The organism is Janthinobacterium kochi, from assembly GCF_051380715.1.
Lineage (GTDB): Bacteria > Pseudomonadota > Gammaproteobacteria > Burkholderiales > Burkholderiaceae_D > Janthinobacterium.
The window spans coordinates 1-56695 of sequence record NZ_JBNYXO010000018.1; the positions used below are offsets into that span (position 1 = coordinate 1).

The 56695-nt window shown below is 63.2% G+C and carries 52 protein-coding genes and 1 tRNA gene (1 of these 53 cut by a window edge); 34 read left to right on the plus strand and 19 right to left on the minus strand.

What is annotated here, in order from left to right:
- Together ACQ4WL_RS25325 and ACQ4WL_RS25330 are read left to right on the plus strand one after the other, a co-directional pair.
- On the plus strand, positions 1-194 hold a 194-nt coding region (locus ACQ4WL_RS25325), incomplete at its 5' end, for a hypothetical protein (RefSeq protein WP_436512210.1).
- A gap of 133 nt (positions 195-327) precedes the next feature.
- Positions 328-1707, plus strand: a complete 1380-nt coding sequence (locus tag ACQ4WL_RS25330) for a sodium-dependent transporter (RefSeq protein ID WP_436512212.1) — start codon at positions 328-330, stop codon at positions 1705-1707.
- Here the strand turns inward: ACQ4WL_RS25330 and ACQ4WL_RS25335 are convergent, their stop codons facing one another.
- The 7 genes from ACQ4WL_RS25335 to ACQ4WL_RS25365 all read right to left on the minus strand — a co-directional run bounded on the left by ACQ4WL_RS25335 (position 1708) and on the right by ACQ4WL_RS25365 (position 9147).
- Complete coding sequence (locus ACQ4WL_RS25335) at positions 1708-2322, minus strand: M15 family metallopeptidase (RefSeq protein WP_436512213.1); 615 nt, start codon at positions 2320-2322, stop codon at positions 1708-1710.
- Entirely contained in the window at positions 2322-3224 is a 903-nt protein-coding gene (locus ACQ4WL_RS25340) for a LysR family transcriptional regulator (RefSeq protein WP_436476041.1), read from the minus strand. The genes ACQ4WL_RS25335 and ACQ4WL_RS25340 overlap by 1 nt, the downstream gene beginning before the upstream one ends.
- Before the next feature lie 83 nt (positions 3225-3307).
- Complete coding sequence (locus tag ACQ4WL_RS25345; RefSeq protein ID WP_436512214.1) at positions 3308-4108, minus strand: N-acetylmuramoyl-L-alanine amidase; 801 nt, start codon at positions 4106-4108, stop codon at positions 3308-3310.
- Between the two features lie 30 nt (positions 4109-4138).
- A complete protein-coding gene (locus ACQ4WL_RS25350; protein WP_436512216.1) occupies positions 4139-5074 on the minus strand; it encodes a BadF/BadG/BcrA/BcrD ATPase family protein in 936 nt (311 codons plus the stop codon).
- A 94-nt stretch (positions 5075-5168) separates the two neighbouring features.
- On the minus strand, positions 5169-6830 hold the full coding sequence (locus ACQ4WL_RS25355) for a glycoside hydrolase family 10-like protein (RefSeq protein ID WP_436512218.1): 1662 nt from the start codon (positions 6828-6830) through the stop codon (positions 5169-5171).
- 91 nt (positions 6831-6921) lie between these two features.
- Positions 6922-8220 carry an MFS transporter gene (locus tag ACQ4WL_RS25360; protein ID WP_436512220.1) on the minus strand — a complete coding sequence of 433 codons (1299 nt, stop codon included), beginning with the start codon at positions 8218-8220 and terminating at the stop codon, positions 6922-6924.
- Between the two features lie 45 nt (positions 8221-8265).
- A complete protein-coding gene (locus tag ACQ4WL_RS25365; RefSeq protein ID WP_436512222.1) occupies positions 8266-9147 on the minus strand; it encodes an N-acetylmuramic acid 6-phosphate etherase in 882 nt (293 codons plus the stop codon).
- Positions 9148-9334: 187 nt separating this feature from the next.
- Here ACQ4WL_RS25365 and ACQ4WL_RS25370 point away from each other — a divergent pair, with 187 nt between their 5' ends.
- Together ACQ4WL_RS25370 and ACQ4WL_RS25375 are read left to right on the plus strand one after the other, a co-directional pair.
- Positions 9335-10393: a helix-turn-helix transcriptional regulator gene (locus ACQ4WL_RS25370; protein WP_436512223.1), complete on the plus strand. Its 1059-nt coding sequence runs from the start codon at positions 9335-9337 to the stop codon at positions 10391-10393.
- A gap of 127 nt (positions 10394-10520) precedes the next feature.
- On the plus strand, positions 10521-11669 hold the full coding sequence (locus ACQ4WL_RS25375; RefSeq protein ID WP_436512224.1) for a nuclear transport factor 2 family protein: 1149 nt from the start codon (positions 10521-10523) through the stop codon (positions 11667-11669).
- 1 nt (position 11670) lies between these two features.
- Here ACQ4WL_RS25375 and ACQ4WL_RS25380 read toward each other — a convergent pair whose 3' ends face one another.
- Positions 11671-12411, minus strand: coding sequence for a GntR family transcriptional regulator (locus ACQ4WL_RS25380; protein WP_096232721.1), 741 nt, complete (start codon positions 12409-12411; stop codon positions 11671-11673).
- A gap of 227 nt (positions 12412-12638) precedes the next feature.
- On the opposite strand from ACQ4WL_RS25380, the gene ACQ4WL_RS25385 reads away from it, so the two are divergent.
- The 12 genes from ACQ4WL_RS25385 to ACQ4WL_RS25440 all read left to right on the plus strand — a co-directional run bounded on the left by ACQ4WL_RS25385 (position 12639) and on the right by ACQ4WL_RS25440 (position 26840).
- Positions 12639-13985 (plus strand): serine hydrolase domain-containing protein, encoded by a 1347-nt coding sequence (locus tag ACQ4WL_RS25385; protein ID WP_436512226.1) that lies wholly within the window; start codon positions 12639-12641, stop codon positions 13983-13985.
- 91 nt (positions 13986-14076) lie between these two features.
- Positions 14077-15363, plus strand: coding sequence for a D-amino acid dehydrogenase (locus tag ACQ4WL_RS25390; protein WP_436512228.1), 1287 nt, complete (start codon positions 14077-14079; stop codon positions 15361-15363).
- A 79-nt stretch (positions 15364-15442) separates the two neighbouring features.
- Positions 15443-15886, plus strand: a complete 444-nt coding sequence (locus ACQ4WL_RS25395; RefSeq protein WP_436512229.1) for a YchJ family protein — start codon at positions 15443-15445, stop codon at positions 15884-15886.
- A 40-nt stretch (positions 15887-15926) separates the two neighbouring features.
- A complete protein-coding gene (locus ACQ4WL_RS25400) occupies positions 15927-17549 on the plus strand; it encodes a carboxyl transferase domain-containing protein (protein WP_436512230.1) in 1623 nt (540 codons plus the stop codon).
- Between the two features lie 11 nt (positions 17550-17560).
- Positions 17561-18349 carry an enoyl-CoA hydratase/isomerase family protein gene (locus ACQ4WL_RS25405; RefSeq protein WP_436512232.1) on the plus strand — a complete coding sequence of 263 codons (789 nt, stop codon included), beginning with the start codon at positions 17561-17563 and terminating at the stop codon, positions 18347-18349.
- A 45-nt stretch (positions 18350-18394) separates the two neighbouring features.
- Positions 18395-19735 (plus strand): adenosylmethionine--8-amino-7-oxononanoate transaminase, encoded by a 1341-nt coding sequence (gene bioA, locus ACQ4WL_RS25410; protein WP_436512233.1) that lies wholly within the window; start codon positions 18395-18397, stop codon positions 19733-19735.
- 1 nt (position 19736) lies between these two features.
- On the plus strand, positions 19737-20933 hold the full coding sequence (gene bioF, locus ACQ4WL_RS25415; RefSeq protein WP_436512235.1) for an 8-amino-7-oxononanoate synthase: 1197 nt from the start codon (positions 19737-19739) through the stop codon (positions 20931-20933).
- Positions 20923-21708 carry a dethiobiotin synthase gene (gene bioD / locus ACQ4WL_RS25420; RefSeq protein ID WP_436512237.1) on the plus strand — a complete coding sequence of 262 codons (786 nt, stop codon included), beginning with the start codon at positions 20923-20925 and terminating at the stop codon, positions 21706-21708. The genes bioF and bioD overlap by 11 nt, the downstream gene beginning before the upstream one ends.
- Before the next feature lie 30 nt (positions 21709-21738).
- Complete coding sequence (gene bioB / locus ACQ4WL_RS25425) at positions 21739-22785, plus strand: biotin synthase BioB (RefSeq protein ID WP_436512239.1); 1047 nt, start codon at positions 21739-21741, stop codon at positions 22783-22785.
- Positions 22786-22947: 162 nt separating this feature from the next.
- Positions 22948-24975, plus strand: a complete 2028-nt coding sequence (locus ACQ4WL_RS25430; protein ID WP_436512241.1) for an acetyl/propionyl/methylcrotonyl-CoA carboxylase subunit alpha — start codon at positions 22948-22950, stop codon at positions 24973-24975.
- 10 nt (positions 24976-24985) lie between these two features.
- The gene (locus ACQ4WL_RS25435; RefSeq protein WP_436512243.1) at positions 24986-25918 is read left to right on the plus strand and encodes a 2-hydroxyacid dehydrogenase; all 933 of its coding nucleotides are present in this window, start codon (positions 24986-24988) and stop codon (positions 25916-25918) included.
- Between the two features lies 1 nt (position 25919).
- On the plus strand, positions 25920-26840 hold the full coding sequence (locus ACQ4WL_RS25440; protein WP_436512245.1) for a hydroxymethylglutaryl-CoA lyase: 921 nt from the start codon (positions 25920-25922) through the stop codon (positions 26838-26840).
- Positions 26841-26968: 128 nt separating this feature from the next.
- Here ACQ4WL_RS25440 and ACQ4WL_RS25445 read toward each other — a convergent pair.
- Positions 26969-27045, minus strand: a tRNA-Pro gene (locus ACQ4WL_RS25445).
- A 165-nt stretch (positions 27046-27210) separates the two neighbouring features.
- Here ACQ4WL_RS25445 and ACQ4WL_RS25450 point away from each other — a divergent pair.
- Positions 27211-27852, plus strand: a complete 642-nt coding sequence (locus ACQ4WL_RS25450) for a hypothetical protein (protein ID WP_436512247.1) — start codon at positions 27211-27213, stop codon at positions 27850-27852.
- Positions 27853-27891: 39 nt separating this feature from the next.
- Here ACQ4WL_RS25450 and rsmI read toward each other — a convergent pair whose 3' ends face one another.
- Positions 27892-28800, minus strand: coding sequence for a 16S rRNA (cytidine(1402)-2'-O)-methyltransferase (rsmI, locus tag ACQ4WL_RS25455; protein WP_436512248.1), 909 nt, complete (start codon positions 28798-28800; stop codon positions 27892-27894).
- A 12-nt stretch (positions 28801-28812) separates the two neighbouring features.
- On the opposite strand from rsmI, the gene ACQ4WL_RS25460 reads away from it, so the two are divergent.
- The 7 genes from ACQ4WL_RS25460 (at position 28813) to ACQ4WL_RS25490 (ending at position 33863) form a co-directional block, all read left to right on the plus strand.
- Positions 28813-30177 (plus strand): penicillin-binding protein activator, encoded by a 1365-nt coding sequence (locus ACQ4WL_RS25460; protein ID WP_436512250.1) that lies wholly within the window; start codon positions 28813-28815, stop codon positions 30175-30177.
- Positions 30178-30186: 9 nt separating this feature from the next.
- Positions 30187-30546 (plus strand): YraN family protein, encoded by a 360-nt coding sequence (locus ACQ4WL_RS25465; RefSeq protein WP_436512252.1) that lies wholly within the window; start codon positions 30187-30189, stop codon positions 30544-30546.
- A gap of 57 nt (positions 30547-30603) precedes the next feature.
- Positions 30604-31200, plus strand: a complete 597-nt coding sequence (locus ACQ4WL_RS25470; protein ID WP_034752465.1) for a phosphoheptose isomerase — start codon at positions 30604-30606, stop codon at positions 31198-31200.
- On the plus strand, positions 31193-31879 hold the full coding sequence (locus ACQ4WL_RS25475; RefSeq protein WP_436512254.1) for a BON domain-containing protein: 687 nt from the start codon (positions 31193-31195) through the stop codon (positions 31877-31879). The genes ACQ4WL_RS25470 and ACQ4WL_RS25475 overlap by 8 nt, the downstream gene beginning before the upstream one ends.
- A gap of 87 nt (positions 31880-31966) precedes the next feature.
- A complete protein-coding gene (locus tag ACQ4WL_RS25480; protein WP_436512256.1) occupies positions 31967-32488 on the plus strand; it encodes a peroxiredoxin family protein in 522 nt (173 codons plus the stop codon).
- Positions 32489-32580: 92 nt separating this feature from the next.
- Positions 32581-33171: a sigma-70 family RNA polymerase sigma factor gene (locus ACQ4WL_RS25485; RefSeq protein WP_436512258.1), complete on the plus strand. Its 591-nt coding sequence runs from the start codon at positions 32581-32583 to the stop codon at positions 33169-33171.
- Entirely contained in the window at positions 33168-33863 is a 696-nt protein-coding gene (locus tag ACQ4WL_RS25490) for an anti-sigma factor (protein WP_436512260.1), read from the plus strand. The genes ACQ4WL_RS25485 and ACQ4WL_RS25490 overlap by 4 nt, the downstream gene beginning before the upstream one ends.
- Positions 33864-33964: 101 nt before the next feature.
- On the opposite strand, the gene ACQ4WL_RS25495 is transcribed toward ACQ4WL_RS25490, so the two are convergent.
- The gene (locus ACQ4WL_RS25495; protein ID WP_436512262.1) at positions 33965-34387 is read right to left on the minus strand and encodes a PaaI family thioesterase; all 423 of its coding nucleotides are present in this window, start codon (positions 34385-34387) and stop codon (positions 33965-33967) included.
- Between the two features lie 90 nt (positions 34388-34477).
- Positions 34478-35635: a PepSY-associated TM helix domain-containing protein gene (locus tag ACQ4WL_RS25500; RefSeq protein ID WP_436512264.1), complete on the minus strand. Its 1158-nt coding sequence runs from the start codon at positions 35633-35635 to the stop codon at positions 34478-34480.
- A 108-nt stretch (positions 35636-35743) separates the two neighbouring features.
- Between ACQ4WL_RS25500 and ACQ4WL_RS25505 the strand changes: the two genes are divergently transcribed.
- A complete protein-coding gene (locus ACQ4WL_RS25505) occupies positions 35744-36088 on the plus strand; it encodes a hypothetical protein (RefSeq protein WP_436512265.1) in 345 nt (114 codons plus the stop codon).
- A 91-nt stretch (positions 36089-36179) separates the two neighbouring features.
- Positions 36180-38336, plus strand: a complete 2157-nt coding sequence (locus ACQ4WL_RS25510) for a TonB-dependent receptor (protein ID WP_436512266.1) — start codon at positions 36180-36182, stop codon at positions 38334-38336.
- 61 nt (positions 38337-38397) lie between these two features.
- Here ACQ4WL_RS25510 and ACQ4WL_RS25515 read toward each other — a convergent pair whose 3' ends face one another.
- From ACQ4WL_RS25515 to pdxR, 4 genes are all read right to left on the minus strand, one after another.
- Positions 38398-39066, minus strand: a complete 669-nt coding sequence (locus tag ACQ4WL_RS25515) for a uracil-DNA glycosylase (protein WP_436512268.1) — start codon at positions 39064-39066, stop codon at positions 38398-38400.
- A 157-nt stretch (positions 39067-39223) separates the two neighbouring features.
- On the minus strand, positions 39224-40231 hold the full coding sequence (gene lipA, locus ACQ4WL_RS25520; RefSeq protein WP_436512270.1) for a lipoyl synthase: 1008 nt from the start codon (positions 40229-40231) through the stop codon (positions 39224-39226).
- 39 nt (positions 40232-40270) lie between these two features.
- Complete coding sequence (lipB, locus tag ACQ4WL_RS25525; RefSeq protein ID WP_436512271.1) at positions 40271-40975, minus strand: lipoyl(octanoyl) transferase LipB; 705 nt, start codon at positions 40973-40975, stop codon at positions 40271-40273.
- Positions 40976-41050: 75 nt separating this feature from the next.
- Positions 41051-42523, minus strand: a complete 1473-nt coding sequence (gene pdxR / locus ACQ4WL_RS25530; RefSeq protein ID WP_436512273.1) for a MocR-like pyridoxine biosynthesis transcription factor PdxR — start codon at positions 42521-42523, stop codon at positions 41051-41053.
- Between the two features lie 137 nt (positions 42524-42660).
- Here pdxR and ACQ4WL_RS25535 point away from each other — a divergent pair, with 137 nt between their 5' ends.
- Entirely contained in the window at positions 42661-43860 is a 1200-nt protein-coding gene (locus tag ACQ4WL_RS25535; protein ID WP_436512275.1) for a multidrug effflux MFS transporter, read from the plus strand.
- Here the strand turns inward: ACQ4WL_RS25535 and ACQ4WL_RS25540 are convergent.
- The 3 genes from ACQ4WL_RS25540 to ACQ4WL_RS25550 all read right to left on the minus strand — a co-directional run bounded on the left by ACQ4WL_RS25540 (position 43853) and on the right by ACQ4WL_RS25550 (position 46806).
- Positions 43853-44149, minus strand: a complete 297-nt coding sequence (locus tag ACQ4WL_RS25540) for a DUF493 family protein (RefSeq protein ID WP_436512276.1) — start codon at positions 44147-44149, stop codon at positions 43853-43855. The two genes, ACQ4WL_RS25535 and ACQ4WL_RS25540, sit on opposite strands and share 8 nt — an antisense overlap.
- A 316-nt stretch (positions 44150-44465) precedes the next feature.
- A complete protein-coding gene (locus tag ACQ4WL_RS25545; protein WP_436512278.1) occupies positions 44466-46061 on the minus strand; it encodes a DUF6600 domain-containing protein in 1596 nt (531 codons plus the stop codon).
- Between the two features lie 103 nt (positions 46062-46164).
- Positions 46165-46806: a LysE family transporter gene (locus ACQ4WL_RS25550; protein ID WP_436512280.1), complete on the minus strand. Its 642-nt coding sequence runs from the start codon at positions 46804-46806 to the stop codon at positions 46165-46167.
- 176 nt (positions 46807-46982) lie between these two features.
- Here ACQ4WL_RS25550 and ACQ4WL_RS25555 point away from each other — a divergent pair, with 176 nt between their 5' ends.
- The 7 genes from ACQ4WL_RS25555 to ACQ4WL_RS25585 all read left to right on the plus strand — a co-directional run.
- Positions 46983-47930, plus strand: coding sequence for a DUF808 domain-containing protein (locus ACQ4WL_RS25555; protein ID WP_436512282.1), 948 nt, complete (start codon positions 46983-46985; stop codon positions 47928-47930).
- A gap of 84 nt (positions 47931-48014) precedes the next feature.
- On the plus strand, positions 48015-48446 hold the full coding sequence (yiaA, locus tag ACQ4WL_RS25560) for an inner membrane protein YiaA (protein ID WP_071080099.1): 432 nt from the start codon (positions 48015-48017) through the stop codon (positions 48444-48446).
- Between the two features lie 45 nt (positions 48447-48491).
- The gene (locus ACQ4WL_RS25565) at positions 48492-50600 is read left to right on the plus strand and encodes an EAL domain-containing protein (RefSeq protein ID WP_436512284.1); all 2109 of its coding nucleotides are present in this window, start codon (positions 48492-48494) and stop codon (positions 50598-50600) included.
- Between the two features lie 195 nt (positions 50601-50795).
- Entirely contained in the window at positions 50796-52457 is a 1662-nt protein-coding gene (locus tag ACQ4WL_RS25570) for a methyl-accepting chemotaxis protein (RefSeq protein WP_436512286.1), read from the plus strand.
- A 25-nt stretch (positions 52458-52482) separates the two neighbouring features.
- On the plus strand, positions 52483-53931 hold the full coding sequence (gene hemN / locus ACQ4WL_RS25575; RefSeq protein WP_436512288.1) for an oxygen-independent coproporphyrinogen III oxidase: 1449 nt from the start codon (positions 52483-52485) through the stop codon (positions 53929-53931).
- 9 nt (positions 53932-53940) lie between these two features.
- Positions 53941-54711 (plus strand): sulfite exporter TauE/SafE family protein, encoded by a 771-nt coding sequence (locus tag ACQ4WL_RS25580; protein ID WP_436512290.1) that lies wholly within the window; start codon positions 53941-53943, stop codon positions 54709-54711.
- A gap of 22 nt (positions 54712-54733) precedes the next feature.
- Positions 54734-56695, plus strand: the 5' portion of a protein-coding gene (locus tag ACQ4WL_RS25585; protein ID WP_436512292.1) for a heavy metal translocating P-type ATPase. The gene runs 480 nt beyond the window's last position; 1962 of the gene's 2442 nt are visible here — the first part of the coding sequence; its start codon is at positions 54734-54736; its stop codon lies beyond the right edge, outside the window.

Genomic DNA, 56695 nt, shown 5'->3' on the forward strand with positions numbered 1-56695 from the left:
ATGCCCACACTTATCGACTGTTAATTGTTAAAGAACGGTATTCGGTGCTGCTTATTTACTACTCTCGCGCTATCGACAAAGCGTTGTGTTTGTCAGCTGCGAAGAAGGAAGAGTATGGAGCATTTCACTACATCCGTCAACTCCTTCTTTTCTGCTGCATCGCCGTTTCCGGTGATCCTCAACTGCCGCAGTGACTGCGTCTCATTGGGGAGGCGAACTATAGCAAAGCGCCCGGGTAGTAGCAAGGCTTTTCCGGGGCTTTTACAGCGAACTGCTACAATTTCGCCCCCTCAGCGCAAATCCGCGTCCATCCATAGAAGATTCACCATGAAACAACAAGCTCAAGGATCAGGCCTGACCCTGAAACGAGCTGGCTTTACCACTGGCTTCGGCGTGCTCGCCGCCACCCTCGGTTCCGCAGTCGGTCTCGGCAATATCTGGAAGTTCCCCTACCTGACGGGCGCCAATGGCGGCGCCGGCTTTCTGCTCATCTATCTGCTCGCGACCTTACTAGTAGGCCTGCCCGTGATGATCGCGGAAATCACCCTGGGACGCCGCGCCAAGGTCAATCCCATCTCGACCATGGAACAGCTGGCCCCCAAGGGCAAACCCTGGTGGCTGGTTGGCGTGATCGGCATGGTCGCCGCCTTCCTGATCGTCGCGTTTTATTCGGAAGTGGTAGGCTGGGTGTTTGCCTACATCGTCAAGGCCTTCGATGGCTCCATCCTCAGCAGCGACAAGCTGGTAACGGAAGCGGCCTTCGCCTCGCTTATCAGCAATCCCCTGCAATCGCTGTTGTGGCAATGGGGCGTGCTGCTGTTTATCGGGGGCATATTGATGCTGGGCGTGACCAAGGGCATCGAGGCGATCGCCAAGAAACTCATGCCGCTGCTATTCCTGTTACTACTGCTGCTATGTGCGGTCAGCCTGTCGCTGGATAAAGCGGGTGAAGGCTTGGCTTTCCTGTTCCGTCCTGATTTTTCCAAGCTGACGGCTTCCGTCGTGCTGACGGCCATGGGCCTGGCCTTTTTTAAATTGTCTGTTGGCATGGGTACGATGATGACCTACGGCAGCTATTTCCGCGACGACCAGAATATCCCCGTCACGACTTTACGCGTGATGGCGGCCGACCTGGGCGTCTCCATGCTGGCCGGCATCGCCATCTTCCCCGCCGTGTTCACGTTTGGTTTCGCCCCCAGTGCGGGACCGTCGCTGGTCTTCATCACCATCCCGGCCGTGTTCTCGCAAATTCCCATGGGACAAGTCCTGATGGTAGTGTTCTTCATCCTGGCCGCCGTCGCCGCCACGGGGGCAATGCTGTCACTGATGGAAGTGCCCGTGGTGATTTTTCACGAACGCTTCGGCTGGACGCGCGCCAAGGCCACGCTCGTGACCATGCTGCTGCTGGCCGTGCTCGGCTCCGTGTGCGCCCTGAGTAACAGCACCCTGGCGGACTTCAAACTGTTTAACTTGACTATGTTTGATCTGTTCGACTTCGTCTCGTCGAATATCTTCCTGCCCGTGGGCGGCATCGCGATTGCCTTGTTTACAGGCTGGGCCTGGGGCAAGCAGCATTTCATTGAGGCGATCAGCAATCACGGCCAGTTGCAGAATAGAACTCTGGCGCATGTGCTGCTGTTCCTGCTGCGCTTTGTCTCGCCCGTGCTGATCCTGATCGTGATGCTGAAAGGTTTGAAAGTCTTTTAACTAGAGTACCCGGGTGTAGGTCTGGCGCACCAGCACCCGGTCGCCGCAATCGAAATGCCACCATTCGCTGTTAATGCCAAAGAAGCCTGCTTGGAACATGGCGTCGCGCAACAAGCGACGGTGCGCCACGTGCTCTTCGGTAATTTCTCCCGTTTCCAGCAAGGACAGTTCCAGCGCCGGGTGTGAGCGTTCACTTAAATCATCAAAGCCCGTGCCCATGTCCAGTTCCTGCCCGTCCGGTCCCACGATGGTGATGTCGAGCGCCATGCCGAACGAGTGGATCGAGCCGCGCGACGGTTCGGCGATATAGCCGAGCAACTCCGTTCCCTGCAGCGCGTCCCACAGTTGCTGCTGTACCCGTTGCGGGCGCAGGGCGTCGAGCACCAATAGATGATGATCGGGGCGATGCGCGGCCAGCCAGGCCACGGCCTGTTCCAGTGCAGCGGCCGCATCGCGGTGCAGCCAGGCGCAATCGATGGGGCTATATAAGTCGCGGCCGACGAAATTGTCGGGCGTGGCATAGCGCAAGTCGACGGCGATGCCGGCGATGCTGCTCAGGTGGCGAAATTGCGGATCGCTGCCGACCGCTTCCAATTGCAAACTTGCAACAGACATCAGACTCCTCTTTCCAGGCAGTTGCGTGCCGCCACGCCGATGCTGTCGGCCAGGCGCCGCGCGCCATGCGACAGCGGCGAGTGGCTCGCCGTCAATAAATACAGTTGGATCGGTATCGTCGGCGCCCAGGGACGGCGCTGCAGCCGCTCGGGTGAGCCGGACGCGGCCGTAAACGGGTCGACCACGGCCATCCCGGCGCCCGCTTCCACCAGGGAACGGGCAATTTGATAGGTCTGCACCACGGTGGCAAAAACGGGGTGAATATCCTGCGCCTCGCAGGCGGCCACCACCAGTTCACCCAGCGGATCGTTGTCCGCATGACCGATCAGCTCGCCATTCAACCCATGCGCCGTCAATGGCGTGCCACAATCGGCCGCATGCCAGGTGCCGGCCGGGGCAATCACCGTCATGACTCCCTGCGCAATGGGTTCGGCCACGATGCCCGGATGGCGCGGGTCTTGCAGCGACACAGCAAGGTCCGCTTCACCCAGGCGCAGGGTATTGACGATCTCGCCCGTGTGGTGGGTAGCCAGCTGGCAACGCGTGTGGGGGAAGTCGCGCCTCCACTCCGTCATGGCAAATGGCAAGACGCTGATGGCGAGCGTCGGCGTGGAGACCAGGCGGATGGTTTCCACCGCGTGGCCCTTCAGGCTGGCCGCCAGGCGGCGGATGCCCAATAAATCGCGGTTGAGTTTTTCCGTCTCGACAAACAGGCGGTGCGCCTCCGGCTTCGGGTACAGCTTGCCCCGCACGCGCTCGAACAGCGGCATGCCCAGTTGCAATTCGCAATGCTGCAGGACCTTGGTCACGGCCGGCTGCGAAATATGCAGCACCTGGGCCGCGCCGCTGATGGTGCCAACTTGCATGATGGCATGAAACACTTCGATATGACGCAGCCGCATGAGCTATTCCTTTACCTTGCTTTGGCCACCTGGACCGTCAATGTTCAGCATATAAGAAAAAGTCATGGGCTGGAACAGCCATGCTACTTTGCTACAACAGCTGGCGCCGGTGTCGTCAGCACTTCCAGCAGGGCCGCCGTTTCGCTATCAGGCGTGCCGTCAAACAATGTATTGCGGTATTTCATCTGGAAGGCGATCAACACATTGCGCGTCGCTTCGTCGAACTCGCCCGTCTGTGGTGTCGCATAGCCGTGCTGGGCCAGCTTTTTCTGGAACCAGACGGCGTCCGGCACTTGGCTCTCAAACATGAGGCGCTGCGCGGCGACACGGTTGGCATCGGGCCAGACGATCAAGCCCGCATCGGCCAGCTGGCGCCATGGGAACAACGGGCCCGGGTCCTGCTTGCGCTGCGGGGCGATTTCGTTATGGCCGAGGATATTTTCCGGCGCGATGTTGTAACGTGCCTGGATATCTTTCAGCAGGGGTATGAGTTCATCGATCTGCGCCTGCGGGAAGGGATACCAGAGGCGGCCTTCCGGCGTGTCCTTGTAGCCGGGGTTGACGATCTCGATGCCGATCGAGCTGACATTCAACTGTGTGTACGTCTTCCAGTTACTCACACCCGCGTGATTCGCCTGGCGCGATTCGTCGACCAGCACGTAAAACTTCGGCTTATCCGTGTCGGTCAGCAAATAATGGCTGCTGACCACTTGTTCCGTCAGGATCTTGATCGAGCGGGGCAGGTCGCTGACCGTGTAATGGATGACGATGAATTTCACGCGCGGGCTCTGGCTGCGCGCCGTCAAACTGTGGTCGAGATGCGGCGCGGGCGTGGTACAGGCGGAGAGCAGGGCCACCAGCAGGGCGAGGGCGATTTTTTTCATGAAAGATCCGTGTTCGGGTTAATAAATTGTTCAGTTCTTGCTAGCTGCCCTGGCCGCCACCTTGGCCGCTGCCTCATGCGAACGGGCAACTTTTTGCTCCAACATCAACGATACTGGCAAAGCGGCGCGCATGGCAACCACGATGGCCGGGTGCAACTGCGCCGCGCGGCCCGCCAGCACCACGGGACGGGGACCGTAGCGCGCCGTCAGCGCCAGCGCCAGGCGCGCCAGTTCCTGTCCCGCGCGCTGCAAGATGTCCAGCGCCAGCGGGTCGGCGTCCGCACTGGCGGCCACGGCCAGCGCCAGCCGGCCGATGGCGCCCCGGTCCTGGCCATACATGAAGGCGCGCGACAGCGACCAGTCGCTACCACCCAGTTGCGCAAACACGGCTTCGGCCATGGGCGACACTTGCCAGCTGCCGGGCGCCTCATCTTCGCGGCGCCAGATGTGGCGCAAGGCTTCGCGCGCGATCCAGTAGCCGCCGCCGCCATCGTCGAGCAGCACGCCGCGCCCGCCCGCCCGATGAAACACGCCATCCGTATCGATCCAGGCGGCGATCGAGCCCGTGCCAGCGTAGACCAGATAACCCTGGCCTGGTTCAAAACTGTCGCGATAGGCGATCTCGATATCGTTGCCCACGCGGACGTCACCGGCGTCCAGCGCCAGCAGGGTGGCCAACGTTTGCGCCAGCACCACATCATCGCCGCCAAAGCCCGTCAAGCCCGCCACCACGGCGCGGGGCTGGCCGACGGCCAGCACGGCTTGGCACAGCCGGGTAAACGTGGCGTGCACGGCTACGCGGCCCGCAGCGCTGCCCATTTGCAAGGCAGACAAGCCTTCCACGGCACCGTCGGCCACGATGGCGCCATCCGCAGTGGCCAGGGCCCAGCGCGTCTGTGTACCGCCCGCGTCGATGCCCAGGCCCAGCAGGGCAGTGTCAGTATTGCTTGCAGGGAGGGAAATCATGGCATGAGTGTAAAGCCAAGCTGGGCTTGCAGGCATGAAAGCTTGCGCATGTTTCATGCCTGCAGGTTATGGACTAGCGGTGAACGGTCAACAACTACTTGGCGGGGGCCGCAAACGGTGCGCGCACGGTGACACGGGGGCTTTCATTGCCTAGGCGGTCCACGGCGCTGACCACCACCGCGTTGACTTTACCAATGGCATCGTCAACCAGGGTCAGCTCGCCTTGCATGCCCGTGACCACGGTAAAACGCCAGTCTTCGCCATAACGGGCCCAGACGGCGTACTGGGCCACGGCTTTGCCGCCGCCCGCCGTCAATTTGACGTTCAGGCTGGTGGAATCGCGGCGCAAGGCCAGCACGGGCGTACCGGGTGCTTCCTTGCCCAGCCATGGCGTGGCGGGAATCAGGGCAGGGCTTTGATACACGGTCGCCTTGAGTTGCTCGCTGACACCTTTACGGTTCTGCATCAACGGCGCCATGCTGAAATGCACTTGTCCATTCGCGCCGGGACGCGTGCGCGTCACTTCGATCTGCTTGATGATCTCTTGCGGCGTAAAGGACTTGGCGGAATTGTCGATCCGGCTCGTATATAAACCCGGCCACACGTGACGGCCATACGGATTTTGCGCCAGCCAGTAGTCGAGCAGCACGCCAAACGCTTGCGGCGCCTGCGCCACGGGCCAGTACAGCTGCGGCGACAGGTAATCGAGCCAGCCCTTGGCCAGCCACAGTTCCGCATCCGCATACAATTTATCGTACTGGCTGAAGCCGACGATGCCGGCAGGGCGGCGGTCGGGACGGCCGATGCCAAACGGGCTGATGCCGAAGCGCACCCAGCTCTTTTCGCGGTGGATGCCCGTATACAAGGCTTCGATCAGCTGGTTGACGTTCTGGCGGCGCCAGGAAGGGCGATCCAGCTGGCCACCGGCCAGCAAATATTGCTGCCAGGAAGGCTCATCGGGAAACGGCAGTTCGCGTTTGGCGCCGCCATTGCCCGCGTCCAGCGCGGCCGTCTCGGCTCCCGCACCGGCGCCGGGCGCGTCGATCGGATACGGATAAAAGTAATCGTCAATGTGCACGCCATCGATATCGTAGCGGCGTACCACGTCGAGTACCACGTCCGTCGTGTGCCTGGACGCGGCGGCGTCGCCCGGGTCCATCCACAGGTAGCGGCCGTATTGCTTGACGGACGCCGGATTGGTGGAAGCGAAACTGTCGCGCGCCAGTGGCGACTTGGCCGTCGCGTGACGGGCCCGATAAGGGTTGAACCAGGCGTGCAATTCCAGGCCCCGCGCATGCGCCTGGGCTACCCAGAAAGCCAGCGGGTCATACATCGGCAACGGCGGCTGGCCCTGCTTGCCGGTCAGGTATTCCGACCACGGCTCCAGTTGCGATGGGTAAATCGTGTCGGCGCTGGGCCGCACCTGCAACACAATCGCGTTCAGATTCAAGGACTTGGCGCGGTCGAGGATGGCCAGCGCTTCGGCTTGCTGCTTGGCGACCGGCAAATTGCTGCGGCTGGGCCAGTCGATATTGGCGACCGTCGAGACCCAGGCGGCGCGGAACTCGCGCGGCGCCGGCGGCGGCACTTCGCCCGTGATGTGCTGCACGGGCGGCACGGCCGGCAAGCCCGCTTCGCCCGGCGTCACTGCGGAGGGCAGCTTGGTGCTGGTACAGCTGCTGAGCAATGCGGCGGTGGCCAGCGCGGCCAGTACGCCGGCCGTGGCGCCCAGGCGTTTTTTCAAAGTAGACAACAAAACAATTCCTTGCAGTGGTGGAGCGCAGGTGTATCGGTGCGGGCATTTTACTGTGCGCCCGCCATCCTTGCGGGCGCACCGTTCAAAAGAATCAGGCCTCGGCCTTCTTGCCGAATTCGGGATCGATTTTGACCAGCGCGGCCATGATGAAGGCGGGAATGGTGGCGATGCAGACCCAGATGAAGAAATGCTGGTAACCGAGCATTTGCTGTATCCAGCCGCTGGCCATGCCCGGCAACATCATGCCCAGGGCCATGAAACCCGTGCAAATGGCGTAATGGGCCGTTTTATGCGCGCCATCGGAGACCATGATCATGTACAACATGTAGGACGCGAAACCGAAGCCATAGCCGAATTGCTCCAACGCAATGCCACCGGCGATCACATAGATGCTGCTGGGCAAGGCGCTGGCCAGGTAAACGAAGACCAGATCGGGCAAGTGGACGGACAGTACCATGATCCACAAACAGCGTTTCAAGCCGAAGCGGGAAATGATGAATCCTCCCAGCAAGCCGCCCAGGGTCAGCGCGATCACGCCGATGGTGCCGTAGACGAGGCCCACCTGTTCCGTGCTGAGGCCCAGGCCACCCTTGGCGACAGGGTCGAGCAGGAAGGGCGCGGCCAATTTGAGCAGTTGCGCTTCGCCGAGGCGGAACAGCAGCAAGAAGCCCAGGATGACGAAAATATCCTTCTTCTTGAAGAAGGAAGCAAAGGTAGCGACGAATTCCTGCAGCGGAGAAATACCGGCGCCCTGGATGCTGGGACGGTCATCCTTGGGTTTCGGCAAGACAAAATAGTGATACAGGAAGAGGGCGATGAACAGGCCCGCCAAAATCGCAAACACGACGGACCAGGCCAGCTGCACATTGCCCGTCGCATGCGTCAAATAGCCGGCCAGGTATACTAGGCCGCCCTGGCCGGCGATCATGGCCAGGCGGTAAAAGGTGCTGCGCACGCCAACGAAGGCCGCCTGCTGGTGCTCTTCCAGGCCCAGCATATAAAAGCCATCGGCGGCAATGTCATGCGTGGCGGAACTGAAGGCCATCAGCCAGAAAATGGCCAGGCTGATCTGGAAAAAATGCGGCAGCGACGTCGTCAGGGCCACCAGCGCCAGCGCGGCGCCGATCACCAGCTGCAAGCCGACGATCCAGAAACGCTTGGTGCGGTACATATCGATGAAGGGCGACCACAGGGGCTTGATGACCCAGGGCAAGTACAGCCAACTGGTATACAGCGCGATATCCGTATTGGAAAAACCGTAGTTCTTGTACATGATCACGGACAAGGTCATGACCACTACATAGGGGATGCCCTGGCCGAAATACAGGGAAGGGATCCACAGCCACGGCTTATTCGTGCGCGCCGGGGCGGTTTGTTTCACTAGCTCCATACATCCTTCTTGGTCTCCCAGACAGAAGAATGCCGTGCCATCGGATCACGCCGCCAGTGCCGCCCGCACACTGCCGTCCGCGCCGGCCAACAATGCCTGTGCCTGGTTTGTGTTGATTTTCTTGATCAAGGCAACGATCGCCACCTTGACGTGATAGTGGCATTGCTCCAGCACGGTCCTTGCCTGCGCCTCACTGGCGCCGGTGGCATGCATGGTCAGACGCACCGCCCGCCAGATCAGCTTGGCGTTGGTCGGCTTCAAGTCTACCATCAAGTTTCCGTAAGTTTTGTGCAAACCCACCATCAGGGCGCTGGAAATCGTGTTCAGGGTGATTTTTTGCGCCGTGCCCGCTTTCAAACGCGTGCTGCCGGAAATGACTTCCGTGCCCGTGTCGAGCACGATGCCGCATTGCGCCTCGTGCGCCACGGGGGCATCCACATTGTTGGCGATGCCGATCGTCAAGGCGCCTGCCGTGCGCGCGGCCAGCAGCGCGCCCAGCACATACGGCGTGGCGCCGGAGGCGGCCAGCAAGATCACCACATCGTTGATGTGCGGCTGCAAGGCCAGCAAATCCTTCTCGCCTTGCTGTACATCATCTTCCGCCCCTTCGACGGCCACAAACATGGCGCCGGCGCCGCCGGCGAGGATGGCGACAGCCCGCTCGGGCGGCCAGGAAAACGTGGGATTGAGTTCCACGCTGTCGAGTACGCCCAGGCGGCCCGAGGTGCCGGCCCCCACATACAGCAAGCGTCCGCCAGCGGCGATGCGGGGCAGGGCGGCCGTGATGGCGGCAGCAATGTCGGGCGACGCCAGCCGCACGGCTTCGACGGCCCAGAACTGGTCATCGACCAGCGCCGCCACCAGTTGCTCCACCGGATACAAGTCCAGATCCGGATGCCGCCGGCTCGGGGTTTCAGTTTTCAACATGATTTCAGAACATAGTTGAACGTGAAACCAGTTTAATACCGATGTGCAAGATCAGCCATGAAAGCTTGGCGTGCAGGCATAACGGAAGCTTATGGGTAGTGCAGGAAGGTGGTGTGCTACTTGTACTTCGATACGCTCCCGTTTGTGTCTATACTTCCGTTCGACGCCAACATCCACGACACGCCCCATGATCGCTCGCCAATTGCTGTTCCTGTTTAGCGCCCTTGGCGCCATCAACGGCATTTTCCTGGCCGTCTATTTTTTCAGCCGTCGGCCCCGCAGCCTGGCCGACTGCATGCTTGGTGCATTGCTGCTTGCCGTCGGGGTGCGCACCGCCAAATCCGCCTTCCTCTACTTCAACCCGGCGATCGCCATCGAATTCCGACAGCTGGGCCTGTCGGCCTGCCTGCTGATCGGTCCCCTGACCTATCTCTATGCGCGCTCTTTCCTGGCCGGGCGCGCACAACTGCCTGCAGGACCACAATGGCGCTGGCATCTCGGCTTGTCCTTCCTGCTGATAGGCATAGGCGTTGCCTTTCCGTATTCCGCGTATCGTCCTGTGTGGGACCTGTCGAGTCATGCCATTCACGTGTTCTGGCTAGGCTACCTGCTGGCAACTGCCAAGTTGCTCTGGCAAAGCCGCCATGCATGGCTGAACGACGGACAGCGGATGACTACCAGCAGCGTGCTACTGCTGAGCGTCTTTGCAGGCAGCTGTGTCATGCTGGCGGCGTACGCGAGCACGCCGTTCACATCCTATATTGTCGGCGCCTTGTCCTTCACCTTCTCGCTGCATGTCGCGGTCATGGTCTTTCTGCTGAGAAAGGAAACCTCGACGCTTGCCGACCCCAGGCAAAAATACCAGAATAACCGCCTGACGCACGAAGATGGGCTTGCCGTGCTCGCTGCGCTGGAACAACAGATGAGCGGGCAGAAATCCTATCTGAATCCGAACCTGACCCTGGCCCAACTGGCCAAGCGGGCGGGATGCACGCAGGCGCAGGTGTCGCAGGTACTGAATGACAAGCTGAGCAAGAGCTTCCATACCTACGTCAACGAATACCGCATCGCCGAAGCGAAACAGGTATTGACCGACGAGCCGCAACTGAACATGGATATCGTTGCCGAGCGCTGCGGGTTCAACTCCAGTTCCACCTTCTACTCCACCTTCAAAAAAGTTGCTGGACAGACACCCGCCAGCTTCCGCGCCCAATCTGGCCAGTCGGCCAGGGCCATTTCCGCGTAAAACCGCTCCGGAATCGCCATTCCGGAGTCTGAAATCCTGTTTGGCGACATCAATTCCCCTGCATTTCGATAACTTATCGACCACCAGCGACCTGAAATAGTCGTTGCTCCGATAAACGCAGTTCTACATGCAGGGTAAATCCATGATTCAATTTTTAATGCGCACGATACTCGCCTGTTGCTTGCTCAGCAGCACCGCCGCCGGCACCGCCGCCACCGCAGACCAGGACGAAAATGCCATCCGGGAGACCGTACGCTTGTATCTGCATGGCACCAGCTTCAACATACCGCACGAGATCAACCAGGCCTTCCATGCCACCGCCCGTCTTTACCTGGACGGCAAAAACGATGCGCAATGGGAGTTGAGCGGTCCGGAATACGCCAAACTCTTTTCCCAAGAGAAAAAAGGGCAATTCAATGGGCGCCATGGGCGACTGATCAAGGTGGAGGTGAGCGGCAAGGTGGCCAGCGCCAAGGCCGAGATCCACATTCCCCAGCAAGGAGTGCGCTATGTGGATGTGTTTCTGTTGAAAAAGATCGCCGGCAACTGGAAGATCGTCAGCAAGTCGGCCGATCGCGAGCCGGCAGCCCCGCGCCACGCACGCAAGGTGCTGCTGGTGGTGTCGAATGTGCATCAATATCCTGGCACAAAGGTTAACGCAGGCAATAATTTCCCCGAGCTGGCCTATACCTATGATGCATTTCGCAAAGCAGGGTATGCGGTCGACTTCGTCAGTCCCGACGGTGGCGCTATTCCCCTGGAAATGGTCGTCACGTCGGACGCGCTGCTCAAGAAGCACCTGTACGACAGTGATTTCATGTGGGCGCTGGCCCATACCAAGCCCGTCTCCGAGGTCAAGGCAGACGAGTATGTGGGCATGGCTTTCGTCGGCGGCGGCGCGGCCATCGTCGGCATCCCGGAAAACAAGCCGCTGCAGGACATCGCCTTGCGCATCTACGAACAACAAGGCGGGGTGATCGCGGCAATCTGCCATGGCACCGAGGGCATCAAGAATCTGAAGCTCAGTGACGGTACTTTCCTGATCCAGGGCAAGGTGCTCACCTCGTTCCCCGATGCGTTTCTCAACAAGGAATCGCCGATATACAAGGCCTATCCCTTTTCGGCGGAAGCCAGCATCAAGCGCCATGGCGGCATATTCAGACACGGCGCCAACGGCAAGAGTCACGTCGAGGTCGATGGACGGCTGGTGACCGGCATGAGCTGGGAGTCGTCCGTCGGCGTGGCCGAATCCATGATGCGCCTGCTCGAGCAGTAGATTATGGCGCGCGGCGCATTTCAGCAACAAAGTCGTAATGATCGCTGCGACAATACGAATGCGTGAGCTCCACCGCTTCGCCGGACTCCAGATAGGCGATGCGCGTGATGAACAGCACGGCCTGGCCATCGGGGATGCCCAGTTGCTTGGCCAGCACGTCCGTCGCATTCATGGCGCGGATGTGCTGCAAGGCGCGCACGGGGGCCTTCTTTATGCTGCTCAAGTATTCGTACAGCGAATCGCCCATGGCAGCCGGGTCTGGCACCACGCTGAAGGGCAGCACGCTCACTTCATACGCCATCACCACGTCGTCGGCCAGACGCAAGCGCTCCAGGCGCGCCACTTTCGTGTTCTGCGCCAGGCCCAGGCTCAGCTGTTCATCGCTGCTGGCGATGACGACTTCACGCTTGAGCCAGCGCGAGCCGGGGCGGTAGCCGCGCTGCTGCAGCTGCTCGGAAAAGCTCGACAGGTTCGACAGCGGCTGCTCGATGCGTGGCGCAATATAGTTGCCCGAACCACGGCGGCGCACGACGAGGCCTTGCTCGACGAGCTGGTCGATGGCCTTGCGGGCAGTCACGCGCGATACGTCGAGCAGTTCGGACAGGGTACGTTCAGATGGCAGGGCCTGGTCTACCTGATAGCGGCCGTTGCGTACGTCATCGCTCAGCTTGCGGGCGATCTGCATATATAAAGGCGAATTGTCATTTAAATCGACCTTGAGTTCTACGCTGGTCTGGCTCATACAGTTCTCCTTGTCCTCCTAGTGTAATAGCGATGGCGCTTGCGCGTACCCCGTCCACCCATGAATAAATGGAAAATGCCCATAAATAACGGTTATACACTTAAAAAAACGATGTTTTACCGTACGTATAGCTTTGCATTATAGATAAATAAGCAATTTTCATTGGCGTCGTCAACCATCCCACCCTATGCTGGCAAGGCCTCCATCCACCATGACACAGGGAAAGCATGATCAACAAAATGACGGGTTTATTGGGCTTGCTGCTGCTGGGCACGACCTGGACCGCACTGGCCGCACCGCTCGGCAACGGTGCCGACACGATGCGGCAGGAGGAGCCGCTGCGCGCGCTCGATGCGGCGCTGGCCTCCATCGTCGATGACCCGGCCCATCCGCTGTCCAGCCTGTCCGTGCTGGCCATCCGCCAGGGCAAAGTATCGTATCAGCAACAATTTGGCTATCGGCACCTCGGCGCCACGCCGGCGGACAGCTTGCCCGTGACGCCGGCCACCCTGTTCCGTATCGCCTCGGTATCGAAGATGATGACCACCCTGGGCCTGATGCGGCTGGTCGAGCAGGGCAAGCTGAGCCTGGACCAGGACGTGGGCATCTATCTGGGCTTTTCCCTGCGCAACCCGCATTTCCCCCAGCAAGCCGTGACCCTGCGCAGCCTGCTCAGCCATACCTCCTCACTGCGCGACGCGGGCGGCTACGCATGGGGACCAGAACGCAGCCTGCGCGACGTGTTTACGGCCGGCGGCGATGCGATGTGGGATGCCGCTGCGGCGCCCGGCAATTACTTTACATATAGCAACCTCAACTGGGGCGTGATCGGCACCGTAATGGAAAAGGTCACGGGCGAGCGCTTCGACTTGCTCATGCGGCGTTTGCTGCTCGATCCCCTCGATGTACGCGGCGGCTACCACCCGGCGGCATTCTCCAAGGAAGAGCTGGCGAACACGGCCACCCTGTACCGCAAGCGCACGCTCGACACGGAACAGTGGCAGCCGCACGGCCCCTGGATCGCGCAAGCCGATGATTTTTACCAGCGTCCACCTGCCGCGCCCGCTGGCCTGGCCCGCTATGTAATCGGCAGCAACGCCACCGTCTTCAGTCCCACGGGCGGCTTGCGCATCTCCGCCGCAGGACTGGGCACGGTCATGCAGATGCTGCTCGACGGTGGCCGCCACCAGGGCAAGCAGCTATTGCAGCCGGCCAGCATCGTGCTGATGTTTGGACGGCAATGGCAGTTGGCTGCCGATGGAGGCAATGGCAACAGCGAGCGGGGCCTGTACCGCGCCTGGGGCCTGGGCAATCAACAGTTCGATGCGCTGGCGGGGCAGGGCAATGGCCTGGTCGAAGGCGCCAGTTTTCATGCGGTCGGCCACCTGGGCGACGCGTATGGCCTGGTCTCCGCCTTCGTGCTCGATTTCAAGAACAAGAACGGCATGGTGATGCTGGTGGGCGGCACGGGCAGCGATCCCGAACGCTATCCGGGCACGTATTCCGCCATGGGGCGCAGCGAGGAATTGATACTCAGCACCTTATACCGTGGTGCGATTGACAACAATGAATAATTCGCACCAAAATAGTGCATTCCTGAAAGTTATGGCTGCACCATGATGTTTCATTGGCTCCCTGAACGGCCAGCCTCTAAGCTCTTCCCGAATGCTCCCGCACCATGGGAGCGCAACGCAGCGAGGCAACATGCAGCAACAAGTCATCATTATCGGCGGCGGCGTCGTCGGTCTGACATCGGCCTGGTGGCTGGCCGAGGCCGGCTACAAGGTCACTGTACTGGAACGCAATGAACAGGTGGCGGTCGCCGCCAGCTACCGCAATGGCGGCCAGCTCAGCTATCGCTATGTGGCGCCGCTGGCGGACGCGGGTGTACCCTTCAAAGCCCTGCAATGGCTGCTGCAGAAAGATGGTCCGCTGCGCTTCCGGCCCGAGGCGGACTGGCGCCAATGGCGCTGGATGGCCAGTTTCCTGCGCAATTGCAACAGCGCCAGCAATGCCCGCACGACGGCCAAGCTGCTGCAACTGGGCGAATGGAGCCGCGCCGGCATGGCGCAGCTGGAATTGAGCGTGCCGCCCGAAGCGTATGCCTGGCGCGATGCGGGCAAGCTCATTGTCTATCGTTCGCCGGCCATCTTTCAGCGGGCCGTGGCCCGGCCCGAGTCGGAAGAGGCGCGCGTCGTCTTGTCGCCGGCGGAAGCCGTGCAACGCGAACCGGCGCTGGCCGCCTTGCAAGGTGCCCTGGCGGGCGGCATTTTTACCGAAGGCGAAGCGGTGGCCGATTGCCACGCCTTTTGCCTGGCGCTGGAAGCGCGCCTGCTGCAACACCCGAATTGTTCACTGATATTAAAAGGCGAGGCACGCCGCCTCGTCACGCGCAATGGCAAGATCACAGGCGTCGACACTAGCCTGGGCTTGCTGGAAGCGGACCACTACGTGCTGGCGGCCGGCATCCAAAGCCGCGACCTGGCCGCCACGGCGGGCATCTACCTGCCCCTGTACCCCTTGAAAGGCTACAGCCTGACGGCGCCCATCCGCGCGCAAGACCGGGCGCCCGAGATCAGCATCACGGATTTCGAACGCAAGGTGCTGTATGCACGTATCGGTGGCGACTTGCGCGTGGCGGCCATGGTCGACATGGTGGGCGCCGACAACAGCATCAACTGGGGCCGCATCGCCGGCCTGACGCGACTGGCGCGCGAAGCCATGCCGCACGGCGCCGATTACGACCAGGCCACGGCCTGGGCCGGCCTGCGCCCCGCCACGCCGAATAGCGCGCCGCTGGTGGGCGCCAGCAAAGTTGGCAATCTGTGGCTCAACGTGGGCCATGGCCCGCTGGGCTTTACCTTTGCCGCCGGCACGGCGCGCATCCTGGCCGACCTCATGGCGGGCAAGGCGCCGCCGTTCGCGCTGGACTTCCTCAGCCCGAAAAAATAGCCGGCCAAGGCGGCGCGCACGCGCCGCTGCCGATATGGCGGATAATTGCGGGACTTTCCTGTTCCCTATCCGCTACCGCATGCCCACACCCTCGACATCTGCCGCCTGCCCCTGTGGCGGCGCCTCCTACGCCAGCTGCTGCGGTCCGTATATCGCGGGCGATGCCTTGCCGCCCACGGCCGAAGCCCTGATGCGCTCGCGCTACACGGCATTTACCTTGCGCGATGAAGCGTATCTGCGCGCTACCTGGCACGCCAGCACCCGTCCCGGCGACGCTTTATTTGCCGACGAAGAAAAAGTCCACTGGCTGGGACTTGAGGTAAAATCTGCTTTACGTTTACGTCAACGTAAAGCAGTATCAGCAGATCAAGCCGAAGAGATACACCGCGACAGCGTGGAATTCGTGGCCCGCTACAAGGTCAACGGCCGCGCGCACCGCCTGCATGAAGTGAGCCGCTTCGTGCGCGAGGCAGGCGAGGGTGGCATGCGCTGGTTTTATCTCGACGGCAGTTTTCCCGAATAGCGCGACCCGAGAGACCGGGCGATCATAAAAAGGAAGCACAATGCCGCACATCGAAAGCAAACTCAATCCGCGCAGTGAAGATTTCAAGGTCAATGCCGCGGCCATGCAAGCCATCGTCGACGATTTGCGCGACAAGGTGGAGAAAATCGCGGCCGGCGGCGGCGAGGCGGCAGCTGCCAAGCACCTGGCGCGCGGAAAACTGCTGCCGCGCGACCGCGTGCAGATGCTGCTCGACCCCGGTACGCCCTTCCTCGAGTTTTCCCAGATGGCGGCCTACGCCATGTACCAGGACGCCAAGGGCGTCGATGCGGCGCCTTCCGCCGGCATCATCACCGGCATTGGCCGCGTCTCGGGCCAGGAATGCGTCATCGTGTGTAACGACGCCACCGTCAAGGGCGGCACGTATTACCCGATGACGGTCAAAAAGCACTTGCGCGCCCAGGAAATCGCCGACCAGAACAACCTGCCCTGCATCTACCTGGTCGACTCGGGCGGCGCCAACCTGCCGAACCAGGACGACGTCTTCCCCGACCGCGACCATTTCGGCCGTATCTTCTACAACCAGGCAAACCTGTCGGCCAAGGGCATCCCGCAGATCGCCGTGGTGATGGGCTCTTGCACGGCAGGCGGCGCCTACGTGCCGGCCATGAGCGATGAATCGATCATCGTCAAGGAGCAGGGCACGATTTTCCTCGGCGGCCCGCCGCTGGTGAAAGCGGCCACCGGTGAAGTCGTGACAGCCGAAGACCTCGGTGGCGGCGACGTGCATACGCGCTTGTCCGGCGTGGTCGACCACCTGGCGCAGAACGACTTGCACGCGCTGTCGCTGGCGCGCACCATCGTCTCGAACCTGAACCGCACCAAGCCGCAGCAGATGGCGATGCGCGAGTCCGTCGAACCGAAATACCCGACGCAGGAACTGTATGGCGTGATCCCCGTCGACACGCGCAAGCCGTTCGATGTGAGGGAAGTGATCGCGCGCATCGTCGACGGCAGCGATTTCGACGAGTTCAAGGCCCGCTACGGCACCACCCTGATCTGCGGCTTTGCGCACATCTATGGCGTCAAGGTGGGCATCATCGCCAATAACGGCATCTTGTTCTCCGAATCGGCGCTGAAAGGCACGCATTTCATCGAATTGTGCTGCCAGCGCAAGATCCCGCTCATCTTCCTGCAAAACATCACCGGCTTCATGGTGGGCCGCAAATACGAAAACGAGGGCATTGCCCGCAATGGCGCCAAGATGGTGACAGCCGTGGCCACGGCGGCCGTACCGAAATTCACGGTGATCATCGGCGGCAGCTTCGGCGCCGGCAATTACGGCATGTGCGGCCGCGCGTTTTCTCCCCGCTTCATGTGGATGTGGCCCAATGCGCGCATTTCCGTCATGGGCGGCGACCAGGCGGCTTCCGTGCTGGCGACCGTCAAGCGCGACGGCATCGAAGGCAAGGGCGGCGAATGGAGTGCGGACGAGGAAGCCGCCTTCAAGCAGCCGATCAAGGATCAATACGAACACCAGGGCCACCCATACTATGCCACCGCGCGCCTGTGGGACGACGGCGTGATCGACCCGGCCGACACCCGCATGGTGCTGGGCCTGGGCCTGTCGGCCGCCTTGAACGCGGAAATCCCGGACACGAAGTTCGGCGTATTCCGCATGTAAGGGGAAGAAAAATGGAATTTGAAACCTTAAAGCTGGTCATTGAGGGCAATGTCGCCACCGTGACCCTGAACCGTCCCGACGTGCGCAACGCCTTCAACGAGACGACGATCGCCGAATTGGCGCGCGCCTTCGAGGGCCTGGGGCGCAGCGACATGGTGCGCGCCATCGTGCTGGCCGCGAACGGCGCAGCGTTTTGCGCCGGCGCGGACTTGAACTGGATGAAGAAGATGGCCGGCTACACGCATGCCGAAAACCAGGCCGACGCGCTGCAACTGGCGCAGATGCTGCGCACGATTTACCTGTGTCCCAAGCCCGTGGTGGCAAAGATCCAGGGCGACTGCTATGCGGGCGGCATGGGCCTGGTCGCCGCATGCGATATCATTCTGGTTGCGGAAGACGTGCATTTCTGCCTGAGCGAAGTGCGGCTGGGACTGATCCCGGCCACTATTTCACCGTATGTCATCAAGGCCATGGGCGAAAACGCGGCACGCCGCTATTTCCTGACCGCCGAGCGATTCTCTGCGCAGGAAGCGCTACGCATCGGCTTTGCCCACGAGGTAGTCGCAGCAAGCGCACTGGACGCGAAAACCTTGGACGTGCTGAAAGCGCTGACGGGCAACAGCCCGCACGCCGTGGCGCAAGCGAAAACGCTGGTGCGCGAGATCGCCGGCCAGCCGGTCGACGACGCGCTGCTGGCGGACACGGCCGAGCGCATCGCGCAGATCCGCGCCTCGGAACAGGGGCGCGAAGGCGTGCAGTCCTTCCTCGACAAGCGCAAGCCGAGTTGGCTCATGGGCTAGTTAATAGTCCAAAGCTCATGGACTAAGAATATCATTGGAGCAGTTTTGAAAGCAGAAAAACAATCGGGCTGGGTCGAACGCAGTCTGCGCAGCGTGTGGCATCCTTGCACACAGATGCAGCATCACGCATCGGCTAACGACGCTGTACCGCTCATCCCCGTCAGCCATGGCCGCGGCGCCTGGCTGTATGACCACGAAGGCCGACGCTACCTGGACGCCATCAGTTCATGGTGGGTGAACCTGTTCGGCCATGCCAATCCGCGCATCAATGCGGAACTGAAGGATCAACTGGACCGGCTGGAACACGCCATGCTGGCCGGGTTCACGCATGAACCGGTGGTCGAACTGTCGGAAAAGCTGTCGGCATTGACCAACGGCGTGCTCGGTCACAGCTTTTACGCCTCCGACGGCGCGTCGGCCGTGGAAATCGCCCTGAAAATGAGTTTTCATGCGTGGCGCAACAGCGGCAAAAGTGAAAAGCAGGAATTCGTCTGCCTGAAAGGCAGCTACCACGGCGAAACCATCGGCGCGCTGGCCGTAACCGACGTCGCCCTGTTCAAGGATGCCTACGGCCCTTTATTACGCGCCTCGCAGACAGTGATGTCGCCCGACTTCCGCCAGGCAGTCGAAGGCGAATCGGCGCAAGACGTGGCGCGCCGCGCCGCCTTTGAAGTGGAACAGCTGTTCCAGCAGAAGGCCGACAAGATCGCCGCCATCATCATCGAGCCGCTGGTGCAGTGCGCCACCGGCATGGCCATGCACGACCCGCTGTACCTGTCGCTGGTGCGCGCCCTGTGCGACCGCTACCAGGTACACCTGATCCTCGATGAAATCGCCGTCGGCTGCGGCCGCACGGGCACCTTCTTCGCCTGCGAACAGGCCGGCATCTGGCCCGACTTCGTGTGTCTGTCCAAGGGAATCAGCGGCGGCTACCTGCCTTTATCGCTGGTGATGACGCGCGAAGATATCTACCAGGCGTTCTACAGCACCGACGTGCGGCGCGGCTTCCTGCATTCGCACTCGTACACGGGCAACCCGCTGGCCTGCCGCGCGGCGCTGGCGACCCTGTCGATTTTCGAGGAAGACGATGTGCTGGTGGCCAACCGGGAGCGCGCCGCCAAGATCACGCGCGCCCTGGCGCCGCTGGCGCAGCATGAAAAAGTAAAACACTTCCGCCAGCAGGGCATGATCTGGGCCTTTGACGCCATCGATGCGGCGCCCGATTTTTCGCGCCGCTTCTTCAGCACCGCGCTGGAACACGAACTGTTGATGCGCCCCATCGGTTCGACCGTCTACCTGATGCCGCCGTACATCCTCGACGACGCAGATATCGCGGGCCTGGGCCAGCAGACCCTGGCCGTCTTCAATCATGTGATCGGAGCCTGAGATGGAACTGATCGCGCGATTGCAACAGCAGCTTCAAGGGCTGGAAGAGCGCAGCCTGATCCGCCGCCGCCGCACCGTCGACACGCCGTGCGCGCCGCGCCTGACGGTGGACGGACGCGCCATGCTGGCCTTTTGCAGCAATGACTACCTGGGCCTGGCATCGCATCCGCGCATCGTGGACGCGCTGAAAGAGGGCGCCGACCTGTATGGCGCCGGCAGCGGCGCTTCGCACCTGATCAGTGGCCATAGCCGCGCCCACGCGCAGCTGGAAGAACGCCTGGCCGCTTTCGTGGGCGCCAACCTGGAACAGGCGCGCGCCCTGTATTTCTGCACCGGCTACATGGCTAATTTAGCTGTGCTGACCGCCCTGGCGGCGGGCGATGCGCAGACCGAGATCTTTTCGGAAGCGCTGAACCACGCCTCGCTGATCGACGGCACGCGCCTGGCCCGCGTCAAGACGCGCGTGTATCCGCATGCGGACCTGGACGCGCTGGCGACCCTGCTGGCGGCCAGCGCGGCAACAACCAAGATCGTCGTCACCGACAGCATCTTCAGCATGGATGGCGACCTGGCGCCGCTGCCCGCGCTGCTGGCCCTGTGCGAACAACATGGCGCCTGGCTGGTGGTCGACGACGCGCACGGCTTCGGCGCGCTGGGCGAGAACGGCCGCGGCGCGCTCGAACACTTCGACCTGCAGTCGACGCATCTGGTGTATGTGGGAACGCTGGGCAAATCGGCCGGCGTGGGCGGCGCCTTTGTTTGCGCGCATGAAGCCGTGATCGAAACGCTGATCCAGAAGGCGCGCCCCTACATCTTCACCACGGCGGCCGCGCCGGCGCTTGCGCATGCGCTCTTGGCCAGCCTGGACATCATCGCCGGTGACGAAGGAAAACAGCGTCGGGGGCACTTGGCGGCGCTGGTAGCGCAATGGAACGAGGGCTTGCAGCTGCAACGCTGGCAAGCCTTGCCGTCACTCTCCGCCATCCAGCCCGTCATCATCGGCGAAAACGCGGAAATGATGGGCATCGCCGCCCAACTGTACCAGCAGGGGCTGTGGGTCGGTGCGATCCGCCCGCCTACCGTGCCTGCAGGCACGGCGCGCCTGCGCGTGACCCTGTCGGCCGGCCACACGGCGCAGGAAGTGGCGCAATTGATCAACGCAGTCAACACCTTGGAAAGGACTCGCCATGAGCCTTGATGATCCTGTCCTGGCAGAAGTGACAGCCGTACCGGCCGTGCGGCCGGCACCCGCTGCCACCGGCCTGCCATCGCGCTTTGCCTGTTTCGTCACCGGTACCGACACAGAAATCGGCAAGACCCTGACGTCGTCGGCCCTGCTGCACGCGCTGGTCGCGCGCGGCGTGCGCGCCTGCGGCATGAAGCCCGTGGCCGCCGGCGCCGAGATGCGCGACGGCGAACTGCATAATGAAGACGCCGACAGCCTGATCGCTGCCGGCAACGTCACCATGCTGCGCAACCTGACCACGCCCTACATGCTGAAGGAGGCGGCCGCGCCGCACATCGCCGCCGCTCTCGAAGGCGTGTGTATCGAATCGGTGCCGATTCTGGCCGCCTACCTGGAGATCGCCGCCGCCTCGGACGCCGTCGTGGTCGAAGGCGTGGGCGGTTTTCGCGTGCCGCTGTCGCCCGGTTTCGACTCGGCCGACCTGGCGCAGCAGCTCGATTTGCCGGTGATCCTGGTGGTCGGCATGCGTTTGGGCTGCATCAGCCAGGCCTTGCTGACGCTGGAAGCCATCGAAGCGCGCGGCCTGACCGTGATCGGCTGGGTCGCCAACACGCTGGAGCTGGAAATGCGCTTCCTCGACGAAAATATCGATGCACTGATCGAGCGCATCCCGGCGCCGCTGCTGGGCAAGGTACCGCGCCTGGCGCAACCGAGCGCGCAAGCAGCGGCGGCGTATCTCGATTTCACCGGCTTGCCCAACTGGCCGGCGCAACATCCCAACATCTAACGTATCCAAAAATAGAAGCGAAGGAATCACATGTCTCACGTCCAAGAAGCAGCAAAAACCGTCGAACTGCACCGCCCTGCGGCGCGCATCACCGTGCCGGAAGCGGCCACCTGGCCCGTCGCCGATGTGCTGACCCTGTTCGACCTGCCTTTCAATGACCTGATGTTCAAGGCCCAGCAAACCCATCGCATCAACTTCCCCGATGGCGATGTAGAACTGGCGACCCTGTTGTCGATCAAGACGGGCGGCTGCGAGGAAGACTGCGGCTACTGCCCGCAAGCGGCCCGCTACGACACGGGCGTGGAAGCGAAAAAAATCCTCGACATCGACACGGTGCTCGACGCGGCCCGCCAGGCCAAAGCCAACGGCGCCACGCGCTTCTGCATGGGCGCCGCCTGGCGCGGCCCGAAGGACCGCGACATGGAAAAAGTGGAAGAGATGGTGACCAAAGTGAAGGCGCTGGGCCTGGAAACCTGCGCTACTTTGGGCATGCTGGAAGAGGGACAAGCGGACCGTCTGAAAAACGCGGGCCTCGATTTCTATAACCACAACCTCGACACGGCGCCCGAGTTTTACGACAACGTCATCTCCACGCGCGAATACCAGGACCGCCTCGATACTTTGGGCCGCGTGCGCGAAGCAGGCTTGAAAGTGTGCTGCGGCGGCATCGTCGGCATGGGCGAAACGCGCTTGCAACGCGCGGGCCTGATCGCCCAACTGGCCAATTTGAATCCGTATCCGGAATCGGTGCCCGTCAATCACCTGGTGCAGGTGGAAGGCACGCCTTTGTATGGCCTGGAAGCGCTCGACCCGTTCGAATTCGTGCGCACGATTGCCGTGGCCCGCATCACCATGCCGAAAGCGCGCGTGCGTTTGTCGGCGGGCCGGCGCCAGATGGGCGAAGCCGTGCAAGCCATGTGCTTCCTGGCTGGTGCCAATTCCATCTTCTACGGCGACAAGCTGCTCACCACCGACAACCCGGAAGCGGAAGACGACCGCACCCTGCTGGGTAAGCTGGGCTTGCAGACGCGCGGCGCCATGCTGGACTCGGTACAGAAAGAGAAGTGCGGCTGCTGATGACAGCCTTGTCGGGTTACGCCGTGCCGGCTAACCCGACCTACGAATACCGCCTCACCAATGCGTAGGTCGGCTTAGCGCAAAGCGCGTAAGCCGACACGCCAGCACACAACGTCCATGACAAGAGACAGCTGCCCCTTTTTGAGAGAATAGAGAGAGACCATGTTCACTAAAATCCTGATCGCCAACCGCGGCGAAATCGCTTGCCGTGTCGCCGCCACCGCGCGCCGCATGGGCATCCAGACCGTCGCCGTGTATTCGGAGGCGGACGCCAACGCCAAGCACGTCGCCGTGTGCGACGAAGCCGTCTTGATCGGCCCCGCGCCAGCCAAGGAAAGCTATCTGTGCGGCGACAAGATCATCGCCGTGGCGCTGGCCACCGGCGCGCAGGCGATCCACCCCGGCTACGGCTTTTTGTCCGAAAACGCCGATTTCGCCGACGCCTGCGCTAATGCAGGCCTGGTCTTCATCGGCCCGCCGGCGTCCGCCATGCGCGCCATGGGTTCCAAGTCGGCTGCCAAGTCGCTGATGGAAAAGGCGAATGTGCCGCTGGTGCCAGGCTACCACGGCGAGGAACAGGATGCGGACTTCCTGCACGGCCAAGCCGACAAGATCGGCTACCCCGTGCTGCTGAAGGCCTCGGCCGGCGGCGGCGGCAAGGGCATGCGCGTCATCGACAATAGCGCCGACTTCAAGGCGGCGCTGGCCTCGTGCAAGCGCGAAGCGATCAGCTCTTTCGGCGACGACAAGGTGCTGGCCGAAAAATACCTGTCGCGTCCGCGGCATATCGAAATCCAGGTGTTTGCCGACACGCTCGGCAACTGCATCTACCTGTTCGAGCGCGATTGCTCGGTGCAGCGCCGTCACCAGAAGGTGCTGGAAGAAGCGCCGGCGCCGGGCATGCCATTCGAGCGCCGCGCGGCCATGGGCGAGGCGGCCGTCGCCGCCGCCAAGGCCGTCGGTTATGTGGGCGCGGGCACGGTGGAATTCATCGCCAACCAGGATGGTTCTTTCTACTTCATGGAGATGAACACGCGCTTGCAAGTGGAGCACCCGGTGACGGAAATGATCACCGGCACCGACCTGGTGGAATGGCAGTTGCGCGTCGCCTTTGGCGAACCGCTGCCAAAAAAACAAAGCGAACTGACGATCCACGGCCACGCCATCGAGGCGCGCATCTATGCGGAAAATCCGGAAAAGGGCTTTTTGCCGTCGATCGGCACCCTGCGCCACATGCAGTCGCCATCGGCCGTCACGTTCGAGCTCGGTGGCACGCTGGTTCCGGCCGCCGTGCGCATCGACTCGGGCGTGCGCGAAGGCGACGCCATCTCTCCCTTCTACGACCCGATGATCGCCAAGTTGATCGTCTGGGGCGCGGACCGCCGCGAGGCGCTGGCGCGCATGGCGCAGGCGCTGGCCGAGTACCAGATCGTCGGCCTGGCCAGCAATATCGCCTTCTTGAAACGCCTGGTCGAAGGCCAGGCATTTGCCAGCGCGGACCTCGACACGGGTTTGATCGAGCGCAATCAGGCGTCGCTGTTCCCCGCCCTGCAGGCGGCGCCCGACACGGCCCTGGCGCTGGCGGCAGTCAGCCTGCTGACAGAAGAAAAAACTGCGTCCGAAGCGCAATCGGCCAACCGCGCCGACCCATGGGGCAATGCCCTGGGCTGGCGCTTGAACAGCACCCTGGGACGCAGCCTGGCGTTTGCCGATGAATTCGCGCTGGCCAGCGACAGCAAGGCCTATGCCGCGCGCATCGCCTACCTGACGGATGGCTGGCTGTTCAACGGCCAGCCCTTGAGCCTGACGGCGCGCACAGGCAACGAGCTGCACATCAAGCTGGGCGAACGTGCCGTGCACGGCACGGTGCTGCGCGACGGCGAGCAGTTCCACGTATTCACCAATGGATTGCACCATACCTTGCATTACAGCGACCCGATGGCGCATGCGGGCGAAGTGGAAGCGGAAGGCGGGCGCCTGACGGCACCGATGCCAGGTAAGGTCGTCGCCGTGCTGGTGAACAAGGGCCAGGATGTCAAAAAGGGCGAGCCTCTGGTCATCATGGAAGCGATGAAGATGGAGCATACGATCGCCGCGCCGCACGACGGCCTGGTGGAAGACGTGCTGTATGCGGTCGGCGACCAGGTGGCCGATGGCGCGCCGCTGCTGGCCTTCAAGGCCGCCGCATAGAGGTAAGCACATGCGCATCCTGTTACAACGCTCGGACGGCAAGGAAGCGGCGTGGATCGCCGATTTCAAGGACTTGCTGCCCGACGCCGAAATTGTTTTCTGGCGCGAAGGCGAAGCAGTTGAACCATGCGATTACGCCGTCGTGTGGCAGCCGCCCGCCGCCATGCTGCCCGCATTAAGCGAAGTCAACGCCATCTTCAACACGGGCGCCGGCGTCGACGCGCTATTGAAATTTGGCGAGGCGCTGCCCGCGCACGTGCCGCTGGTGCGCCTGGACGACGCGGGCATGGGCGTGCAGATGGCCGAGTATGTGAGCCACGCCGTGCTGCGCCACTTCCGCCGCTTCGACGACTACGAGGCGCAGGGCCGCGCCGGCATCTGGCAGCCGCTGCCCGCCTTCGACAAGATGGATTTCCCCGTCGGCGTGCTGGGCATGGGGGTGCTGGGCACGCGCGTGCTGCAAGCGCTGGCGCAATTCGAATTTCCGCTGCGCGGCTGGAGCCGCAGCCGCAAGCAGCTCGATGGCGTCGAGTGCTACGCAGGCGAAGAAGGGCTGGAAGCATTCTTGCGCGGCACGCGCGTGCTGGTGTGCATGCTGCCGCTCACGCCGGAGACGCACAACCTGCTCGACCGCACGCGCCTGTCGATGCTGCTGCCGGGCGCCTACGTCATCAACGTGGCGCGCGGCGCGCATCTCGCCGAACCGGATTTGCTGACGCTGATCCGCTCCGGGCATATCGCCGGGGCGACGCTCGACGTGTTCCGCAACGAGCCGCTGCCGCAGCAGCACCCGTTCTGGCAAGAACCCCGCATCACCATCACGCCGCATATTTCGGCGGCCACCCTGCGCCGCGAAAGCGTAGCGCAGATCGCCGCCAAGATGCGCCGCCTGCACGCCGGAGACTCTGTCGCCGGCATCGTCAACCGTTCGCAAGGATATTGAAATGAACCCTACTACCAGTCTGCCCAAGCAGGTCAAGATCGTCGAAGTGGGTCCGCGCGACGGCCTGCAGAACGAGAAGGAAACCATCAGCGCCGCCGTCAAGATCGAGCTGGTCGACCGCCTGACCCTGGCCGGCTTCGCCAATATCGAGGCGGCGTCGTTCGTCTCGCCAAAATGGGTGCCGCAGATGGCCACCAGCGCGGAAGTGATGGAGAAAATCGCGCGCCGCGCTGGCACGATGTATTCGGCGCTGACGCCGAACATGCAGGGTTTCGAAGCGGCGCTGGCGGCGAAGGCCGATGAAGTGGTGATCTTCGGCTCCGCTTCCGAGGCCTTCTCGCAAAAGAACATCAACTGCTCGATCGCCGAATCAATCGCCCGCTTCGAAGGCGTGGCGAAGGCGGCCAAGGAACACGGTCTGCGCCTGCGCGGCAGCATCAGCTGCGCCTTCGGCTGCCCCTATCAGGGCGACGTGCCGCTGGACGCCGTGGCCGACGTGGTGGGCCGCATGCGCGACCTCGGTTGCGACGAGATCGACATCGCCGACACCATCGGCGTCGCCACGCCACGCAAAACGCAGGCGGTGATGCAGCGCGCGATTGCGGCTTTTCACGTGGGCGGCCTGTCCGGCCACTTCCACGATACCTACGGCCAGGCGCTGGCGAACATCTACGCCAGCCTGGAAACGGGTATCGCGATCTATCACTCGTCCGTCTCGGGCCTGGGCGGCTGCCCGTACGCCAAGGGCGCCACCGGCAACGTGGCCACCGAAGACGTGCTGTACATGATGCAGGGGCTGGGGATAGACACCGGCATCGACCTGGACCTGGTGGTCGATGCGGGGCAGTTCATCTCGCAGCAGCTGGGCCGCAAGGGATCGAGCCGGGCGGGCAACGCCATCGCGGCGAAACGCGCCGGCTGAAATCTGGGGTCAGACCCTCAATGCCGCTAGCGTCAAGCTCAGCGCCAACACATCCGGGGGTCTGACCCCGGCAGTACAGACGAAAAAAAACCCAAGAGCCTAAACTCTTGGGTTTTTTTCTACAAATTTGGTCGGAGTACAAGGATTCGAACCTTGGACCCCCTGGTCCCAAACCAGGTGCGCTACCGGGCTGCGCCACACTCCGAAGACCAAGATAATACAGGCCGTTTCAACTTCGGTCAAGGGTCAGGTGAAACTCTGTGTAAATTATTTACGCGCAGCACTGGAAGCCCTGTATTTTCAGCATGCATGAAATATGCGACACTCGGTTTGCAAGTTTTCCCGATCAGACATGAAGGCGATGACGGCAATGGATTTCAGTATCGAAAAAAACGGCGGAAGCGACGGTGGCCAGCCCATGCCGAACCGCCGCGGCATCGTGCTGGGCATAGCCGTGTCCTTGCTGCTGCATGGCGCCGTGATCTATCTATGGCGCCATGTGCAGCCGGTAGCACGGATAGATACGGCCCCGCGCGTGGAGTCGATCGCTGTATGGATACGTCCGCTGGCCGCCAAGCCGCCCCCGCCACCCGTCGAAGTCGTCAAGCCGAAACGCGAACCCAAGCCCATCAGCAAGCCGAAACTCGCCGCCACGCGAGAAACGCCGGCGGTGGCCACGGCGCTGGCGCCAGGTCCGCACGCCATCACGGTCGTACCGGCATCACCGGCCACGCCGGCAGCCAGTCCCGATACCCTCACGCAAGAAACACCGAAATTCGACATGGAAGCGGCCAGGAGAACGGCGCGCAAGGTGGCCGGCGAGCGCGACCCGTCCAAAGTGGGCACGGCCGTGGGACAAATCCCCGACAAGCCCCTGCAAACGGAAACCCAGTTGGCGCGCGACATCGCGCAAGGCAAGCGCGGCGATTGCCGCAGCGCCTATGCAGGCGCGGGCTTGCTGGCGCCCGTGTTGATGTTGCTGGACAAGAAGGATAGCGGCTGCAAGTGGTGAGTCTAACAACATACCCGGATTGGGTATCTCACAATCACCTTATTCCTGCCCCTTCAATTGCAAAGCCCGCTCATACAGGGCATTTTTCTTGCGGCCCGTGATTTGCGCCGTCAGATTCGCCGCCTGCTTGACGCTGCACTCGGCCAATAAAATGTTCAGAATGCGCTCCGCTTCCACATCTTCCGCGTCCTGCGCCTCCGTGGCGCCTTCCAGCAGCACGACAAATTCTCCCTTTTCGCGGTGCGCGTCGGCACGGATCCAGTTTTCCGCTTCGGAAAGGGGGCAGCGGTGGATTTCCTCGAACATTTTCGTCAGTTCGCGCGCGAATACCACCTGGCGCGTGGGCTCGAACGCTTCCACCAGGGCCGTGGCGCAATCGAGGATGCGGTGCGGCGCTTCATAAAAGACCATGGTGGCCGTCACGCCGCGCAGGCTGTGCAGCATGTTTTCGCGCTGCTTGGCCTTGGCTGGCAAAAAACCGACGAAGTAAAACTGGTCATTCAACAGGCCGCTGGCGGAAATGGCCGTGATCGCCGCCGACGGACCGGGCAGGGGCAGCACGCGCAAGCCCGCCGCGCGCACGGCATCGACGATGCGCGCGCCGGGGTCGGAGACGGCCGGCGTGCCCGCATCGGAAACGAGGGCGATGCGCTCGCCGGCATGCAGGCGGGCGATCAGCGTTTGCGCCACCTCGCGCTCATTATGTTGATGCGCCGCAATTAATGGCTTGTTCAGGCCAAAGCGCGTCAGCAGGTGCGCCGTGTTGCGCGTATCTTCACAGGCGACGGCGTCGGCAAGGCTCAGCAAATGCAGCGCGCGCAGGCTGATGTCGGTCACATTGCCGATCGGCGTGGCCACTATATACAATGTTGCGATAGGATAGACCTGGTGCGCCGCCTCTGTCATGATGGGCAGGCTGGCGATGGAACTGATTTCTTGTACGGTCATTTTGGAGGTTAAATGCTTGCTAATAGTGTGAAGTTACTGCTTGTTTGTGCCGCGACCGGCATGCTGAGCGCTTGCAGCACGCCTTGCGACGCGCCCGGTCAATTGTGCGCGCCTATTGAATCTAACACAAGGGCGCTGCCGCCACCGACGCTGCCGCCACCGCCCGTGCCGCCCAAGCCGCAAGCGCCCGAACCGGTGACGTTTGCCGTGGCCGTGCCTGACATTACCGCGTATGACAGCAATGGCGCGCCGCTGGCGCCCATCAAGAACAAGCCGGCGACCGGCACGCCGCAAGACATGCCGGCCGCCACGGCGCCGGCGCCGTCCGACGGCAAGGTCCACCACATCGGCCTGCTGCTGCCGCTGCGCTCGGCGTCCCTGGGACCGGCCGCCGAATTGCTGCGCGCCGGCTTCATGGCCGCGTATGAACGCGACCGCAGCGGCTTTGAAGTGACGGTGATCGACACGGGCGACGGCAGCAGCGACGTGCTGAACAAGTTTGCGCAAGCGCAAGAGGAACAGGACATCGTCGTCGGGCCTTTGTCGCGCTCGGCCGTGACGGCCGTGGCGAATAGCGACCTGGTGCGTAAACCAACGATCGCCCTGAACCACCCGGACAACCGCGGCGACGCGCGCCTGCCGGCCAAGCTGCTGGTGATGGGACTGTCGATCGAGGCAGAAGCGCGCCAGGTCGCCGCCTGGGCCGCCAGCGAACAGCCTGGCGCCAGCGCGCTGATCCTGTCAGCCGGCTCGCCCTCGCAGCGCCGCATCAGCGCCGCCTTCAAGCAGGAATGGCTGCGCCAGGGTGGCAAGATCGAGACGATGGACTTGACGGCCACGAATGGCTACCTGAGCGATGCCGAGCTGGTGCAGCTGCGCGCGCGCCTGGCCGCGACGCCACCGGGCCTGCTGTTTGCCGCGCTCGACGCCGACCAGGCGCGCCAGTTGCGCGTGGCCATCGGCAGCGATTTGCCCCTGTATGGCACCTCGTCATTGAATCCCGGCGCCGGGCGCGGCGCCAGCGGCCCCGAGCTCGACGGCGCGCGCCTGCTGGACTTGCCGTGGCAGGTCCAGCGCGACCATCCGCAAGTGATGGTGTATCCGCAGCCGCCGCAGCCAGGCGACGTCCGCCTGACGCCCGACATGGAACGCCTGTACGCGCTGGGCATCGATGCCTTCCGCGTGGCGCGCGAAGTGGCGCTGCGCCCGAACGCGCCATTCACCCTCGATGGCGTGACGGGCCGCCTGGTCATACGCTTTGAGAACGATCAAAGCGTGTTCGAACGCACGGAACAAGCTGCCACCTACCAGCAGGGCGTGCTGGGCACCTGGCCACCGACCGCGCCCACGCCTGTCGCCTTGCCACCGGTGCAATAAGAGCACGCCATGCCACCTCTGCCGTTCCAGAACAAGCAGGCACGGGGACGACAGGGGGAAGACGATGCGCTCGCGTATCTGTTGCTGCAAGGCTTGGTGCTGCTTGCGCGCAACTATCGGTGCAAGGGCGGCGAATTGGACCTGATCATGCGCGATGGCGCGTCGGTCGTTTTCGTCGAAGTGCGGCTACGCAGCAGTGCAGCTTTCGGCGGCGCCCTGGCCAGCATCACGCCAGCGAAGCAACGGCGCATGGTGGTGGCCGCGCAAACCTGGCTGCTGGGGCAAAAGACGCTGCCACCGTGCCGCTTCGACGCACTCGCCATCGATGGCGGGCGCATCAGCTGGCTGAAGAACATCCTCGATATGTAAGCATTTTTAACAGTGCTTGTCCGCCATGCCGCGCGCCTGCACTATAATCGGCAGACTATGAATAATCAACGCATCCTCTCGCACTTCCACGAAAGTGCCGAACTTAAGATCCAGGCCGCTACCGTACTGGCGCAACCCATTGCGCAGGCGATCGACCTGATGTTTTATGCATTGTCCAACGGCAACAAGATCCTCGCTTGCGGCAATGGCGGTTCCGCCGCCGACTGCCAGCATTTTGCAGCCGAGCTGGTGGGACGCTTCGAACGGGAACGCTTTCCGCTGCCGGCCCTGGCGCTGACGACGGATACGTCGATCCTGACGGCCGTGGCCAACGACTACAGCTACCGCGAGATTTTCTCGAAGCAGGTGCAGGCCTTCGGCCAGGCCGGCGACATCCTGCTGGCCATCTCCACGTCGGGCAATTCGGCCAACGTGATGGCCGCCGTAGAAGCGGCGCTCGAGCGCGAAATGCGCGTCGTGGCGCTGACGGGCAAGGACGGCGGCGCCATCGGCAAGATGCTGACGGACGCCGACGTGCATATCTGCGTGCCGGCCGAGCGCACGGCGCGCATCCAGGAAGTTCATCTGACCACCATACATTGCATCTGCGACGGCATCGACGTCGCCCTATTCGGAGGAGACGTGAATGACTAAATTCGGTACTGGCCCAGGCTGGAAACGCGTACAACGCCCGCTGGCAACGGCACTCTTGTGCGGCGCCATGCTCACCTCGCTCACCGGCTGCATCGAACTGATGGTCGGCGGTGCCGTGATGGGCGGCGTTGCCGCGGCAGACCGCCGCACCCTGGGCGCCCAGACCGAAGACAAGTCGATCGCCGTCAAAGGCGAGTCGCGCATCCCCTCCATCGTCGGCGATGCCGGCCATGTGAATGTCACCAGCTTCAACCGCCGCGTCCTGCTGACGGGCGAAGTGCGCGATGACGCGATGAAAAATGCCGTCGAGCGCGAAGTGCGCAATATCGAAGGCGTGGAGTCGGTGGCCAATGAACTGATCATCGCCGGCCCGGCCAGCTATACCTCGCGCTCGAACGACGCGCTGATCACCACCAAGGTCAAGGCCAGCCTGGTGGACATGAAAACCATCTCGGCGGCCTCGTTCAAGGTCGTCACCGAGAACGGCACCGTCTTCCTGATGGGCCGAGTCACCCAGCGCGAAGGCACGGTCGCGGCCGACGTGACGCGCGGCGTAGGCGGCGTGCAGAAAGTGGTCAAGCTGTTCGACTACATTTCGGAAGCGGAACTGAAGCAATTGCAGCCTGATCCGCCGCAGCAGCGCACGACAAACACGGTCAGCGACACGGTCCAGCAATAAGCGTTCTCCCCCATCCGGCCTACGGCGCCTGAGTGATGATGCGACTATAATGGCCGCATCGTTGCTCTACATTAGTGAAACTTCGCCATGTCAACTTCGCCCTCCGCAAGCAAGTCCTGGATCAAGCCAGCCCTGATCGCCGTCTTCGTGGCGGGCGTGGCGGCGGCAGCTTACCTGTCGTTGAATGACAAGCAAAGCGCGCCGGACGTGACGTTCCACGGCATCCATGGCGAAAAAATCACTTCGTCCAGCCTGCGCGGCAAGGTGGTGATGGTCAATTTCTGGGCCACCTCGTGCACCACGTGCGTGGCGGAAATGCCGGAGATGGTCGACACCTACAACAAGTACAAGGGGCAGGGACTGGAATTCGTGGCTGTAGCCATGAAATACGATCCGGCCAACTACGTGCTGAACTTTGCTGAAACGCGCCAGCTGCCGTTCAAGGTGGCGCTCGACGTGACGGGCGAGGCGGCCAAGGCCTATGGCGACGTGGCCCTCACGCCCACCACCTTCGTGCTCGACAAACAGGGCAAGATCCTCAAGCGCTACGTGGGCAAGCCTGAATTCGCGGAACTGCACAAGCTGCTCGAGTCTGCCATCGCCGGCTGAGGCTCAGCACCGCACAAAACCTTGTTGCTAAAGGTTGCCAAGTTGTTATAACCTTCCCAGGCGTGATCCCATTCACCTTGTGAAGGCCAGCCGTGTCCCTCGCCGCTCAATCGCTCGACCCGCAGCAACTCACAACCTGGCTGCTCGCCACCGGCAACAAGGACGCCGCGGCGTTCCGCCAGCTATATAACTCCACCTCATCGAAACTGTTTGGCTTTGCGCTGCGTATATTGCATAAGCAAGAGCTCGCTGAAGAAGCCTTGCAAGAGGGGTTCGTCGCCATCTGGAACAACGCTGCCACCTACCAGAACCATCTGGCGGCGCCGATGACCTGGATGGCCACCATCGTGCGCAACAAGGCGTTCGATGTGCTGCGGCGCAGCGACGATACCGTGGAAATCGATGCCGAACAGTTTGATAGCGAAGTCATGAATGCACTGCGGGATCCCCAGGCCACGCCGATCGAATCACTGCAACTGAGCGGTGACGCCAAGGCGCTGGCGTTTTGCATGTCGGCCCTGGAAGGGCTGCACCGGCAGGTGGTCGCCCTGGCGTTCTATCACGACCTGTCGCACAGCGAAGTGGCGCAGCAGATGTCGCTGCCGATCGGCACCGTGAAAACCTGGATACGCCGCAGCCTGGAACGGCTGCGCACGTGCCTGGCGAAACGGGAGGCATCATGAATAGCCGCGGCAATGACAGCCTGCGCCAGAAACTGGCGTCCGAATACGTGCTGGGCACGCTGAAAGGGGGCGCGCGGCGGCGTTTCGAAGGCTGGCTGCACAACGACGCCGATCTGCGCAATATCACGGCCGCATGGCGCCAGCGTTTGGAACCGATGGCGGAATTTGCCACGCCCGTGGCGCCGCCCAAACGGGTGTGGCAGCAGATCGAACAGCGTTTGCACCTGGCGCCGCAGGGCGGCTGGTCGCTATGGCGCGATGCGCTGTCGTTCTGGCGTGGCCTGGGCATGGCCTCGAGCGCCATCGCCGCGCTGCTGGTGATCGTCATGGCCACGCGCGTGCTGGATGCGCCGCAGATCAGCTATGTGGCCAGCCTGACGGACGAGAAAGCGCAAACAGCCCTGCTGCTGACGGCCGACAGCCGCCACGGCGCACTCGAGGTACGCATGCTGGGCAACGCGCCCGTGCCTGCTGATCGCGACCTGGAACTGTGGGCCGTGCCGAAGAGCGGCAACCCGCGCTCTTTGGGCTTGCTGGCCGACAAGGGCAACGTGACACTGGCCCTGTCGCAGCGCGCCATCGGCAGCGACGTGGCCCTGCTGGCCGTCACGCTGGAACCGAAAGGCGGTTCGCCGAATCCGCACGGGCCGACGGGACCGGTTTTGTATAAGGGTAACTGGGTGAAAATCTAGCGAACCCAAGCAAGGGCTGGGGTCGTTCCCTTCGGGATCGGAATTTCCCCCATTGGGGAAAATTCCCCCTGCAGGGTACGACCCCGGATTTTGCCCTTGGGTTACTTGGGATACAGAATCATCTGCGTGCAGCGAAACAGGGCAATCGTCTTGCCCGTTTCCTTGCTTTTCACCACGGCATCCCACACTTGCGTGTTGCGGCCCTTGTGCTCGACTTTCGCCGTGCAGGTGAGCGTGCCTTCGCGGGCCGTGCCCAGGTGGTTCGATTTCAACTCGATGGTAGTGAAATTGTTCGCGCCCTCGGGCAGGTTGACGATGCAGCCATAGCCGCAAGCCGTGTCGGCCAGGGTCACCACGCTGCCCGCGTGCAAATAGCCGTTCGGCGCCAGCAAATGTGGCAGCACGGGTAATTCCGCCGTCAGCTGGCCGTCGCCCACTGCCGTGATGACGATGCCCAGGTGGCCGGGCAAGCGGCCTGTGCCGCGTTCATTCAACATTGCTACGGTGATGTCGGGATTGCTCATGCGGGTCCTTGTGCGGGTGAATCCGGACAGCGGCTCCGCCGGAAAATACTATGATGATAGCAACTTTCCCCGCATCGGTTTGGCCGCCGCTTATTTCCGGCTGCGCCGCCGTTTCCACCACACCAGCGTGCCCGTCAGCAGGAACAGCAGCGGCATCAAGCCAAAGACGGTAATGAAGGCGCGCCCGGCCACGCCAAATGCCTGACCCGAATGCAGGGGGAATTGCCAGCCCAGGAAGCGCTCGCCATACGGGGCCGTGAGCGGATCGCGGATGCGCAGGGACAAGCCGCTGCGCGCATCCAGGGTCAGGCGCGTGGCGCCGTCGCCGTGGGCGATTTCGTCTGGCTGACGCACGCGGATCTCGTACGGCTGATCCTTCTTCGCCGGCAACACGATACGCGACACGCGCGCTTGCGGATACAGTAGCTGCGCGGCGGCCATGGCCTGGCCCGCATCGAGCACGGCGCCATCCTGGGCCACATTCTTCAGTTTGACGGTATCGGGCACCGTCGACACCAGGTCCACCATGGGCACCACCAGTTGCGGCAAATTGAAATAGATGCCGGAAAAGGCCAGCACGGCCAGCACGGGCGCAGCAAAGAAACCAGCCGCCTTGTGAAACGTATAGTTGAAGCGCGGCCAGGAGCCGCCATGCGATACCGTCAGGGCGCGCTTGATCGCCGTCCACTGCAGGCGCGGCCACCACAGATAGATGCCGCTGAGCGCCATCAGCAGCAGGGCCACGCCGGAAATCCCCGTGACCGTCTTGCCCGCATCGCCCGTCAGCAGATAGCGGTGCAAATGAAACATGCCCGACATGAACAAGGGGCGCGTGAGGCCGAAACGGCCCCAATCGCGTTCGCCTTTCACTTGCAAGGTGTAGGGGTCGACCATCACCTGGCGCACGATGGCCTGGCTGAAGGGGGAAGGTTTGCCGGCTTGCCGGTAAGAGGCTACATACACGCCGCGCGCATCGGCGGGCGGCTTGAGCTGGCTCGGCTTGCCGTAGGCGGGGTCCGCCGCAAGAGTGTCCACCACCGCTTGCAGCGTGCGCGGCGTGACCTGCCACACCTGGCCAGGCGCTGGCGGGCTCGCCTGCAACAAGTTCGGATTCAGATACGCGTCGAGCTCCGGCATCCAGGCAATGGCGGAACCCGTCAAGCCCAAGAGGACGAACAGGGCGCCAAACCACAGGCCCGCGTACAGGTGCAGTTTGCTGATCAACCACTTGCTGGGGCGTTGCGACATGGAAACTCTGGAAAATTTTGGGCTGCGGAACGATAGCATGAAAGGCCTGCAGTGAAAACCATGCAACAAGCGCTGACAGCGGGGCGATTTTCTTGCTACTATGCGCCCATGTCTTCCCGCCAGCCCACCCGCAAGCTTGCTCATCACGCTGCCGCCGCCCTCGCGCGCACGCCGTGGCAGCTGTGCGTGGCCCTGTTCAGTGCGCTGGCCCTCGTGTTCCTGCTGTCGACGGCCGCTTCGCACCTGCACAAGACGACCCTCGACGCGGAAGAGTGCGCGCTGTGCGCCACGGCCATCGACAAGGTGGCCGATCTCGCCGTGCCACCGGCCATCGTCGAGCCGCCCGCCCAATTACTGCCGTACCGCTTGCTGGCCTTGGCGCCCGCTACCCTGGCGCCCGCCGCCACCCTCATCCTGCCGCCCGTGCGTGGCCCGCCTGCCGCCTCACTGTAGTTCCCACGCTGTTTTTCCTTTTTCAGGTTGCCCCTTGCCGCGCTTACATGCGTGCCGGGCCGCCTGGCGTTGACTATCTTTGAGGCTTACCATGCAACACACACCACGCCTGAGCGCGCTGTCGCTCGCCCTTGCCAGCCTGTTTACCATTTCCGCCCATGCCGCCGAGCCTGCTGAAGCCAGCACCGATGCCGCCCCACAAGACATGCAAAAAGTCGAAGTCACGTCCGCCCATTTGAAAAGCGCGCGCATCGAGCTGTCGCCGAAAGTCGGCACCACCATCTACAGCATCGACAGCCACATGGTCGACATGCTGGGCCAGGGCGACAACACGCCATTCAATGAAGTGCTGCTGCGCCTGCCGGGCGTGTCGCAGGATTCGAAGGGATCAGGTGCCCTGCACGTGCGCGACGACCATGCCAACGTGCAATACCGCATCAATGGCGTGCAATTGCCCGAAAGCATCAGCGGCTTCGGCCAGTCGATCGACACGCGATTGATCGACAAGACCGATTTCATGACGGGCGCCTTGCCGGCCCAGTTCGGCCTGCGCACGGCGGGCATCGTCGATATTGAAACAAAAGAGGGCGGACTGACGCCTGGCGGGCGCATCGGCATCATGGTCGGCAGCCACGACCATGTGGAGCCGAGTGCCGAATTTTTCGGTAGCGTCGGCAAGTTCAATTACTACCTGTCCGGCAGCTACCTGGGCAATGCCCTGGGCGTGGAAAACCCGCAAGCCACGCGCAGCGCCCTGCACGACAAGACGCGCCAGAACAAATCGTTCGGCAGCCTGTCGTATTTTCTTGATGACAACACGCGCCTGGGCGCCATGTTCGGCACCTACAACGGCCGCTTCCAGATCCCGAACAATCCGAACCAGGCGCCAGGCTTTTCCCTTGACGGCCATAGCGATGCGCAGGCGGGCACGTCCACGTTACCGTCGTCGCAGCTGAATGAAAACCAGCGCGAAGTAAACCGCTTCCTCGTGCTGTCGCTGCAGAAAAGCCTGGGCGACGTCAATTACCAGGTGTCGGCCTTCCACCAGTATTCGGCACTGCACTTCACGCCCGATGCCATTGGCGACCTGATCTACAACGGCGTGGCTTCCGACTCGCGCCGCGCCAACAGCGCTTCCGGTGCCCAGTTCGATATCAGCTACAAGCTGCACCAGGACCACACCGTGCGCGCGGGCCTGGCCTACACACGCCAGAAGACGACCAGCGACAACACGGTGGCCGTCTTCCCCGCCATGGACGGCGCGCAAACCTCCACCACGCCGATCAGCATTCTGGACAACAGCGGCAAGACGGGCACCCTGGCCAGCTTTTACCTGCAGGATGAATGGCATATCAGCAAACCCTTGACCCTGAACTATGGCGCCCGCTTCGACAAGGTTGCGGCCTACACCAGCGAGCAGCAATGGAGCCCGCGCGTCAACCTGGCCTACCAGATCGCGCCGGGCACGGCCCTGCACGCCGGCTATTCGCGCTACTTCACGCCGCCGCCGCAGGAATTGGCGGCGCAAGGCAGCATCGACCTGTATGCGAACACGACGAATGCGCCGGAAATCGGCCAGTCGGACAACGTCAAGGCCGAGCGCACGCATTACTACGACGTGGGCATCAGCCACCAGGTGAGTCCGAAACTGACCGTGACGGCCGATGTGTACTATAAAAAGATCAACAACCTGCTGGACGAAGGCCAGTTCGGCCAGGCATTGATACTGACGCCGTTCAACTATGCGGATGGCTACGCCAAGGGCCTGGAGTTATCCGCCATCTACAGCGAGAAAAACTGGGGCCTGTTCCTCAACGCCAGCACGCAAAAGGCGCAGGGGCGCAACATCAATTCGGGCCAGGCCCTGTTTGGCGCCGATGAGTTGAACTACATCAGCCAACACTATGTCTACCTCGATCATGACCAGAAATACACCTTGTCCGGTGGCGGCCACTATCATTTTGGCGATTCGCAAGTGAGCGCTGACTTCCTGTACGGCAGCGGTCTGCGCATGACGCCGGACGGCGGCGCCCCGAATTCCGGCCATTTACCCAGCTACTTCACCGTCAACACGGCGCTCACGCACACGTGGAAGAACACGCCGGTGGGCAAGGTGGAAGGACGGCTGGCCCTGATCAACCTGTTCGACAAGTCGTACCTGCTGCGCGACGGTTCCGGCGTGGGCGTGGGGGCGCCACAATACGGCGCCCGCCGCAGTTTCTATGCAGGCCTCTCAACCAGCTTTTAACCGTTACGCGCGAAGACAGCGGCAGGGAGCAACGCCTGCCGCTGTCGGTTGCCGTCATGCTTCAGCTATCGCCCCAGACGATGGGCGCCTGCCCGTGCGCCTGCAGGTAGGCATTCGCCTGGCTGAACGGCTTGCTGCCAAAGAAACCTTTACTGGCAGATAAGGGAGAAGGGTGGGGCGCTGTCAGCACCAGATGCTTGCCGGGGTCGATCAGGCTGCGCTTGGCTTGTGCCTGGCCGCCCCACAGGATAAAGACGAGATTATTCCGCTCGGCGCACAGGTGGCGAATCGCGCTGTCCGTCAGCTTTTCCCAGCCCTTGGCCGCGTGCGAACCTGCCGCCCCGGCGCGCACGGTCAGCACGCTGTTGAGCAACAACACCCCTTGCTCTGCCCAGTCCGTCAAATCCGTGCGCGCGCGCGCGATACCCACGTCCGTGGATAATTCCTTGAAGATGTTCTGCAAGCTCGGTTGCGTCGGATGGCCGTCCGGCACGGAAAAGCACAAGCCCATGGCCGCGCCGGGCGTGTGATACGGGTCTTGCCCCAGGATCACGACTTTGACTTGCCCGAACGGCGTCAGGTCGAACGCGCGGAAGATGGCCTTGCCCGGCGGAAAACACGGCCCCGCCGCATACTCTTCCTTCACGAAGGCCGCCAGGCGTTCCCAGTACGGCTGGGCAAATTCGCTCTCCAGCCGCGCCTTCCACGATGCATCGATGCGTACGTCCATGCGTCACCTCATAGCCGATTCGTCCACCATGCTTCGTCAAGCATGTTTTTTCAGCATGCCAGTATAGAACGCTCAGCAGCATGGGGCGCATACGATTCGAGCAGGCAAAAAAAAGCCACCGGCGTTAGCAGGTGGCCTTGATATGGCGCAAGGTTACTTAGAAATTCAGCGCCGATTCCACGCCGGCGCTGTGCGCCTGTTCATCTGCGTGGTACGAGCTGCGCACCATGGCGCCCACGGCGGCGTGGGTGAAGCCCATTTTGTACGCTTCCTCTTCGAACATCTTGAACACGTCCGGGTGCACGTAGCGACGCACGGGCAAGTGGCTGTTCGATGGCGCCAGGTATTGGCCGATGGTCAGCATGTCGATGTCGTGCTCGCGCATGTCGCGCATGACTTGCAGGATTTCCTCGTCCGTCTCGCCCAGGCCCACCATGATGCCGGACTTGGTTTTCACGTCCGGATACATGGCCTTGAAATCCTTCAGCAATTTCAGCGAGTGCATGTAGTCCGAACCGGGACGCGCTTCCTTGTACAGGCGCGGCGCCGTTTCCAGGTTGTGGTTCATGACGTCAGGCAAGCCATCCTTGAACAACAGCAGCGCTTTTTCCAGGCGGCCACGGAAGTCGGGCACCAGCACTTCGATGCGGGTGTTTGGCGACAGGGCGCGCGTTTGCTGGATGCACTCGACGAAATGGCCGGCGCCGCCGTCGCGCAAGTCATCGCGGTCGACGGAGGTGATGACGACGTAGTTCAAGCGCAGCTTGGCAATGGTTTTCGACAGGTTGGCCGGCTCCTCCTTGTCCAGCGGATCAGGACGGCCATGGCCCACGTCGCAGAACGGGCAGCGGCGCGTGCACTTGTCGCCCATGATCATGAAGGTAGCCGTGCCCTTGCCGAAGCATTCGCCGATGTTCGGGCAGCTGGCTTCCTCGCACACGGTGACGAGCTTGTTTTCGCGCAGCACATCCTTGATTTCATAGAAACGCGTGGATGCCGACGCGGCCTTGACGCGGATCCAGTCCGGCTTTTTCAGGCGCTCGACTTGCTCGATCGGAATGATCTTGATCGGAATGCGCGACGTCTTGCTGGCGCCTTTTTGCTTTTCGCTCGGGTTGTAGGCGGGAGCGGCGGGGGCGGTGCTGGAAATGGTCTCAGAAGTCATGGCTGCAAGCCCTTGAGGGGCAAAGTTTGGTTTGTTTGCTCAGGCATCCGCTGCCTGAGGCGCGCCTGCGGCGCTGTGTACTTCGCTTACATCGAGTAATACGGTCAATTCATGGGCCAGAGCCCGCTGCACGTCGGCCAGCGGCGCCACAACGCCCATGCTGCGCATGTCCACCGTCTTCAGGCCGGAATAGCCGCAGGGGTTAATCCAGGAAAACGGCGCCAGGTCCATCGCCACGTTGAGCGATACGCCATGGTAGGTGCAGCCGTTGCCGCGCACTTTCAAGCCCAGTGCGGCGATCTTGGCACCCTTGTCTGGCCCGCCGGCAATATAAATGCCGGGCGCGCCATCGATGCGCTCGCCTGCGAGATTATACGCCGCCAGCACGTTGATGATGGCTTGCTCGATTTTATGCACGAACTGGCGTGCATACAGCTTGCCGCCGGGCTTGTTGCGGCGCAAGTCCATCAACAAATAAATCACCACCTGGCCGGGGCCGTGAAAAGTGACTTCGCCGCCACGGTCCGTCTGCACCACCGGCACATTCTCGGCACCGGCCAGCAAATGGCCGCGATCGGCCGCCAGGCCCAGCGTGAACACGGGCGGATGCTCGACGATCCACAGTTCGTCGCGCGTGTCCGTCGTGCGCGCGTCGGTGAAGGCGCGCATGGCGGCAAAGGTCGGCTCGTATTCGACGCGGCCCAGCTCGCGGATCAGCGCCGTTTCGGTTCGGGTGGTGGTCATGACAGATTCTGTAATCAGCTGCCGGCGCCCTGCGGACGCTGCGGCGAAGCCGTGATTATAAGCCAGGCCGCCGTTTCATTCCGGGGTGGACTCTGGCAATAGCAGCAATCTGCCCAATTTTTGAGCAGCATGGCGTATCTGGGCCGCATTCAGGGCCGTGTAGCCCAGCAGCACGGCCGGCGCCAGCTTGGCGCTGTGACAAAAGTCGCCGAGCGGCTGCAGCGCCAGCCCCTCTTGCGCAGCGCGCGCGCAAAACGCCCGCTCGTCGCTGTCCGGCGGCAGCCACAGCACGCAATGGAAGCCCGCCTGCTGGCCGGAAATGGTGTAGCGGCCGGGGGCGATCTGCTCGAGGCAGGCCAGCAGCAAGTCGCGCCGCTCCTTGTAGGCCAGGCGCGCCTGGCGCAAATGGCGCACGAAAGCGCCTTCCTCCATCCAGGCGGCCAGCGCCAGCTGTTCCGTCACGCCCACGGAGCGGCCCGTCAACTGCAGGGTGCGCAGCAACTGCGGGCGCAAGGCCGGTGGCAGCACCATGAAACCCACGCGCAGGCCGGCAAACAGGGTCTTATTAAAACTGCCACAGTAAATCACGCGCTGGTATTGGTCCAGCGCCTTCAAGGCCGCCAGCGGCGCGCTCTGGTAATTGAATTCGCTGTCGTAATCGTCTTCCAGCACCCAGGCGCCGTTGTCGTTCGCCCACTCCAGCAAGGCCAGGCGGCGCGTGACGGACATGGTCACGCCCAGCGGCGACTGGTGCGCCGGCGTCACGTACGCGAGGCAGGCGTCGGCGTGCGCGGCCAGGGCGGCGCAATCGATGCCCTCGGCGTCAACGGCAATGTCCACCGGCACGGCGCCTACGAGGGCGAACAGGGCGCGCGCGGCCGGGTAGCCGGGCTCTTCCAGGCAAACCTTGTCGCCATCACGCACAATGCTGCGCGCCAGCAAGTCGATCGCGTGGCGGATGCCAGTGGTGACAACGATGTCTTGCGGGTCGCAGCGGATGCCGCGGTACTTGGCAAGGAAATCGGCGATCTGCTGGCGCAGCTGGGGCAGGCCGGCCGGATCGGCGCTGCACAACTGCTCCGGCGTGGCGGCCGCCAAGGCCCGCGTGGCGCACTTGGACCAGGCGGCCATGGGAAACAGGCTGGCGTCGGCGCGCCGCGCCACGAAGGGCAAGCCGTCGCGCACGCCCGTGTCCGAGGCGGGCGCGGGCACGCTAGCCGGTGCGGCCGGGGTGGCATCGGCGAAGCCTGCCATCAGGAAGCGTTCCGGCACCACGGCGCACACGCGCGTGCCGGAACCGGGCACGCGCGTCACGTACGCTTCCGCGTGCAAACGGTCGAACACGGTTTCGATGGTGCCGCGCGACAACTCCCACCGTTCGGCCAAGGTGCGGCTGGACGGCAAACGGCTGCCCGCCGGCAGCATCTTCGTCAGGATGGCCGAGCGCAGCGCTTCATACGCGCCATCCTGCTTGTTGACGCCCGCCTTGGCTAGCCAGCTGGTGGGACGAGGCAAGTCCAGGGCGTGCGGTGATTTTCCTCGCGGCATAATAATCGTCCAAGTGGTCCAATGAATTTTCTGATGACTGGCACTTCGCATTACACCACAAACATTCTACTCTCAGCGTTCTGGTGCGCCAGCGGGGCGCACGCATGAAGGGACACATGAGAGGATCGTGTAAAACAATGCAGAAACAAATCGCTGTATGGGCCTGGGGCGGCATCGTGCTGCTGCTGGTCTGCCTGTCGCGCATCAGCATCGACATCTATTTGCCTTCGCTGCCGGCCATGGCCGATGCCCTGCATGCCAGTGATGCCCAGTTGCAACTGACCCTGAGCCTGTTCATGGCCGGCTCGGCCGCCTCGATGCTCGCCTGCGGGCCGCTGGCCGACCGTTACGGACGCCGTCCCGTGCTGCTGGCCGGCACAGGCATTTATGTGCTCGCCAGCATCGTCTGCGCCGTGACCTCCGACGTCCACGTGCTGATCGCCGCGCGCGTGCTGCAGGCGTTCGGCGGCTGCAGCGGCACCATCATCGGCCGGGTGATGGTGCGCGACCGTTTTGATCCCGCCACGCAGGCGCGCATGCTGGGGAGAATCTCGATGGTGATGGGCCTGTCGCCGATCCTGGCGCCGCTGGCCGGCAGCGTGCTCGACGCGGCCTTCGGCTGGCGCGCCGTGTTTGGCGTGCTGTGCCTGCTGGGCGCGCTGTCGCTGGGCCTGATTGCCGCGTACGTGCCGGAAACCAAGCCAGCCGACGCCGTGCCACAAGGCAATACCCTGGCGCTCTACCGCCGCCTGCTGGGCGACGCGTATTTCCTGCGCTATGCGCTGGCCATCGGCTGTGTGTATTGCACGTATTTCCCCTTCATCGCAGAATCGTCCGTGTTGTTGCAAAGGGGTATGCATCTGTCGCCGCACGCGTATGCGCTGGTGTTCGCGCTGACGGTCAGCGGCTATGTGGCGGGATCGAGCCTGTTCCGCGCACTGGGACCGCGCCTGGGCGCCGATACCATGCTGGGCGTGGCGGTGCTGATCAATGTGGCGGGTGCAAGCAGTTTATTGCTGGCCGGCAGCCTGGCGCCGCAGCACGTGGCCTCGCTGGTGGCGCCCATGCTGCTGGTGATGGTGTCGGTGGGCATGGCGATTCCCGCCTGCCAGCTGGCGGTGCTGCAGCCGTATGGCGCCCAGGCGGGCAGCGCCTCGGGCCTGTTCTTCTTCGTGCAAATGGCGATCACGGCCGCGTGCGGCGCCGTCATCGCCGCCATCACCGACGGTAGCGAAAAGCCCCTGCTGTGGGTGACGGCGGCGGCCAGCACGGCCTTTGCCCTGGTGTGGCGGCTGACGAAACGCCAGCCCGCCCAGGCAAAAGCATGTCTTACATGACGATCTTGACCATCGGGTGGCCCGACAGCGCCATGTACAGGGCGTCGAGCTGCTCGCGGCTGATGGCGCGCACGGTCACGGTCAGGCCCGTGTAATTACCCTTGGGCGATGGACGCTCTTCCATGCGGCCCATGTGGAAGGTCGGATCGTGGCTGATGACCACTTCCAGCATGGTCGGCGCGAAATCGACATGCGTCGGACCCATGATCTTGATGGGAAAGTCGCTCGGGTATTCGATCAGCGATTCGCTGGGAGGAATAATGTGTTCGGTAGGAGGGGTGGTTTGCATGGGGAATCCTATCAGTGCCGGTCAGTGCCAAAGGCGTATTGTAGCCAACTTTGGCAGCGCCTGCGCCGTTGCCATGGTGCCAGGGGCGCGGAAAAAAAAAGCCAGCTTTGTAAGCTGGCGAAAACTATTTCGTTTGGACAAAATAGCCGGAAAATCGGTGCTGTCAGCCGCGAAGGCATTGCGTTGTCTTGCAATGACGCCACTGTAGACAAAACACCGGGGCTTGACCGCTGAAATGTGACGAACTGCCGGTTTGGCGGCTTGAACGTCGATAATCCATGACCGGACGGACAGGCGGCCAGCGCCAGCGCCCCGTTCAGCGCTCCGTTTCCTGCATCCGGCTACCGCGGCCGGGACCGCCGCGCTCATCATAGGGACGCTCAATGACGGGGCGCGGCCGCTCGACGCGGGACCGCTGCTCGCCACGCCACCCGGGGCGGCCTACCTGGTCTTGCACGGGTGGCAAGGCCGGCATCGCCGGCATCACGGGCTGGGCCGGCATCGGCGGCTGTTGCGGCTGGGCCGGCACGGGCGGCCGGTTCGGCTGCATGGGACGCGGCGCCATGTGCGTCTGGCCGTTGTCCGTCTGCAAGCGGCCGGGACGGTTGCCCCAGTCGCGCCGGACACCGTTGTCGCCGCGCGGTGCATCAGAGGGACGCTGCCAGTTGCCCGCCGGCGCAGGCGCCGTGCTCAAGGGCAAGCTTTGCATGACGGGCGGCGGCATGCTGGTGCGGTTGCGGCGCGGCACGTCAACCGTGCGCTGCGCGCCAAAGCGCTCGCCCGGCAGCATCGTCATGCCTGCTCGGCGTTCGCGCTCGCCCGCCACGGAGCGGCGTCCTTCGGCCACGCGGTTGATGCGGCGGTCATAGTCCGCGCTGGCGCGGTAGCCGGGCACGTAGCGGTCATGCGGCGACAGGGGAAACCAGCCCACGCCAGGACGCGGGCCTTGCTGCGGCCCAGCATTTGGCCCATGAACACCGCCCACCCAGCCCACCAGCGCCGGCGCCCAGGGCACGCGGCCGCGCTCGCGCCCCGGTGCCCAGCCCCAGCGGTGGCCCAGCAGCACCCAGCGGCCGTAATGCGAGGGCGCATAGCCCCACGGCGCATTGTCGACCCATGTCCAGCCCCATGGTGCGATCCACGTCCAGCTCCCGTCGCTGTAGGGCGCCCAGCCGGCCGGCACCGTGCTGGGCAGCCACAAGGGGCCGTATTCCGCGTCTTCCTGCCAGGCGCCGTAGCGGTCCAGCTCTTCATAGCCGGTGGTATCGTCCGTGACATAGCGCAAGGCCGGCGCGGCAGCGGGCAAGGCTTCGGGCCATTGGTCGAAGGCGATCCTGTGCAAGGCGCCCGTGCGCAATTGCTCGTCCGTCAGCTCGGCGCGCTTGCCGGCACGCAAGGTGACGCTGCCCATCGCGCCATCCACGTCGGCCGCGCCTTCGAGCACGCTGACGACGCTGGTGCCGGGCTGGCGCCCCGCATCGACGCGTACCCAGCCGGGCTGGGTCAGAATCACGCGGGCCTGGGCGGTGGTCAGCTCGAAGCCGCGCAGCGCGTCCGGATTACGCACGCGCACGCTGACCGTGCCATAGCCGAGGTGCAATTTGAAACTGTCGTCATCGAGCTCGCTCACCTCCAGCTCGGAATCGCCATCGAGGCGCACGGCGGCCGCGCCCACGCGAAATTCCGCCAGCGCCCCGCGCTCGGTGGTTAAGCGGTTATCCGTCGTGACGGGCCAGTTCAGCAGGGCGTTTTGCGCCTCGCCATCACCGGCGCGCACCAGCACCTGCCCTTCGACGGTGGAAATGCGCCCCACGCGCGTGGGCGGGTCCTCGGCCAGGGCGAAGGTGCACGCCGACGTCAGCAGCACGGCGCACACGGCGTGCAGGAAGGGGAAAGGCAGGGTCGGACGCATGGCAGCGCTCCAGGCAGGACTTACAAGGATGATTGCTATCGATTACATCCGCATCGGGCGGGCATCGCAAGCGGGCTTACAAATGTTTGCATGTTGATCTGGCTCAGGATGCCGCCTGGCTGCCCCGCTTGACGAAGAACAGGGCAGCGCCGACGGCCATCAACAGGCCGCCAAAGAAGCGGTTCTGCTTTTTCACCGCGCGCGCGTCGCGGAAAAAACGCTGCATCGACGATGCCAGGAAAGCGTAGCTGTGCATGACGATCTGATCGATCGTGCACATGGTGACGGCCAGTATCAGCAATTGCGGCAGCAGGGGCGCAGTAGGGCTGATAAATTGCGGCAATACCGCCACCATGAAAATGATGCCTTTCGGATTCGTCACGTTGGTCAAAAAACCCGTCAGCACGCGCCGGCGCATGGACGGCACCACGGCGTCGGCATGCAGGTCGCCCGTCACGGCCACCTTGGCGCGCCACTGCGACAGGCCCAGGTAGATCAGGTACAGCGCGCCCACCGTCTTGACGATATTGAAGGCCACTTCGGAGGCCAGCAGCAAAGAGCCCACGCCGGCGCCGGCGATGCCCAGCACTACCAGCAGCCCAAGCTGCAAGCCGAGGATGGTGGCGCTGGCCTTTTTCACCCCATACGACAAGCCGTGCGACATCGACAGCACGGCGCCCGAGCCGGGCGAGACGGCGATGATGGAGGCAGCGATGACAAAGGTGATCCAGGTGGAAAAACTCATGCGGCGTCCAGAAAATAGTGAATATGAGCAATTTTACTCCGGCCCGTGCGGCCTTGCCGGCCCGCCCTGAGGTAAGATCGCAGTCATCCCTTGCCGTACAACCAAGAATAACATCATGAAAAACAACACTTTCCTCGCTCCACGATTCCCTGCCACCACCGTGGGAGCACGCTGAGATGGCCGGCTCCAGCCTGCTGGCCCTGCTTGACGACATCGCCAGCATCCTCGATGACGTTTCCCTGATGACCAAAGTGGCCGCCAAGAAGACGGCCGGCGTGCTCGGTGACGACCTGGCCCTGAACGCGCAGCAAGTGGCCGGCGTGCGCGCCGAGCGCGAGCTGCCCGTCGTCTGGGCCGTCGCCGTCGGTTCGCTGAAGAACAAGGCCATCCTCGTGCCCGCCGCGCTGGCCATCAGCGCGTTTGCGCCGTGGGCCATCACGCCGCTCTTGATGATGGGTGGCGCCTACCTGTGCTTCGAGGGCTTCGAAAAGATTGCCCACAAATACCTGCACCCGGACGACAGCCACAAGGCCGAGCTGGCACAGGCGCTGCGCGACCCGCACGTCGACCTGGTGGCGCTGGAAAAGGACAAGATCAAGGGCGCCATCCGTACCGACTTCATTTTGTCGGCGGAAATCATCGTCATCGCGCTGGGCACGGTGGCCGCGGCCACCTTCGCCGAGCAGGTGGCCGTCGTCGTCGGCATCGCCATTATCATGACGGTGGGCGTGTATGGCCTGGTGGCTGGCATCGTCAAGCTCGATGACGCGGGATTTTACTTGGCCGCGCGCAAGGGCGCGGGCGCGCTGATGAATGGCGTGCGCGGCTTTGGCCGCATGCTCGTGTCGGCGGCGCCGAAACTGATGAAATTTCTCTCCGTGGTGGGCACGCTGGCCATGTTCATGGTGGGCGGCGGCATTTTGACGCACGGCTGGCCGTGGGCCAGCGTCATGCTGCACCACGCGGAAGAAGCCGTCGGCGGCGTGGCCGGCATCGGCCCCGTGCTGGCGGCCATCACGCCCAGCCTGATCAACGCGGTGGCCGGCCTCATTGCCGGTGGCCTGGTGCTGGCCGGCGTCACCGCCGTGTCGGCTTTATTGCGCATGGTCAAATCACCCAAATAAGCTTTCTGGTCTGATGGGGCGGCAGGCGCATCCGTGCCTGCCGCCCCGGCCATGCCGGCGGCGCCCGCTGTCCATGGAGACCCTATGCAGACTTCCCCCGCCCCACGCCCCAGCAGCGCCTTCATCGGCGCCTCCTGGGCGGCATTGCTGATCGGCATCCTTACCTACCTGTCCGGCCTGTGGAACGCCACGATGGCCCTCAACGAGAAGGGCTATTACTTCACCATCCTCATGTATGGCCTCTTCGCCGCCATCTCGCTGCAAAAGTCCGTGCGCGACCGCGCCGAGGGTATCGCCGTGACGGGGATTTACTTTGGCCTGTGCTGGATCTCCGTGCTGCTGGCCTTGCTGTTATTGACTGTCGGCCTATGGAACGCTAATCTGCAAAACAGCGAGAAAGGGTTCTATGCCATGGCGTTTTTACTCAGCCTGTTCGCCGCCGTGGCCGTGCAAAAGAACGTGCGCGACGTGGCGCGCGCCACGTCCGCCACGCCGGCCGAGGCGCCGGGAACCTAACCGCTGGGTGCGTGTCTATCCGAGTATGCGTGCGGGGGAACGGTGATGAGCGATCTGCAGAGACGGTTACAGATGGCGCTGGAAGCGGCGCACATGGCGATCTGGGATTCGCGCATCGTCAATGGGCAGGTCATCGACGGCACCGTCAGCTGGTCGGCCAAGGGGGCTGCCCTGCTGGGCCTGGACGAACGCGCCCTGACGCAGCCGTTTCGCAGTTTTCTCGACTGTGTGCATGCCGATGACCGCGACAAGGTGGTGGCCATGCTGCAGGAAGGCATGCGGCACGGCGACGGCTATGCGCTGCAATACCGCGTCGTCTGGCCCGACGGCAGCGAGCACTGGCTGTCGGCCAAGGCGCAGGTCTTCACGGATGCGGCCGGTCGCCCCGAGCGCACCCTGGGCGTCATCTGGGATGTCACCGAACACATACTGCGCGAACTGATGATCGCCGAGCGCAAGGAACTGGCCGAAGTGACGCTCAGCTCTATCGCCGACGGCGTCATCACCACCGATCCGCACGGCAAGACGCGCTACCTGAACCGGGTGGCCGAGCAATTGACGGGCTGGAGCAATGACATGGCGCAAGGCCTGGACATCGGACTGACCATGCCGCTGGCCGATGAACGCACGGGCGCCGCGCTCGAACACGTGGCCATGCGCTGCCTGCAACAGCGCCAGGCCATCGGCATCTCCCCCCACTCGCAGCTGATCACGCGCGAAGGGCGGCGCATCGCCATCGAGGAATCGGCCGCGCCCATCTGGTCGCGCGACGGCGACATCCTCGGCGCCGTCGTCGTGTTTCGCGACGTCAGTCACGAACGCAAGCTGAGCCAGCAGTTATCGTGGCAAGCCACGCACGACACCCTGACGGGCCTGATCAACCGGCGCGAATTCGAACACCTGGTGGCCGGCGCCCTGCACACGGCCAAGCAGGACGGCCACGTGCATGCGCTGCTGTACCTGGACCTGGACCAGTTCAAGGTCATCAACGACACCTGCGGCCACGGCGCTGGCGACGTGCTGCTGCAGCTGCTGGCCAAGATGCTGCAGGGGCGGATGCGCGACAGCGACATCCTGGCGCGCCTCGGCGGCGACGAACTGGGCGTGCTGCTGCCCCACTGTCCGCTCGAGCATGCGCGCCAGATCGGCGACCAGCTGCGCCAGTCCGTGCGCGAATTCCGTTTCGCCTGGGATAACCGCAGCTTCGGGCTGGGCGTGAGCATCGGCATCGTGGAAATCAACCAGGACAGCAAGTCCATGAGCGAGCTGCTGAGCGCCGCCGACCAGGCTTGCTACCTGGCCAAGGAACAGGGCCGCAACCGCCTGCACGTGTACCAGGAGTCGGACGTCATGCTGGCGCAGCGGCATGGCGAAATGTTGTGGATTTCCCGCCTGAACGAGGCGTTCGCACACGATTATTTCCGCCTGTACGCCATGCCCATCGTGCACCTGCGCGACAGCCCGGAACAGCATGACGAAGTACTGATCCGCATCCGCAACAGCAAAGGCGACCTGATCTTGCCGGGCGCCTTCATCCCCGCCGCCGAACGCTACGACATGATGCTGTCCATCGACCGCTGGGTCATCCGCGCCGTCTGCGCGCATATCCAGAGCGTGCGCGACAGCCTGCCGCCTTTGGCCGCGCTGGCGGAAAGCCGGCGCCGCGCACCGGCCCTGTATTCCGTCAACCTGTCGGGCCTGTCGCTGGCCGATGCCGGCTTGCACGACTACATCACCGAACAGTTCGTGCAATTTGCGATTGCGCCCGAGCAAATCTGCTTTGAAATCACGGAAACGGCCGTCATCGCCAACCTGCCCAAGGCGCAAGTGTTCATGCGCCAGCTCAAGGCCATGGGCTGCCGCTTCTCGCTTGACGACTTCGGCACCGGCTTTTCCTCGTTCGGTTACCTGAAAGCGCTGCCCGTCGACTACCTGAAAATCGACGGCGTCTTCGTGCACGGCATCGCCACCAATGCCATCAACCGCGCCATGGTCAAGGCCATCAACGAAGTAGGCCACGTGATGGGCTTGAAAACGGTGGCCGAATACGTGGAAAACGCGGAAACCCTGGCCATCGTCCGCGAGCTGGGCATTGACTATGCGCAAGGCTACGCCGTGGGCAGCCCGCGGCCGCTGACGGCAGGCGTCGATTAGCCAGCGCTGGCAACCAGTAACTTTAAAACAATGGCGCATTGCTATCGCTAAATGCGTACGAGCACGACCAATCTGGAGGATTTTGATCTACATCAATAAATTTGCGCAGGCGACTCCTTACACTGATCTCCATTCTTGCAATCGTGCAAGTCTTACTCACCAATTGCCTATTTAACTGATCAGGAAGCCGCGACCATGCGACAAAATTTGCCAGTGACTAACCGTGAAGTCCTCGTCTTGGACGATCAGGCCATCGTGTCGAAAACGGATATGAACGGCAATATCGTGTATGTAAACCCCTACTTCAGTCAGGTCAGCGGCTTCAGCGAGGCAGAGCTGCTCGGTTCGCCGCAAAACATCGTGCGCCACCCGGACATGCCGGCCGAAGCATTTGCCGACCTGTGGGCCTCGATCCAGGCCGGCACGCCGTGGACGGGCCTGGTCAAGAACCGCTGCAAGAACGGCGACTTTTACTGGGTGCGCGCCAACGTCACGCCGATCCGCGAAGCGGGCAAGACCATCGGCTACATGTCGGTGCGCGTGAAAGCGGACAAAGACCAGGTCAAGGCGACCGAAGAAGCCTACACGGCCATCCGCAACAAGGAAGGCGGCAACATCGTCATCAAGAACGGGCAAATCGTGCGCCCGGGCCTGGCCCACCTGCTGCATAACCTGACGCACATGTCGCTCAACCTGCGCATCTGGGCGGCCACCTCCATCGTCAACTGTTTACAACTGCTGGTGTGCGTCATCAGCCTGTTCGCCAGCGGCGGCAAGATCACCAATTACGCCATCTTCGGCGCCACCCTGTTCGGCTTCCTGATCAACGTTTTCCTCTGGTACACCTTGCGCACGTCCGTGCTCAAGCCGCTGGGCAAGGCCCTGAACGGCGCGCGGGCGATTGCCGCCGGCGACCTGTCGGGCAGTTTTGAGACGGAAAGCACGGATGAAGTGGGGCAATTGCTGCGCGCACTGCAACAGATGAACAGCAACCTGATCGCCACCATCCGCGATGTGCGCATCAACGTGGAAACCATGGCCGTGGCCACCAAGCAAATCGCCGCCGGCAATATGGACCTCTCGGGACGCACGGAATCGCAGGCGGCCAGCCTGGAAGAGACGGCCTCGAGCATCGAAGAATTCTCGTCGACCGTGAAACAGAACGCAGACAACTCGGTGCAGGCGAACGAGCTGGCCGTGGCCGCCTCGAAAGTGGCCGTGCAGGGCGGCGAGATCGTTGCCGAAGTGATCACCACCATGGACGACATCAACACCTCGTCGAAGAAAATCGTCGACATCATCGGCCTGATCGAAGGCATCGCCTTCCAGACCAACATCCTGGCCTTGAACGCGGCCGTGGAAGCGGCCCGTGCCGGCGAGCAGGGCAGGGGCTTCGCCGTGGTGGCGGGCGAAGTGCGCAACCTGGCGCAGCGCTCGTCCGTGGCGGCCAAGGACATCAAGCAACTGATTGAAATTTCCGTCGGCAAGGTGGGCGCCGGCATGCTGCAGGTGAACCGCGCCGGCGCCACCATGGAACAGGTGGTCAGCTCCGTCAAGCAGGTGACGGCCATCATGCAGGAAATTTCCATCGCTTCGCGCGAACAAAGCATCGGCGTCGACCAGGTCAACCAGGCCATCGCCCACATGGACCAGGTGACGCAGCAAAACGCGGCCCTGGTGGAAGAAGCCGCTGCGGCCGCCACGCGCCTGGCGGAAGAAGCGGCCAGCCTGTCGCAAGCGGTGAGCCTGTTCAATTTCGGCAAGATGCCGGCACCGCGCCGCGTCGCCATGCCTGGCGGAAAGGGAGGCGCCGCGAACACGGGCAAACCCGCCGCTCTGAAACGCCTGGCTGCCTAACACCTTTCAAGACCTTACACACATCATGCCTACACTACTCAGCAGTGCTTCCGCCGACCTGGACGCCGTCGTCGAATTCGACCCGGTCATCATCGGCAAGATGAGCCAGTCCGGCCCCCGCTACACGTCCTATCCGACCGCCGACCGTTTCAGTGCCGACTTCGGCTACGGCAACTTCCTCGAAGCGCTGGCCGCGCTGCGCCTGCGCGGCGGCCGCCGTCCGCTATCGCTGTATGTGCACGTGCCGTTCTGCGACACCCTGTGCTACTACTGCGCCTGCAACAAGATCATCACCAAAGACCGCAGCAAGGCCGCCACCTATCTCAGCTATCTGAAACAGGAAATCGCCATGCAGGGCAAGCTGTTTGCCGGCATGAACCAGATCGAGCAACTGCATTTCGGCGGCGGCACGCCGACCTACCTGAGCGAAAAGCAGATGGACGAGCTGATGCTGCATTTGCGCCAGCATTTCGAGTTCGCTTCCGATGAAGACGGCGAGTATTCGATCGAAATCGATCCGCGCACCGTGTCGCGCGAGCGCGTGTTTTCTCTGCGCGCGCAAGGCTTCAACCGCATCAGCCTGGGCGTGCAGGATTTCGACGCCGACGTGCAAAAGGCCGTCAACCGCATCCAGCCGGAAGCGGAAACGGTGGCCATCATGCAAGCGGCGCGCGACGCCGGCTTCCGCTCGATCAGCATCGACCTGATCTACGGTTTGCCCAAGCAAAGCCTGGAGACCATGACGGAAACCTTGCGCAAGGTCATTTCCGCCAGCCCCGACCGCATCGCCCTGTACCACTACGCGCACATGCCGCACCTGTTCAAGCCGCAGCGCCGCATCCTCGACGCCGACATGCCCGACAGCGCCACCAAGCTGGCCATGCTGGGCCTGTGCATCGCGCGCCTGACGGCCGCCGGCTATGTGTACATCGGCATGGACCATTTCGCCAAGCCGACGGACGACCTGGCCGTGGCGCAGCGCCAGGGCCGCTTGCACCGCAATTTCCAGGGATATTCCACGCGCGCGGAAGCGGACCTGATCGCCTGCGGCGTATCGGCCATCAGTTCCGTCGGCGCCGTCTACAGCCAGAATGAGAAAACGCTGGACGCCTACTACGAAAAACTCGACGAAGGCGTGTTGCCGATCGCGCGCGGCATCAAGCTCGATACCGATGATTTATTGCGCCGTATCATCATCCAGATGCTGATGTGCAATTTCGAATTGTCGATCGCCACCATCGAGCAAGCCCACCCCGTCAAATTCCGCAGCTATTTCGCCGCCGAGCTGGAAAAGCTGCGCGAACTGGCCCGTGACGGCTTGCTCATCATCGAGGAAGACTGGCTGACGGTGACGCCGAAAGGACGCTTGCTGATCCGCAATATCTGCATGGTCTTCGACCGCTACCTGACGCAGGCCCGCGCCAACACGGCGCCAGACGCGGTGCAGCCGCTGCGCTACTCGAAAACGGTGTAATAGCGCCCGATGAACGCCCTCAGCCTCGTGCCCATGTTCATGGTCGGCCTGGCCGGCAGCGTACACTGCATCGGCATGTGCGGCGGCATCGTCGGCGCCCTGTCGATCAGCGGCGGTGCACCGGCGGCGCCTGCCCGCCCGGTCATCGCCATCGCCGTGGCGCGCCCCGCATTGCAGACAACCTTGCAATCGAACGTGCTGCGCGTGCTGGCCTACAACGGCGGGCGCATAGTCAGCTACATGCTGGCTGGCGCCCTGGCCGGCAGCCTGGCCGGCGCGGGCATGCTGCACATGGCGTCACTGCAAGTGGCCGGCTACTGGCTGGCCAACCTGATGCTCGTCGCCCTGGGCCTGTACCTGATGGATGCCTGGCGCGGTCTGGCCCACCTGGAAGCGGCAGGCAATGTTGTCTGGCGCCGCGTGCGCCCCCTGCTGAAACCGTTGATGCCGATGGATACCGTATTCAAAGCGCTGGCCGTGGGCGGCCTGTGGGGCTGGGTGCCGTGCGGCATGGTCTACAGCGCCCTGCTGACGTCCATGCTGCAGGGTTCGGCCCTCGACGGCGCGGCCAGCATGGCCGCCTTCGGCCTGGGCACCCTGCCCATGCTGCTGGGCATGGGCTTGCTGGGCACGCGCCTGCGCACGCAGATGCAGCGCCGCCCCGTGCGCATCGCCAGCGGCTTGCTGGTGCTGGGCTTTGGCTTGCTGGGCCTGCTGCGCGCCGCGAATGGCGTCTCGCTGGGCTGGCTCGACGCCCTGTGCGTCACGGGCCATCCATGAAAAGACGCATGAAAACAAACCTATGAATGCTGTTTTACAACCGTCCGCCTGCTTCCATTGCGGCTTGCCCGTGCCAAGTGGCTCGAACTGGCACGTCACCATCGACGACGTGCCGCGCGCCATGTGCTGCCCCGGCTGCGAAGCGGTGGCGCAAACCATCGTCGACATCGGCCAGAGCGCGTATTACCGCGACCGCGACGAATATGCCGTCAACGCGTTTGATGCCACCCTGATGCCGCCTGAGCTGCGTTTGTACAGCAATGACGACGCGCAATTCGCGCGCGACGCCAGCAGCTGCGAAGCGACACTGTCCGTCGAAGGCATCCGCTGCGCCGCCTGCGTCTGGCTGATTGAACGCCAATTAACACGCCTGCCCGGCGTGCAAGCAGCCAGCCTGAACGTCGCCACGGAGCGCCTGTACGTGCGCTGGAGCCGCGCCGAATGTGAACCGGGCGACATCCTGCAAGCCGTGCGGCAAGTCGGCTACACGGCTTATCCGTATGACGCCGTGCGCCATGGCGAGCGCCTGCAAAAGGCCAGCAAGACCCTGGGCCGCCAGCTGTTCGTGGCGGGCCTGTCGATGATGCAGGTGATGATGTACGTGGCGCCCGCCTACCTGGCCGCCGAGGACGGCACCCTGGACGACAGTATGGCCAGCCTGATGCGCTGGGCCAGCCTGTTGCTGACCTTGCCGGCCATCTGCTATTCGGCCATGCCGTTTTTCCAGGGCGCCTGGGCCAGCCTGCGCGCACGCACCCTGGGCATGGACGTGCCCGTGGCACTGGGCATCCTGGCAGCCTTCTTCGGCAGCGTGGTGGCGACCTTTACGGGCCGCGGCGAGGTGTATTACGACTCGGCCACGATGTTCATCTTCCTGCTGCTGTGCAGCCGCTATTACGAGCTGCAGGCGCGCCGCAAGGCGGCCTCGGCGCTGGAGCGCTTGCAGCACGCCTTGCCCGCCTCGGCCTCGCTGATGGCGGGCTTTCCCGACAACCGCGCCACCACCCTGGTGCCGGCCGGCGCGCTGGACGTGGGCGACATCATCCTCGTGAAACCGGGCGAGGCGATCGCCGCCGACAGCGTCATCATCGAAGGCACGAGCGCGCTCGACCTGTCGCTGCTGACGGGTGAAAGCGCGGCCCAGCGGCGCAAGGCGGGCGAACAGGTGCCGGGCGGGGCCATCAACGCCAGTGCGGCATTGATCCTGCGCGTCTTGAAACCGGCGCGCGAAAGCACCTTGTCCGATTTATTGAAACTGATCGAGCGAGCCGGCACCGGCAAGCCGCAGATCGCGCAATGGGCCGATAAAGTGGCGGCCTGGTTCGTGCTGGGCCTGCTGCTGTTTGCCGTCGCCGTGTTCGCCTTCTGGAGCTGGCACGATGCGTCGCGGGCCTGGCCCGTGGCCATCGCCGTGCTGGTCGTGTCGTGCCCGTGTGCATTATCCCTGGCCACGCCGACGGCTTTGGCGGCCGCCACCGACAGCCTGCTGCGGCGCGGCGTGCTGATCGTCCAGCCGCATGTGCTGGAAACCCTGCACCGCGCCACCCATATCGTCTTCGACAAGACGGGGACATTGACCCTGGGCCGGCCTGTGCTGCAGCAAATCGAGGGCCTGGGCAGCATGACGGAAGACGCTTGCCTGCAAGTGGCCGCCGCGCTGGAAGCAGGCAGCGCCCATCCGCTGGCGCAGGCGATCCTGGCAGCCGCCGAAGGGTCGCCAGGACAGCAGGCGCGCGCGCATGCGGAACAATTGCAGGAAGTACAGGGCCAGGGTCTCGAAGGCATCGTCGACGGTGTGCGCTACCGCCTGGGCAATGCGGCCTTTGTCGCCGCCATCGCCGGGCCGCCGCTGGGCGACACGGCCGTCGGCGTACAGGGCATGACGCCGCTGTACCTGGGCACGCAGGGGCACTGGCTGACGCGCTTTTTGCTCAGCGATGCGCTGCGCCCGGAAGCGGTTGACGTGGTCGCGTATTTCCAGCGG

Coding starts and splice junctions, on each gene's coding strand:
- ACQ4WL_RS25330 (WP_436512212.1), top strand. CDS start 328: ATGAAACAACAAGCTCAAGGATCAGGCCTGACCCTGAAACGAGCTGGC.
- ACQ4WL_RS25335 (WP_436512213.1), bottom strand. CDS start 2,322: ATGTCTGTTGCAAGTTTGCAATTGGAAGCGGTCGGCAGCGATCCGCAA.
- ACQ4WL_RS25340 (WP_436476041.1), bottom strand. CDS start 3,224: ATGCGGCTGCGTCATATCGAAGTGTTTCATGCCATCATGCAAGTTGGC.
- ACQ4WL_RS25345 (WP_436512214.1), bottom strand. CDS start 4,108: ATGAAAAAAATCGCCCTCGCCCTGCTGGTGGCCCTGCTCTCCGCCTGT.
- ACQ4WL_RS25350 (WP_436512216.1), bottom strand. CDS start 5,074: ATGATTTCCCTCCCTGCAAGCAATACTGACACTGCCCTGCTGGGCCTG.
- ACQ4WL_RS25360 (WP_436512220.1), bottom strand. CDS start 8,220: ATGGAGCTAGTGAAACAAACCGCCCCGGCGCGCACGAATAAGCCGTGG.
- ACQ4WL_RS25365 (WP_436512222.1), bottom strand. CDS start 9,147: ATGTTGAAAACTGAAACCCCGAGCCGGCGGCATCCGGATCTGGACTTG.
- ACQ4WL_RS25370 (WP_436512223.1), top strand. CDS start 9,335: ATGATCGCTCGCCAATTGCTGTTCCTGTTTAGCGCCCTTGGCGCCATC.
- ACQ4WL_RS25375 (WP_436512224.1), top strand. CDS start 10,521: ATGCAGGGTAAATCCATGATTCAATTTTTAATGCGCACGATACTCGCC.
- ACQ4WL_RS25380 (WP_096232721.1), bottom strand. CDS start 12,411: ATGAGCCAGACCAGCGTAGAACTCAAGGTCGATTTAAATGACAATTCG.
- ACQ4WL_RS25385 (WP_436512226.1), top strand. CDS start 12,639: ATGATCAACAAAATGACGGGTTTATTGGGCTTGCTGCTGCTGGGCACG.
- ACQ4WL_RS25390 (WP_436512228.1), top strand. CDS start 14,077: ATGCTCCCGCACCATGGGAGCGCAACGCAGCGAGGCAACATGCAGCAA.
- ACQ4WL_RS25395 (WP_436512229.1), top strand. CDS start 15,443: ATGCCCACACCCTCGACATCTGCCGCCTGCCCCTGTGGCGGCGCCTCC.
- ACQ4WL_RS25400 (WP_436512230.1), top strand. CDS start 15,927: ATGCCGCACATCGAAAGCAAACTCAATCCGCGCAGTGAAGATTTCAAG.
- ACQ4WL_RS25405 (WP_436512232.1), top strand. CDS start 17,561: ATGGAATTTGAAACCTTAAAGCTGGTCATTGAGGGCAATGTCGCCACC.
- bioF (WP_436512235.1), top strand. CDS start 19,737: ATGGAACTGATCGCGCGATTGCAACAGCAGCTTCAAGGGCTGGAAGAG.
- bioD (WP_436512237.1), top strand. CDS start 20,923: ATGAGCCTTGATGATCCTGTCCTGGCAGAAGTGACAGCCGTACCGGCC.
- bioB (WP_436512239.1), top strand. CDS start 21,739: ATGTCTCACGTCCAAGAAGCAGCAAAAACCGTCGAACTGCACCGCCCT.
- ACQ4WL_RS25430 (WP_436512241.1), top strand. CDS start 22,948: ATGTTCACTAAAATCCTGATCGCCAACCGCGGCGAAATCGCTTGCCGT.
- ACQ4WL_RS25435 (WP_436512243.1), top strand. CDS start 24,986: ATGCGCATCCTGTTACAACGCTCGGACGGCAAGGAAGCGGCGTGGATC.
- ACQ4WL_RS25440 (WP_436512245.1), top strand. CDS start 25,920: ATGAACCCTACTACCAGTCTGCCCAAGCAGGTCAAGATCGTCGAAGTG.
- ACQ4WL_RS25450 (WP_436512247.1), top strand. CDS start 27,211: ATGGATTTCAGTATCGAAAAAAACGGCGGAAGCGACGGTGGCCAGCCC.
- rsmI (WP_436512248.1), bottom strand. CDS start 28,800: ATGACCGTACAAGAAATCAGTTCCATCGCCAGCCTGCCCATCATGACA.
- ACQ4WL_RS25460 (WP_436512250.1), top strand. CDS start 28,813: ATGCTTGCTAATAGTGTGAAGTTACTGCTTGTTTGTGCCGCGACCGGC.
- ACQ4WL_RS25465 (WP_436512252.1), top strand. CDS start 30,187: ATGCCACCTCTGCCGTTCCAGAACAAGCAGGCACGGGGACGACAGGGG.
- ACQ4WL_RS25470 (WP_034752465.1), top strand. CDS start 30,604: ATGAATAATCAACGCATCCTCTCGCACTTCCACGAAAGTGCCGAACTT.
- ACQ4WL_RS25475 (WP_436512254.1), top strand. CDS start 31,193: ATGACTAAATTCGGTACTGGCCCAGGCTGGAAACGCGTACAACGCCCG.
- ACQ4WL_RS25480 (WP_436512256.1), top strand. CDS start 31,967: ATGTCAACTTCGCCCTCCGCAAGCAAGTCCTGGATCAAGCCAGCCCTG.
- ACQ4WL_RS25490 (WP_436512260.1), top strand. CDS start 33,168: ATGAATAGCCGCGGCAATGACAGCCTGCGCCAGAAACTGGCGTCCGAA.
- ACQ4WL_RS25495 (WP_436512262.1), bottom strand. CDS start 34,387: ATGAGCAATCCCGACATCACCGTAGCAATGTTGAATGAACGCGGCACA.
- ACQ4WL_RS25500 (WP_436512264.1), bottom strand. CDS start 35,635: ATGTCGCAACGCCCCAGCAAGTGGTTGATCAGCAAACTGCACCTGTAC.
- ACQ4WL_RS25505 (WP_436512265.1), top strand. CDS start 35,744: ATGTCTTCCCGCCAGCCCACCCGCAAGCTTGCTCATCACGCTGCCGCC.
- ACQ4WL_RS25510 (WP_436512266.1), top strand. CDS start 36,180: ATGCAACACACACCACGCCTGAGCGCGCTGTCGCTCGCCCTTGCCAGC.
- ACQ4WL_RS25515 (WP_436512268.1), bottom strand. CDS start 39,066: ATGGACGTACGCATCGATGCATCGTGGAAGGCGCGGCTGGAGAGCGAA.
- lipA (WP_436512270.1), bottom strand. CDS start 40,231: ATGACTTCTGAGACCATTTCCAGCACCGCCCCCGCCGCTCCCGCCTAC.
- lipB (WP_436512271.1), bottom strand. CDS start 40,975: ATGACCACCACCCGAACCGAAACGGCGCTGATCCGCGAGCTGGGCCGC.
- pdxR (WP_436512273.1), bottom strand. CDS start 42,523: ATGCCGCGAGGAAAATCACCGCACGCCCTGGACTTGCCTCGTCCCACC.
- ACQ4WL_RS25535 (WP_436512275.1), top strand. CDS start 42,661: ATGCAGAAACAAATCGCTGTATGGGCCTGGGGCGGCATCGTGCTGCTG.
- ACQ4WL_RS25540 (WP_436512276.1), bottom strand. CDS start 44,149: ATGCAAACCACCCCTCCTACCGAACACATTATTCCTCCCAGCGAATCG.
- ACQ4WL_RS25545 (WP_436512278.1), bottom strand. CDS start 46,061: ATGCGTCCGACCCTGCCTTTCCCCTTCCTGCACGCCGTGTGCGCCGTG.
- ACQ4WL_RS25550 (WP_436512280.1), bottom strand. CDS start 46,806: ATGAGTTTTTCCACCTGGATCACCTTTGTCATCGCTGCCTCCATCATC.
- ACQ4WL_RS25555 (WP_436512282.1), top strand. CDS start 46,983: ATGGCCGGCTCCAGCCTGCTGGCCCTGCTTGACGACATCGCCAGCATC.
- yiaA (WP_071080099.1), top strand. CDS start 48,015: ATGCAGACTTCCCCCGCCCCACGCCCCAGCAGCGCCTTCATCGGCGCC.
- ACQ4WL_RS25565 (WP_436512284.1), top strand. CDS start 48,492: ATGAGCGATCTGCAGAGACGGTTACAGATGGCGCTGGAAGCGGCGCAC.
- ACQ4WL_RS25570 (WP_436512286.1), top strand. CDS start 50,796: ATGCGACAAAATTTGCCAGTGACTAACCGTGAAGTCCTCGTCTTGGAC.
- hemN (WP_436512288.1), top strand. CDS start 52,483: ATGCCTACACTACTCAGCAGTGCTTCCGCCGACCTGGACGCCGTCGTC.
- ACQ4WL_RS25580 (WP_436512290.1), top strand. CDS start 53,941: ATGAACGCCCTCAGCCTCGTGCCCATGTTCATGGTCGGCCTGGCCGGC.